The organism is Indolivaga macrotermitis (assembly GCF_900128985.1).
Classification (GTDB): domain Bacteria; phylum Bacteroidota; class Bacteroidia; order Bacteroidales; family Dysgonomonadaceae; genus Dysgonomonas_A; species Dysgonomonas_A macrotermitis.
The window spans coordinates 55,053-95,601 of record NZ_FQUC01000016.1 but is presented as its reverse complement, the minus strand read 5'-3'; the positions used below and the strand labels follow the sequence as shown (position 1 = coordinate 95,601).

The 40,549-nt window shown below is 42.8% G+C and carries 30 protein-coding genes (1 of these 30 running past the window's edge); 11 read left to right on the top strand and 19 right to left on the bottom strand.

The window, feature by feature from the left end; genetic code table 11:
* Positions 1-713: 713 nt before the first annotated feature.
* The 4 genes from BUC12_RS16865 to BUC12_RS16850 all read right to left on the bottom strand — a co-directional run bounded on the left by BUC12_RS16865 (position 714) and on the right by BUC12_RS16850 (position 6,531).
* Positions 714-1,556 (bottom strand): hypothetical protein, encoded by an 843-nt coding sequence (locus BUC12_RS16865; RefSeq protein ID WP_062185276.1) that lies wholly within the window; start codon positions 1,554-1,556, stop codon positions 714-716.
* Between the two features lie 11 nt (positions 1,557-1,567).
* Positions 1,568-2,308, bottom strand: a complete 741-nt coding sequence (locus BUC12_RS16860) for a hypothetical protein (protein WP_062185279.1) — start codon at positions 2,306-2,308, stop codon at positions 1,568-1,570.
* A 64-nt stretch (positions 2,309-2,372) separates the two neighbouring features.
* Entirely contained in the window at positions 2,373-3,209 is an 837-nt protein-coding gene (locus BUC12_RS16855) for a hypothetical protein (RefSeq protein WP_062185281.1), read from the bottom strand.
* Positions 3,210-4,008: 799 nt separating this feature from the next.
* On the bottom strand, positions 4,009-6,531 hold the full coding sequence (locus BUC12_RS16850) for a beta strand repeat-containing protein (protein WP_062183121.1): 2,523 nt from the start codon (positions 6,529-6,531) through the stop codon (positions 4,009-4,011).
* Positions 6,532-7,670: 1,139 nt separating this feature from the next.
* On the opposite strand from BUC12_RS16850, the gene BUC12_RS16845 reads away from it, so the two are divergent.
* Positions 7,671-8,420, top strand: coding sequence for a CPBP family intramembrane glutamic endopeptidase (locus BUC12_RS16845; RefSeq protein ID WP_062183118.1), 750 nt, complete (start codon positions 7,671-7,673; stop codon positions 8,418-8,420).
* Here the strand turns inward: BUC12_RS16845 and BUC12_RS16840 are convergent.
* Both BUC12_RS16840 and BUC12_RS16835 read right to left on the bottom strand, forming a co-directional pair.
* A complete protein-coding gene (locus BUC12_RS16840) occupies positions 8,415-9,482 on the bottom strand; it encodes a glycoside hydrolase family 16 protein (RefSeq protein WP_139262102.1) in 1,068 nt (355 codons plus the stop codon). The genes BUC12_RS16845 and BUC12_RS16840 overlap by 6 nt on opposite strands.
* 22 nt (positions 9,483-9,504) lie before the next feature.
* Positions 9,505-10,059 carry a maltose acetyltransferase domain-containing protein gene (locus BUC12_RS16835; protein ID WP_062183129.1) on the bottom strand — a complete coding sequence of 185 codons (555 nt, stop codon included), beginning with the start codon at positions 10,057-10,059 and terminating at the stop codon, positions 9,505-9,507.
* 124 nt (positions 10,060-10,183) lie between these two features.
* Between BUC12_RS16835 and BUC12_RS16830 the strand changes: the two genes are divergently transcribed.
* The gene (locus BUC12_RS16830) at positions 10,184-12,043 is read left to right on the top strand and encodes a DUF3413 domain-containing protein (RefSeq protein ID WP_175552645.1); all 1,860 of its coding nucleotides are present in this window, start codon (positions 10,184-10,186) and stop codon (positions 12,041-12,043) included.
* Positions 12,044-12,130: 87 nt separating this feature from the next.
* Here the strand turns inward: BUC12_RS16830 and BUC12_RS16825 are convergent, their stop codons facing one another.
* From BUC12_RS16825 to BUC12_RS16815, 3 genes are all read right to left on the bottom strand, one after another.
* A complete protein-coding gene (locus BUC12_RS16825) occupies positions 12,131-13,762 on the bottom strand; it encodes a SusD/RagB family nutrient-binding outer membrane lipoprotein (protein ID WP_062183126.1) in 1,632 nt (543 codons plus the stop codon).
* Between the two features lie 59 nt (positions 13,763-13,821).
* Entirely contained in the window at positions 13,822-17,004 is a 3,183-nt protein-coding gene (locus tag BUC12_RS16820) for a SusC/RagA family TonB-linked outer membrane protein (protein ID WP_070808619.1), read from the bottom strand.
* Positions 17,005-17,455: 451 nt separating this feature from the next.
* Positions 17,456-18,403, bottom strand: a complete 948-nt coding sequence (locus BUC12_RS16815) for a hypothetical protein (protein WP_175552644.1) — start codon at positions 18,401-18,403, stop codon at positions 17,456-17,458.
* Between the two features lie 1,321 nt (positions 18,404-19,724).
* Between BUC12_RS16815 and BUC12_RS16810 the strand changes: the two genes are divergently transcribed.
* Both BUC12_RS16810 and BUC12_RS16805 read left to right on the top strand, forming a co-directional pair.
* Positions 19,725-22,184, top strand: coding sequence for a TonB-dependent receptor (locus tag BUC12_RS16810; protein WP_062183103.1), 2,460 nt, complete (start codon positions 19,725-19,727; stop codon positions 22,182-22,184).
* A gap of 173 nt (positions 22,185-22,357) precedes the next feature.
* Positions 22,358-22,954: a hypothetical protein gene (locus BUC12_RS16805; RefSeq protein WP_062183101.1), complete on the top strand. Its 597-nt coding sequence runs from the start codon at positions 22,358-22,360 to the stop codon at positions 22,952-22,954.
* Between the two features lie 226 nt (positions 22,955-23,180).
* Here BUC12_RS16805 and BUC12_RS16800 read toward each other — a convergent pair whose 3' ends face one another.
* From BUC12_RS16800 to BUC12_RS16780, 4 genes are all read right to left on the bottom strand, one after another.
* Complete coding sequence (locus BUC12_RS16800; RefSeq protein WP_062183098.1) at positions 23,181-24,113, bottom strand: helix-turn-helix transcriptional regulator; 933 nt, start codon at positions 24,111-24,113, stop codon at positions 23,181-23,183.
* Positions 24,114-24,207: 94 nt separating this feature from the next.
* Entirely contained in the window at positions 24,208-24,627 is a 420-nt protein-coding gene (locus BUC12_RS16795; protein ID WP_062183095.1) for a VOC family protein, read from the bottom strand.
* A gap of 445 nt (positions 24,628-25,072) precedes the next feature.
* On the bottom strand, positions 25,073-25,537 hold the full coding sequence (locus tag BUC12_RS16790) for a hypothetical protein (protein ID WP_139262101.1): 465 nt from the start codon (positions 25,535-25,537) through the stop codon (positions 25,073-25,075).
* A 253-nt stretch (positions 25,538-25,790) separates the two neighbouring features.
* Positions 25,791-26,990, bottom strand: coding sequence for a hypothetical protein (locus tag BUC12_RS16780; protein ID WP_139262100.1), 1,200 nt, complete (start codon positions 26,988-26,990; stop codon positions 25,791-25,793).
* 167 nt (positions 26,991-27,157) lie between these two features.
* Here BUC12_RS16780 and BUC12_RS16775 point away from each other — a divergent pair, with 167 nt between their 5' ends.
* The gene (locus tag BUC12_RS16775; protein ID WP_062183083.1) at positions 27,158-27,646 is read left to right on the top strand and encodes a hypothetical protein; all 489 of its coding nucleotides are present in this window, start codon (positions 27,158-27,160) and stop codon (positions 27,644-27,646) included.
* Here the strand turns inward: BUC12_RS16775 and BUC12_RS16770 are convergent.
* From BUC12_RS16770 to BUC12_RS16760, 3 genes are all read right to left on the bottom strand, one after another.
* Positions 27,641-28,675, bottom strand: coding sequence for a threonine aldolase family protein (locus BUC12_RS16770; protein ID WP_062183080.1), 1,035 nt, complete (start codon positions 28,673-28,675; stop codon positions 27,641-27,643). The genes BUC12_RS16775 and BUC12_RS16770 overlap by 6 nt on opposite strands.
* Before the next feature lie 251 nt (positions 28,676-28,926).
* A complete protein-coding gene (locus tag BUC12_RS16765; protein WP_062183077.1) occupies positions 28,927-30,138 on the bottom strand; it encodes a multidrug effflux MFS transporter in 1,212 nt (403 codons plus the stop codon).
* A 77-nt stretch (positions 30,139-30,215) separates the two neighbouring features.
* Positions 30,216-31,040 carry a helix-turn-helix domain-containing protein gene (locus BUC12_RS16760; RefSeq protein ID WP_062183074.1) on the bottom strand — a complete coding sequence of 275 codons (825 nt, stop codon included), beginning with the start codon at positions 31,038-31,040 and terminating at the stop codon, positions 30,216-30,218.
* A gap of 604 nt (positions 31,041-31,644) precedes the next feature.
* On the opposite strand from BUC12_RS16760, the gene folK reads away from it, so the two are divergent.
* The 4 genes from folK to BUC12_RS16740 all read left to right on the top strand — a co-directional run bounded on the left by folK (position 31,645) and on the right by BUC12_RS16740 (position 36,909).
* Positions 31,645-32,127 carry a 2-amino-4-hydroxy-6-hydroxymethyldihydropteridine diphosphokinase gene (folK, locus tag BUC12_RS16755; RefSeq protein ID WP_062183124.1) on the top strand — a complete coding sequence of 161 codons (483 nt, stop codon included), beginning with the start codon at positions 31,645-31,647 and terminating at the stop codon, positions 32,125-32,127.
* Between the two features lie 26 nt (positions 32,128-32,153).
* Complete coding sequence (locus tag BUC12_RS16750) at positions 32,154-34,712, top strand: DUF2339 domain-containing protein (protein ID WP_062183071.1); 2,559 nt, start codon at positions 32,154-32,156, stop codon at positions 34,710-34,712.
* A gap of 352 nt (positions 34,713-35,064) precedes the next feature.
* Positions 35,065-36,282, top strand: coding sequence for a hypothetical protein (locus tag BUC12_RS16745; RefSeq protein ID WP_062183068.1), 1,218 nt, complete (start codon positions 35,065-35,067; stop codon positions 36,280-36,282).
* Positions 36,283-36,303: 21 nt separating this feature from the next.
* Entirely contained in the window at positions 36,304-36,909 is a 606-nt protein-coding gene (locus tag BUC12_RS16740; protein WP_062183065.1) for a DUF2238 domain-containing protein, read from the top strand.
* Positions 36,910-36,989: 80 nt separating this feature from the next.
* On the opposite strand, the gene BUC12_RS16735 is transcribed toward BUC12_RS16740, so the two are convergent.
* Positions 36,990-37,676: a leucine-rich repeat domain-containing protein gene (locus BUC12_RS16735; RefSeq protein ID WP_062183062.1), complete on the bottom strand. Its 687-nt coding sequence runs from the start codon at positions 37,674-37,676 to the stop codon at positions 36,990-36,992.
* Between the two features lie 279 nt (positions 37,677-37,955).
* Here BUC12_RS16735 and BUC12_RS16730 point away from each other — a divergent pair, with 279 nt between their 5' ends.
* Complete coding sequence (locus tag BUC12_RS16730; RefSeq protein WP_062183058.1) at positions 37,956-39,002, top strand: DUF4421 family protein; 1,047 nt, start codon at positions 37,956-37,958, stop codon at positions 39,000-39,002.
* A gap of 33 nt (positions 39,003-39,035) precedes the next feature.
* A complete protein-coding gene (locus BUC12_RS16725) occupies positions 39,036-39,638 on the top strand; it encodes a hypothetical protein (protein ID WP_062183056.1) in 603 nt (200 codons plus the stop codon).
* 20 nt (positions 39,639-39,658) lie between these two features.
* Here the strand turns inward: BUC12_RS16725 and BUC12_RS16720 are convergent, their stop codons facing one another.
* Positions 39,659-40,408: a DUF3667 domain-containing protein gene (locus tag BUC12_RS16720; protein WP_062183054.1), complete on the bottom strand. Its 750-nt coding sequence runs from the start codon at positions 40,406-40,408 to the stop codon at positions 39,659-39,661.
* A 133-nt stretch (positions 40,409-40,541) separates the two neighbouring features.
* Positions 40,542-40,549 carry the 3' end of an O-acetylhomoserine aminocarboxypropyltransferase/cysteine synthase family protein gene (locus BUC12_RS16715; RefSeq protein ID WP_062183052.1) on the bottom strand. The gene runs 1,288 nt beyond the window's last position, so only the last 8 of its 1,296 coding nucleotides appear in the window; its start codon lies off the right edge, out of view — the gene reads right to left on this strand; the stop codon is at positions 40,542-40,544.

Genomic DNA, 40,549 nt, shown 5'->3' with positions numbered 1-40,549 from the left:
GGGTGATTCGGTGTTGATGCCTACCTGGGCTTCGAGTACAAACATCGTACTCATGAGCACGAATAATAATAGCAGTTTCTTCATTGTTGTGGATTTTTTAAAGAGTGTTTATGTTGAAGTTTATAAGTATCTGGTTTTCTATAAAGTTCGCATTGAGATAATCTTTGTTTTTTTAATATCATAGTGATAATGGTATAGCTTTGGCCTGGCTTGTTAGAAGAAAGCAGCAAAGTGCATACACTGCACCCTGCTGCAATAGTTAGCCGGCATTGACACGATCCGTTATCCGACATGGTTTTCGAACGACAACAACACAACAACGACTCAACCTGACACAATCTGCCGAGCCAACTTTTTATCTGAAAATGAATATATACGACAAAACGAACGAAGACATAAAAAAACGCCCCGTCATTTTGACACAATAGAAAATTTTGTTTAGTTAACGCCCTGTGATGCGTCTCTCTCTCTCTCTCTCTCTCTCTCTCTCTCTCTCTCTCTCTCTAATATTTCGGCACACAAAGACAAATCTAAACTGTTAAAATTTAGAGAATTATTGATATTTTTATGTGTGAAATTATTGGTCATTCCTTTTTGTAAAGGGTTGTTTAATGGGGCAAATATAAGGAATATTTTTAATTATCCATATTTTTGAGATACAAACAGCTAAGGCTACTCAATAAAACAACCTCAGCTGCTTAACTCTATTTATTTCAATTAATCCTTACAAATGATCCACCTGTCCGATGTGCTTCGGGAGGTATTCCGCCGTTGCCCCAGGATGTGTAAAAATATCCGGTATTGCTATAATTTGTATTAAAAAACTCCAACATCAGATATGCCCTGAGAGACGATGCCGTAATTTCTATTTCCTGACACAGTATTATCCGTATTTGAGCCAATTGAGTCTGATTACTAGCCAATACGGGATATGCTCCTGTATACATATTTGTAAAATAATCCGACGGATTATTACTCGGGCTTAAAAGTCCGAAAATAGCCTGAGTAGTACCTGTACGTGTCAATTCTAGCTTAGCCCCGATAGATACCAGATATCTGCCCGGTGCCGGAAAATCAATATACAGATTGGAATAAACAACTGTACTGGCCCAGGATGTGGACGGTTCGGTAAATTCGCTCCTTACTCTTTGGTATTCAACTACCGTATAGCCACTAAAATCAACCGGAGCCCAATGAGCAAATCCATTGGCATCGGAAGTCAAAGCATAATCTTCGGCCTCCGAACCATCTTGTAATCTGAATCCGGCGACCGGTGTAGACAGGCTCAATTTATTCCGGCTATCGATATGTAAACGCACAACCGGATTTAATAAGCCAATCCCTACCCTGCCTGTATTATCTATTACAACATCATCGGACACTTCGATGTCCGAATCGGAAGTAGAGGCTGTTGTATTCGCACCTCCGTCAATATGTAATAATCTCAGCGGATTGTGAGTGTTTATCCCTACAACCTGAGCCGACAAATAATTATCAATCAGTAAAAAAGCTATAATGAGAATAGCTACAATATATATTTTATTGAAATGTATCATATTTTTAATTTTTATTTAACCCTGATATGTGTACCCGACCAACTGGCTTGTAAAGTTCCCGAAGCAGCGGTAAACTGACCTTCAACAGAATATACCAAACGGGCTGTTAGCCCAGTCGTAGCATTAACCTCAATATTTTGGTTTATATACGATTGATATATATTGTTTTCTACTATAACGGAGCCTATCACCTGTGCTGCTCCCGGAAAACTAAGCGATGCTGCAAGAGGTGCTAAATATACCCTCACTAAGGCAACAGCAGATGCCGCTCTGTTCATTGTCAGCCGGGTAATAATCGAAATAGAATAAGTACCCGAACGAGGAAAAATAAGTCTCAATCCCGGATCGTATGTGTACGAAGCAGCAGTAAATGACGAAGTAGACGAATTTTCAGAAGAAATAACAGTAAATTCACTAACTTCCGATTCCTTCCAAAAAGCGTTACCATCAGCATCCGATACTAAAATATAATTAGCGCCTTGCGTTCCGTCCTGTAAAGCAAAGCCCCCACCCTGAGTAACTGATACGATATGTAATTTAACAGATGGCGATAATATACCCAGCCCTACATTTCCGTTTTCCAAGATAATCACATCATCACGGGTATTAGTTGTTCCTGAAGTATTACTTTGGGCATCGATATGTAAAATACCCTGTGGCAATGTAGTATTGATTCCGACCTGCGCAAAAAGAGGTGCACAGATGCTAATACAGATTATAAATAATATAGTAGATAATAATATTTTTCTCATAATGCGTTTTGATCGTTATTTAGAAGCATTTGTTTATCTTCCAGTTTTAAAGAACCCTCGGGTATTAGTTTATTTTAATATACGAACCTGTAGTTTCATTCCGGGAATCACCGTTAGGAGCAGGATCGGTGCCAGATGTACCCCACGAAACAGTAATCACATCAGTAGGCAGGGTTGTCGAGGGCGATGCACCGGTAAAGCATAAATAGATAGTTTTAGCAGTATCTGTCACCGTTAACGTTTGGTTAAAAGCAAAGTAAGCTATAGTTGTTGTCGCCGTCCGGATATAGGTACTACCACTCCGATATATTTCGTAACCTCCCAAAAAACGAGGTGACGATGCTCCCCATACTGTAGGAATATCAATTGATGTAGGCAAAACCTGAGACCAGTTGAATCCTCCATAATTTGCTCTGTTAGCCACACATTTTACAACTATCGATACGGAATATACACCCGCTCCGGGAAGAGTATAACTCAATCCTGAGTAAAAAGCATCTGCTACAGTGCTATTAATACTTGCTCCTGTGAAAGTAACCGTTCCAAAAGGAATAATGCCAAAATTGTTAAAGACTGCTTCTCCCCACTGTGCGGTTCCTGTTGCATCCGACATTAATATCTTCTTATCTGCCTGATTTCCGTCTACCAAACGGAATGCTGGGCTCGAATTACTCACAATATGAAGTTTTGCATTGGGCGAACCTGTACCTATTCCTACATTTCCTATACCATTAACTACAATATCATCATCATACTTGGCGAGAGATGACGTCGAATTATTTCCCAGCGGGTCGATATTTAGAACTGATCCTGTAATAGGATTATCGGTATTTACCCCGATCTGTGCATGGATAATTCCAAATGAGAATATTCCCAAAAGTAAAAGAGTTTTCTTTTTCATTGTTGTTTCTGTTTGAGTTGTTCTTAAGACCTGAAGACTTTTTGTTGTTATAATGTAAAGTGATTGTTTTTTTATGCAACTTTTGTAGGGGCAGGACTCTGCTCTGCCTGATAAGAAGAGCTTTAATAACACAAAGAATCCGAAGAAAGTACAAAGTGCACTGTCTTGTTTTTCAAGACAACGGGTAAAGCAGAGCCTTACCTCTACAACGAACCTTTCTGTAAAACCTTTGTATCTTTGTGTCTTTGTGTTTAAAAGACTATTGACGAGCTTGTTTTTTCTTGAATAATAAAGCAGCAAAGTGCATACACTGCACCCTGCTGCATAGATTAGTTGGCTCGATAGCAAACTGTTATCCTGAGTAGTTTTCGAACGACAACAAAACAACAATGATCCTACCGGACACAGCCTACCCGGCCAACTTAATATTTGGAAATGAATATATACGACAAAGCGAACGAAGACATAAAAAAATGTCCCGTTATTTTGACACAATAAGAAAATTTGTTTAGTTAACGCCCTGTGATGCGTCTCTCTCTCTCTCTCTCTCTCTCTCTCTCTCTCTCTCTCTCTAATATTTCAGCACACAAAGACAAATCTAAATTGTTAAAATTTAGATGATTATTAATATTGTTATGTGTGAAAATATCGGTCATTCCTTTTTGTAAAGGGTTGTTTGATGGGGTAAATATAAGGAATATTTTTAATATGCAAGAATTGGAAGAAGAGACTTAACCTATAAGCATGTAAGAAGAGGTCGGTTAAATCCGACCTCTTCTTACATGTATTATAATATAAATTACAATTTCCACCACACCATTGATGTACGGTTGGCCTGAGAATTACTAGAACTTGCACTCAAACTCCATGGATAAGGTGTTATACTAAAGTGATGCAAACGGAAAGTTATTCTATCTCCAGCTTTTCCATCACAAGCCAAAACAACCGAGTATGTCGCTACGGTGCTAATATTAGTAGAAGGGATAACATTGACATTAATTTCAGCAGCATCAGATAGTACACTATTATTCAAAAGCCCTATATAAAAGATAACAGTTCTTGCGGTTTTCACATTACCACCATCTTCTTTGATAGGACCATATAGCCTGAAATTAAACGCATAGGAACCATCCTCCGGTAAAGTTATTGCGTAAACTCCTGTAGATACCAAGTCTCCAAAAGGCAAAACCACACCTTTAGTCGCCAAAGTAGTTACATCACCGACAGTAGAAGTAACTCCACTTCTTAAATTCAACAAATTTACAGTTGTCTGAGGAATAACATCTACCAAGCGTGTCCATGTAGTACCTCTCCAATAGTAAAAGCCGGGAGACAAGCCTTGTGCTGAAACAGTAGCTGTGTTATAAACGATCATCCCGTCTACGGCATTGGTTACAGGAGCTTTTACTGTTGCACTGGTCAATGCCACACGGTTAGGTAGTAAACCTTTATTGGTATCGCCTAATTCCAACTGAGCCGAAGCATTAAGCGTTGTTGCTCCTCCGAATTTACCAAGACCGCTTACATATTCATTACCCACCACATGCAGTTTTTGGGTTGGAGCAGTGATACCCATTCCTGTATTTCCTGTTACAAGCAGATTGTTACTCATGGTGGCAACTCCCGTTACACCCAGTGTACTGGCTAAGGTAGTTGCACCGGTAACTCCTAAAGTTGTACCTACCGTTTGGGCGCCTACTACCGTTGAACTGGCTACCCGTGAATTACCTGTTATATTGCTCGCACCTGTTACCTGAAATTTATAAGTGCCGGCTGTATTGGAACCGATAGATACACTTCCCGTTTGGTAAATATTTTGGGCATTGGTTGTTGCCAGAGTTGTTCCGCCTTGTACCAGCCAGGGTTCAGTTGTGGCTGTTGTGGGTAAGGCTGTCCATGTACCTTTACCGGAGGCGTCAGACATTAAATATCTGCTGGCAGCCGCACCGTTACCTGCCAAAGTAAAGCTTCCGGTGGAAGCAATCGTAGTAGCTCCGGCTACACCTAATGTGCTCGATAAGGTTGTGGCGCCGGTTACTCCTAAAGTTGTACCTACCGTTTGGGCGCCTACTACCGTTGAACTGGCAACGCGCGAGTTACCCGTTACATTGCTCGCACCTGTTACCTGAAATTTATAAGCAGCAGGCACGGCCGTACTTGCTCCGATACCTACACTTCCGGTTTGATAGATATTCTGCGCATTGGTTGTGGCAGCCGTTGTTCCGCCTTGCACCTGCCAGGGCTCGGTAGGTACAGTTGGGTAAGTGGGTAATGTTGTCCATGTGCCTTTACCGCTTGCATCCGAGACCAAGTACTTCCCAGCGGCCGCACCGTTACCTGCCAGAGTAAAGCTTCCGGTGGTGGCTATGGAAGTAGCACCGGTTACAGCTAAGGTTCCTCCGATAGTCTGATTGCCTGTAACGGTTGAACTTCCTACTTTAGAATTACCTGTTATGTTACTTGTTCCACTTACATATAGTGTTTCGGTGGCGGCTGTTCCAGTCTGCGCAGCCCCGATTACTACCTTGCCTGCCTGATAGATGTTTTGGGTATTAGCTGTGGCCTGTGTAGTACCTCCTTGAACTAACCATGGTTCGGCATTTGTGGCTGTGGCTGGTAATGTTGTCCAAGTGCCTTTGCCACTTGCATCCGACATCAGGTATTTGTTGGCTGCAGCTCCATTTCCTGCCAGAGTAAAACTTCCGGTAGAGGCAATGGTAGTAGCTCCGGCTACCCCTAGTGTACCCGAAAGTGTTGTTGCTCCGGTTACGGCTAAGGTTCCGCCGACGGTTTCGTTTCCGCTGACTGTTGAACTGCCGACTTTGGAATTGCCTGTTATGTTACTCGTGCCACTTACATACAATGTTTCGGTAGCGGCGGTCCCGGTCTGGGCGGCACCGATTACTACTTTACCTGCCTGATAGATATTCTGGGTATTGGCTGTGGCTTCGGTGGTACTGCCTTGCACTCGCCAGGGCTCGGTAGGTACTACTGGTGTTGAACTGGAAAATGGTTGCCACAGGCTTCCGTCAAAATAGTAGTAACCGATCTCGGTTATTTTGGCTGTTTTGGTACTTACGGTTCCGTTTATGGCGGTTATGTAAATAATTGCGCCATTCTGGTCTGTTCCATAACGGGCATCTTTACTGATCAGTTGTGCACGGGTCAGATTAGGCGCAATAATTCCTTCGGCTGTGGTAGCATCTGTTTTAGAAGGGATTATGTGCAGTGTTGTTTTCGGTGTTTCGGTATTAATTCCGACCTGAGCATGCAAGGTTACTATACCCGAAAAGTATAGTAAAATAATGTAATACTTTTTCATTGCTATTCTTTGTTTGAGTTGTTGGGGCCACAGCCCCTTTTGTTGTTTTTAGAGTCAAGGACTCTTCTGTTGTTATAAAGAGTAATTGTTTTTGAATATGCAGATTGTAGTGGCAGGGCTCTGCTCTGCCTAATAAGAAAGGGTTTAACGCAAAGGGCACGAAAGTGAAACAAAGGGTAAAGTAGAGCCTTACCACTACATGACATCTTGGGATAAGACCTTTGTATCTAAGTGCCTTTGCGTTAAAAAAAATATCTCCAAAAGAAAGCAGCAAAGTGCACACACTGCACCCTGCTGCGTTGGTTAGTTGACACAGACACAATCTGTTATCCGATATAGTTTTCGAACGACAACAAAAAAACAACAATGCCTCTATCCGACACAGACGGCCCTGCCAACTTATTAATAAGTGGAAATGAAAATATGCAACAATCTGAACGAAGACATAAAAAAATGCCCCGTTATTTTGACACAATAAGAAAATTTGTTTAGTTAACGCCCTATGATGCGTCTCTCTCTCTCTCTCTCTCTCTCTCTCTCTCTAATATTTCAGCACATAATAACAAATCTAAATTGTTAAAATTTAGATGATTGTTAATGTTTTTATGTGTGAAAATATTGGTCATTCCTTATTTGTAAAGGGTTGTTTAGTGTGGCAAATATAAGGATTATTTTTAATATCCAAAAAAGAAGCCAACTTAACATAAATAGTTAAACAAAAGAGAAAAGCCTTTACTGCCGGAAAGACCTCTTCTTATTACTAATCTAAATTAAAACTTAAGTATAGGTGGTCGGACTAATGGCAACAAAACTCGCTTCATTATTATTCACTTGACCCTCAACCCTTAGTATCTATCTTTTTCTTCTTATATCAATATAACCAACAAGTATCCATACTGACTATCAGGGTAGACCTAATATCCTGCTTCATTCTACCAATTCGATACTATATATGATGAGTCATAAAGTCTGAATTCGCTAATAAACAGTCAAATAAATAATCCACTAATCACATTACATTTTCCGGAAAATCTAAAATTTGTATTGCATCTAAAATAAATTTCCTGTACTTAATAAGATAAAAGTACAGGAAATTATTCCTTTAATAAGTATATTTGGCTATTTAAGAATAAACAAGCATGAATAATAATTTACTTCGACCATTTTGGCAAAAGTATTTTTCTTACGACTGGAAGTTTGGTATATTCCTCATATTGCTTTTCGGGATTCCCCGCTTTATCCTCGTTCTGCAAACAGCCGCATCGGGAGGTTACGGTTTCGTATCACTTATATTTGTGCTGATGTGGTTCACTCCGTTTATTTTTCTCTCGAAAGAAGGCCGGAAGTATATCGGATTCACTAAACCCTCCAAGTCGCAGTGGATTATGCTATCCTTCTTCTTAGGGATGTTCTTTTGTGCAGCTTTATTCATCCTCAACACAGAAGCATACGGAATAGATATAAAGAACAGTTTTTACTATATCTCCCGCTCATATACAGTACCTCGCGAGGCACTGCTGCACAACCGGATGGCTGTATTTATACCTATAGCTATTACATCAATGATATTCAGTCCGTTTGGCGAAGAATTTTTATACAGGGGAGTCATACACGGGAGCTTTGCCCAGCAACTAGGCGAACGCCGTGCGTCTTACGTAGATAGTCTGGCTTTTGCCCTGACACATCTGGCTCATTTCGGAATCGTATTTTATAACGGACAGTGGGATTTTCTGCCGCTGCAAGCTACAATATGGGTTGCCGCTATGTTTGTGTTAAGTCAGGTATTATTCATTTGTAGACAAAAAGGCGGATCTATCTGGTGTGCCGTCTTATGCCATGCAGGGTTTAATCTGGCAATGACGTATTTCATACTTTACCACATCCTATAAATTCTGGTAAACACGGATATAATCGATAAACAAATCACGGGGTAACGAGCTGTTGTCCACACCCTGGCGCCCGATGCGGTCGCCACCCATCACCAGCCCCAAAGAAACAAAGAAGGGTTTACTGAAAGGCCATGTACGGCCGTTTATATCCGAAGGGCTATACGAATAGTAAATATTCGAAGGCGCATCTATATAGAAATCTATCTTATCGGGTATCCATTTGATTCCGTATACATGAAACTCGGTATCGTAATCGGTAACACGCATCGAGTCGGTATGCATCGTATATTCGTAATTAGAATATGTATGCACCCCCGAATAGATGGCTCTGGGTTCGAGAGTCAGACGGTTGGCTATACTCATTTCGCCACAAGCCGGCCAACCCGATTCGTCTATATCGTTGCCAAGCATCGACAGAGCGGGGCGTATATTCATATTTGCAGGAAGCTTTGCCCTGAACTCAATACGTCCGTAAGTAAATTCCTTCAGTTTCTGAGTACTTAACGAAACGGATGTATATTGCCCTACTTTTTGCGGCTCGCCTTCTTTACAGGCAAATATTCTTAAGATACCATCTTTGAGGCTGATATTCTGCTTTCCATCGGAACTTCTCCAGTTATTATTTTCGTAGTGGGTGGAACGGCTTTTCCAAAAGGCTGGATCGAGAGCCGAATCGTCAAACTCATCATGCCAGACAAGTTTTTCGCCTTTAGCCACATAAGGATCGTCACGCCGGATAAACACCGTTTTCGAAAATTCGGACGAACTGAGACCTTTCGTCACCTTCACCTTCACCGTATATTCTCCTTTGTAAGGAAAATAAGCGGTAACGGACGAAAATCCCGAAACGATCTCGCCCGATGGCAGCTCCCATATTATTTCGTCATACTTATCGGCGGAAGCTACACACTGAAAATTGATGAAGTTGAGCTTTTCCCTCTCGATCAGGCTCATCTGGAAATCATCGTTCGAGATACCCGACACCGAATTGTTACACGACAACAATGACACTACGAATGCCATACAAGCCATCAAACGGTATATTTGTATTCTGTTTTTCACTTTATTGCTTTAAAATCCGGAATCATCCGATTTGCTGTATTACCCTCGCAGGCACACCACCTACCAGAGTGTTTGCCGGTACATCCTTAGTCACTACGGATCCTGATGCTATAACTGCATTGTCGCCGATAGTAACTCCGGGGTTGATTACCACACACCCTCCTATCCATACATTATGCCCTATTTTCACGGGCTTACCGAATTCGTCTCCCGATGTCCGGGCTACAGCGTCCAGCGGATGCGATGCTGTATAGATATGCACTCCGGGAGCCAACAGGCAATTGTCTCCTATCTCAATAGAGCACACATCGAGCATCACACAATCGAAATTGGCATAAAAATTCTCACCGACATGTATATTATACCCGTAATCACATCTGAATGAGGGCTCTATCAGTATATCCTTTTGTACAGACCCGAATAGTGAACGCAAAATCCCGGTTCTTTTATCCGTTTCATCCGGACGGGTCAGGTTGTAATCATATATTTTCATCCGGGCATCTTCACGATCACGTATAAGTTCCTCATCAAAGGCATGATACGACATTCCAGCTTGCATTTTTTGTTTTTCGGTCATAAATTGTAACTCTTTATTAACAAATTCAATGTTTAAATATAACATTATTTCATATAAAATCTCAGATAGCTCTAGGATTGTTTTTCATATATTTGCGGCGAATACACTAATTGTACACTTTTTTATGGATAGGACAACACTTGCTCCAAGCAAAATGGAGAAGGCACGCTTTGGCTTTTTTCTATTGATAATTACTACTGTAATTACATCTGTCGATTTCATATTTAATATATTCGGCAGCAACATCAATTCTGATATGAACCTTGTATCATGGCTATATTACATTCCTGCTTCCCTGGGTCATGCGGCATTATTTGCCGTCGTTCTATACTTGATATTTTACCTTCCGTTTTCGCTCATCTTCAGCAATTACAAAATCGCAACCTGTATTTATCTGTTTGCGGCGGTGCTTTTACAGATATTTATAGTACTCGACGGAATGGTGTTCAACATATACAGGTTTCATTTTAACGGTTTTGTACTCGAACTGATACTCGGAGGAGGAACCGAAGTATTTGACTTCGATTTTTGGGTAATCGTCAAGTTTACAGGTATTGCTATTCTAATATCGGTCGTACCCTATACCATTGCGTACTTTATCGGGAAGAAAACATACCACCTGCTCAGAAAGAAAACGGTGATATGCCTTTCGGTTGCACTTATCATATGTGTACTAATATCACACATAGGGCATGCAGTAGCTGCCGCAATCCGTCAAAGCCCGATATTGAAATCGGCAACAGCAATGCCTTTCTTCTTTCCTCTCACGGCCAATACTTTGTTAATGAAAATGGGTATAGCCGAACCCGACGACCTCGACCAGATATACAATATTCCGTCGTCAGACATACAATATCCTATATATCCGCTCGAAATATCGGATTCTATCCCTAAACTGAATATTATATATATCGTGATCGACTCGTGGAATCCCCGTACTTACGATTCTATCAATTGCCCTAATATCAGCAAATTTGCACAGAAGTCTCAATACTTCAGCAAGCACCTGAGCTCTAATAACGGAACACGGGGTTCGATTATCGGGTTATTCTTCGGGATGTCTGCAACGTACGAAAAGGAGATAACCATATCCAAACTGTCACCTCTGCTGATAGACAGGCTTATTGATCTTGATTACAATATACAGGTATTCCCGAGCGCAATACTGACCAGCCCTCCTATCCATGAGCTTGTGTTCAGGAGGACTCCCGATATCAATCTTAAATCGGAAGGAAAAACTCCTTTCGACAGGGATCAGTATATAACCGATTCGTTTTGCGAATATGTAGATAAACAAGTTGCCGGACGGCCGTTCTTTTCATTCCTTTTTTACGATACGCCGCATGCTACCGCGATACCTAAGGAGCACAACAAAAAATTCGGCCCGGCATGGGACGAAGCCGACTATACGAAACTAAGTAACGATATAGACCCTCTTCCCTATTTCAACCTGTATAAGAACTGCGTATACTACACCGACAGCCTGATAGGGAAGGTTACCCGTAAACTGGAAGAAAAAGGGATGCTCGAAAACAGTGTAATAGTGATTACGGGAGACCACGGACAGGAATTCAACGAAAACCGGAAAAACTATTGGGGACATGGCAGTAATTTTTCGGACTGGCAGATACAGGTTCCTTTTATATTGTATTATCCGGGGATAGAGGCCAATAAGGTATTCGGCCATACTACTACCCATTACGATGTTGCGCCCACCATTATGTCGCTTTTTCTGGGTGTACAAAATCCGAGCCTCCACTACAGTATGGGATATGAAATTTACGATATTGCCAGCCGTTATCCGCATATAGTAGGCGACAATGTCAATTACGGTTTTGTTTTCGAAAATGCCATACTCCGCACCAACCACTTGGGGAATGTGGAAACAACCGACCGGAAATTAAACGAGATATCGAGCAAAAAAGTGAATGTAGATGACCTGAAAGAGGCGGTCAGCTTCAAAAACCATTTTTATAAGAGATAAGACACAGGCATACCTGCTCCGGAATATAAAAAGGGCCGAACCATCAGCGGTTCGACCCTTCCAAAAAATTGAGTAAATCTAAAGTATTTATTTATTAGCCGGATGCGGAACCGATGAAGTCCGTACATCCCAAAACATCTTGCTGTAGTAGTTGTTAGTGCCATCGGTAAGCTTAGCTACAGCATCTTCGAATCCCGCCGGATTCAGAGTACTTTCATTTGTCGGATACTTGATTCTTGCAGGCAAGTCTCCTTTTGTTTCCGACAAGGTTGTAAATTCAAGTATCTGTGTACCTGTAACGTTCCCTTTATCGTCATAAATATAAGCAACGGTCGAGTTCTCGTTCGGCTTCAGCAATGTCGAAGGATAACCCGTACGGCGGTATTCAGCCCATGCCTCTGTTCCGTTCATGTACAAGTGGATGTACTTCTGAGTGGCTACAGCTTCGGCATTTACGGTTTTGGTTACGGCTGCTACATATGCAGCTTTGTCTGCTTCGGAGATAGATGCAGCACCTTTTACCGATACATTCTGTGTATTCCAGAAATCGATAGAAGCTTCCACACCTTTTTTATAATCGGCTGCCGAGAATCCGTTATATTCCGACAGGATAAAGCAAACTTCGGCATAAGTAAGCAAAGGCACTGCAAAGTTAGCCTGTACTGCCAAAGGTTTTCCTTCCGAAAAGTCGGGAGCATAATCGATTCCGGGAGCTACGCTCGACAAGTCGTTACTTTCCACACCATAAGGTACACCGATATAGTCTCCGTCGGCATTAGCCGATGTATAGACCGACAAGCGTGGGTCTAATACGCCTTCCCACGGATGGGTTTTGGCATTCAGTGTATCACGTTGACCTTTAAGTAAGTCTACAAAAGGTTTCGAGATAGAGAAGTCGTTACGAGCTTCTACAAAGAAACCACGGTAGAAATAGCATTGGTTAGGAGCCGATGTCGAATACTGGAACAGGGCGTTGTCGCTGTTACTGGTAAATACACCCGACTGCACAGCTTCGGCAATGTATGTCTTCCAGTTACTGTCTACCTTAGAAAGGCGGATAGCCAGACGACATTTCAGCGAGTTAGCGAATTTTTTCCATTGTCCGGCATCACCGTTATAGATATTATCACCCGACGTAAAGGCTGTTTCATCTGTGTCTATCATATCTATCGCCTGATCGAGTTCGGTCAGCAACGATGTGTACAACTGATCCAGATCATCGTATTTAGGGTACAATGCACCTCCGCTCAGATTGAATGCTTCGCTGTAAGGTATTCCGCCCCAGGTATCGGCCATTACCTGAACGAGCCATATTTTCAGAATTTTAGCCACGGCGATCTGGTTTTCGTTCTTACCATAAACGGCTGCCGCCTCTTTGGTAGACTCGTCGGTATTGATAGCTTCGATTCGCGCGAGGTTACCTGCCGATGTATAGAAATAGTTGAAGTAGCTGTTGTTTACCGATTCGCGTATCTGGTAACGGTCTTCTTCGGTATAGTTGCGTTGTGCCCAGTATTGCGAATATACAAGGCTCTGGCGTCCGCTGAACCAGTTGTCGAACATATAGTCCATTACTTTTTTTTCGGCTCCCAGCAATATGGCAGGAGTCGACACCTCTGTGGGGTTGTTGGGGTCTACATTGATTTCTTCCAGATCTTTACATGACGTAACGGAGATAAGAAGAGATGCAAAGAGTAATCCTTTTATTATTTTTTTCATATTGAATTCCATCTTAGTAACAGTAAATACTTGCTTTTACTTAAAATAGGTCTGCGACCTTAAAATTGTACTCCGACATTGAATCCGAAGTTAGCTGTCGAAGGCAATGCACCACCTTCTACCCCTTGTATATTACCGGAGCTTGTAGTTGCCATTTCGGGATCGAAGTTTTTGTTATCCAAACCGAACATCGCTAAGTTGCGTCCGTATGCCGACAGCTTCAACCCTTTGATATATTTGGTAGAAGTCAAAGGCACATCGTAACTCAGTGTGATTTCTCTCAGCTTGATAAAGTCGCTTTTGAATACGTTTTGTGCAGCAGGCCCGCTGTAGATCGACGATGCCCAGCGTGTTGCCGAAATACGTGTAGTATTAGGCGTTCCGTCGGCATGTACACCGGGTAGTAAAATACCTCCGCCATCGGCTACTGCATCACGTTTAGGATTACCCAATTCGTTCAAGCCCACAGTTTCTTCCAACATACCCGAGTAGATACCCCACATGTTAGATGTAGAGAAGTATTTACCGCCAAACTGTCCATTGAACAGTACGCTCAATGTCAATCCTTTGTAACGGAACGAGTTGCTCAATCCCCACAATGTTTTAGGATAAGCGCTGCCTAATGCCACGTTTTTGTCGGTCGAAGCGTATACACCCGAAGCTGTTACCACTTTATTTCCGTTATCGTCATACACATAGTCTGTACCCATTATTACACCGTACTCTTTTCCGGCAAGGGCACCGATTTCTACTTTGAACGGAGCATTTGTCAATCGCAGGTATCCGTCTGTAGAGTTACCAAGAATTTCTTTCACTTTATTTTTATTGCCCGACAATGTACCTGTAATAGACCATTCGAAATCTTTGGTCTGTACAGGTGTGCCCTGCAACATCAATTCAAAACCTTTGTTCTGTATAGTAGCCGCATTGAGGTAGTAGGCTGTATAACCTGTTGCTCCCGAAAGCGATAACGGAACGATATTATCTCTCGTTTCTGACGAATACAGCGAGAAGTCGAATCCTAAGCGGTTTTTGAAGAACGAACCTTCGAGACCGAACTCATACGAATAAGTCTGCTCGGGTTTCAGGTTTTCGTTGCGCTTAGTAGTAGACGCCACATAAGCTGGCAGGTCGTTGAACGATGCATAGAATGTGTATATATCGTTGATGTTGTAAGGGTCGGTATCGTTACCTACCTTAGCCCATCCCAAACGTACTTTGGCAAGATCGAGCCAGTCTTTTTTCACCACTTCCGATATCAGGAAACTACCTGTGATAGAAGGGTAAAGAAACGAGTTATTGCCTTTGGGCAGTGTCGACGACCAGTCGTTACGTAACGATACGTCAACATATACTTTACCGTCGTAACCGAATGTAGCATTACCGAACAAACTGTTTATCGATTTACGGGTCAGCTTGTTACTTGCCTTAGGTGTACTAACCGAGTTGCTCAGGTTATAAAAGTCGGGCAATACAAGTCCGCCTACCGATTCGCCCATAATGTATTCGTATGTACGGTACATAATGTTACCTCCGGCATTTGCATCCAATGTATATTTTTCGTTGAAACGTCCGTTGTACATAAGCAGGAACTCGTGGTTCAGCTCATGTTGCTGGCGGTTGATTTCGGTATATCCGGCTTCTTCCTGCGAATAAACAGCTTTGCGTTCGTATTGCTTGTCGCTGTAATAGTCTAAGTTAGCTTTGTATTGTGCTTTCAATCCCGGAAGAAGATTCACCTTGATACCTACGTTACCGTACAAACGGTCGCGGGTGTCGTTCTGGTAGTTTTTGTATCTCGACCAGTAAGGGTTGTTCGAATAAGCCAGCTTAGGATTGCTCCACGATGTACGGTTCCATCCTGCCTGAGTTCCGTCGGGCATAATATACAGGTCTTTCAGTTCTTTCATATCCAACTGACGTTGACCCCATTGTACGAATTTCACCATCACGTTGTTATCGCCGTATCCTGTTTCGGGACGTCCTGTTGCCGCCTGATTCAGGTAAGTAACGTTGGTAAACAGTTCGTAATACTTATTGTCTTTCAGTGTACCGGCAACATTGAAGCTGTTTTTATCCAGTTTACTGTTAGGCAGGTATCCGTTTACACTCATATTGGTGTACGATACACGGATACTCGATACATCTGTTGCTTTAGACAAGCTGATATTGTTTGTGAACGAAGTTCCTGTTTCGAAGAAATCTTTCACGTCGTGTTTAGGAGCTACCCATGCCGAAGTTGTAGGATCGCCTACTTTTCCACCGGCTTCCCACTTGGCAAGGTCGTACCAAGACACGTATTGTATGCTGGGATCATATTTTGGCCCCCAGCTTTCATCAAGGTCATAATCAAGAACCAGGAATTGTTTTCCGTTGATGGTCTGCTGTGTAAGAGCCGAACCACCACCATATTCTCTTTGCAGTTTTGGTAATTTGTTTACAACTTCGAAACCTATCGAAGAATTAACCGAGATACCCAGCCCCGCACCTTTTGTACCTTTTTTAGTAGTGATCATGATTACCCCGTTAGCTGCACGCGAACCGTACAAAGCCGAGGCATTAGGTCCTTTCAGTACCGAGATATCAGCCACGTCATCGGGATTGATATCCTGAATAAGGTTACCATAGTCATAACCACCTGCACCACGCTGTGTATCGGTCGAGTTATAATCCTGACCTTCCACAGGCACACCGTCTATCACGAACAGCGGCTGGTTGTTACCTGTCAATGATTTGACACCACGAAGCAACACTTTGGACGAACCTCCGAGATTACCCGATGCGCCATTGATCTGTAAACCCGCCACTTTACCCGCAAGGGCATTGATAGGGTTGGTCACACCGCCCCTTGTCTTGATAAGCTCATCGCCACTAACGTCGGCAACGGCATATCCAAGGGCTTTCTTTTCTTTGGTAATACCGAGGGCAGTTACCACAACTTCCTGCATTACCTGCGCGTCATCCTGTAGTAGGATATTAAGATCTGGACCCGCTGTCACTTCCTGAGTTTTCATACCCAAAAGAGACACTATCAACGTTTTTTTGTCTGATGGGATATTCATAGAGAATTTACCGTCCACGTCGGTCACTGTACCGACTGTGGTTCCCTTTACTACCACTGATGCTCCTATCACTCCTTCGCCGGTATCATCTACTACTTTACCGTAAACTCGTGTAGTCTGAGCCAAAGACAACCCAATACTTGCCAGTATGCAAGCCAAAACCATCATCAATCTTCTCATAAATACTACTTTAATTTAACTCAAAATTGTGAAACAACTTATTAACTCTACTCTAATCATAGCGATTCACAAATATATACACTTATTTTAGTAAAAATATATTTTTATTGGTTAAAATGAGAAGAAATATGATATTTTGATGTTTTATTGATGAAAATTATAGACGTATGACATTAATAAAGGATAATAAAATCATTATGAAAGTATCATTTTATCACTAAACAACAGTAAAAACCTTTATTTTAATGTAACCGAAACGTAATAAGTGAGAGCATATACACTTATTTTAGTGTTAAAAACACAAATTAGTGTAAAACGAATAAAAAAAGAGGCTCCCGGTCAATAATAGACCGGAAGCCCGAAACTTTTCTTGAATTACTAACTAATTCACCTTAAACAAACCTATTTTATATTACTAGATACCTAATTTGTATATTAATTTAAATCAAATTTATCTTCTTGCTGTCGAACGGGACGAGCTTGAGCGCGAATTATCACTGCCGGACGAACGGCTGGTACTTACCGTACTACGGTTGTTGCTCGAGCTGCTTGATGAAGTCTGGCTATACAACGAGCGTGTATTGCTGTTACTGTTGCTGCTTCGTCCTTTAGATTCGGAAGAGCGTACCGAACTTTCTTTCTGGCGGTTGTTGTTCGACGGGCGACTGCTGTTGTTATTATTACTATTGCGGTCGCGGTTCGAATCCTTGTTCGCCTCACGGTTCGGACGGCTATTATTATTGTTGTTCTTATCACGTTCTACACGTCCGCTGTTTCCATTACGGTCGCTGTTATTGTATCTCGAATGGTCGTTCGAATAGCGGTTGTCGTTCGGACGGTTATGGTTATTGTTTCCGGGACGGTTATTATTGTTATTATTCGGGCGGTTGCTGTTATTATTCGGGCGGTTGCTGTTATTACCCGGACGGCCATTGTTATTATGGTTCGGACGGCTGTTATGGTTATTATTACGGTCGTACCACACTACATTGTTATTACGGCTGTTGCGATAACGATTGTCGTTACTGTAACGGATAATAGGTTGTGAGCGGTGCCCTCTGTATTTCGCGTACATAGTACGGTGGCGGCTGTTGTGCAACCATGGGTCGCGCCCTACCAACACTACTTTGTACATAGTGTAAAAATCATAGTTGCGGTACGAATACGGCAGGTACGTAACGCCTATCCAGCGGCCTGCATTCAGATAAAAGAACAAGCCCTGATTGACACTGTAGTAACAGTCGATATCCGGCATATAATAATAATCTACATAATCGTAACCTACAGGCCCCCACGAAGGCTGGCTTCCTATATTGATATTGACGCTTACACGTTGTGCCTGTGCTGTGTAGCCTGCGGTAGCAACTATCAGTGCTAATATGAGTATAATTCTTTTCATAATCATTCATTATTTAAGTGAACCGATTCAGGAGATACATCAATTTTATCGTCCTTTATACTTATAGACGTTGAGTTACCCAAAAAGATTAACGGATATACGCTATATTAACTTTATTTAATAGAAAATAAAACCCAATGAAACACATTTTTATAGCCTACCACTACTCACCGAGAATACGATATAGCTAAAAAGGAGAGCAAAACCGGTTATATTATTTAACGTTTCGGAGTACATAATTGACCGGACTAAACAGGCATCGCCTTCGCAAAACAAACAAAAAGACAGATATACAGATAACTGTATGCTTTCCTCACAATAGTAAAAGAAGAAGCATTGACTACCGAATACACAATAAAGTATTAATATACAGAAACTTACACCAAAACATATTTAACACAGAAAAGCATCCTGCACAAATACAAATCTTTACCGGAAACTCATACAAACAGCAACTTATTACAATTCAGCGAATTAAAGATAAGGAGCAGCCCATTATATCTATATAAAAAAATATAAAATGACATATTGTCAAAAAAAGTTGAAATGAAGCCCAAGCTATTTCAAAATTAGGATTTATCTTTGCATCACAATATAACCTTTATAACCAATTAAATCGGGTTGAAGTGGTGATACATTTATTTAGATCACATATAGCAAAGAAGGGTATGGCCCTTACACTGATGATGCTTTTGCTGAGCACATTGGTTGTGAAGCCTGTACACGTTGCCTTTGCACACCACGACGACCAATGCTATAACCACGCAGCGAACAGCGCCACCCTGTCACACAAAGATTGTGACATTTGCCAGTTCGTATTCTCTCATTACACCCCACAGCAGGCAGGCGATTTCAAGCCATTTGTATTCAGGCCTTATATTACGTTAGGCGACCGTGTATGCAGCTTCAACTCCATACAGACGGCTTCTTACGTATCGCTACGAGCTCCGCCCACCCTGCTATCTTAAAAACAACGGTTACGTATATTTTTAAATTCAATTATTGCCCGGCTATTTTTTTTCGGATCAGACCTTTTTTTGACGTCCTGATACCGATGTTGCGTGCCGGAACATTATTGTCATACGAAAATCGAAGTAACTGTTAGTTATACAAATCAGTAGTTTATCTGAACACTCTTTAAAATTTCCGCTTACGTCCGTCAGGTTCCCATACCGGCGGAAAACATGTGGCATCCGCTATGCGAATGAAGAAGATACGTTGGCTAATAGCCGGCGGTAAGAGTACATGTTTCTCAACTACTGACTAATATTAACAATAACACGGGACTGAAACCCCACTCCCATCAAACTCAATTTTACAGATGAAAATCGTACACATTATACTACTATACTTAGTATCGGTACTGCCTGCGCTGGCAGTAACCGATCTTTCGGACGGACGCACTCTTCAGGGACATATTACCGATAAAGCCACGGGCGAAACACTTATAGGTGTCAACATTTACTTTCCCGATCTGAAAAAGGGGGCAACCACCAATCAGAATGGCGATTATCAGATCAATAACCTGCCTGCGACCCATACAACGATACAGATATCGTATATCGGTCACCAGACTATTATACAGACTGTAGACCTCAGTAAAACCAACAAACTGGACTTTATTCTCGACGAAGCAAATGCACGGATCAACGAGGTTGTAGTAACCGCCCTCACAGGCAACGCCCTCATACAACGTACTCCGGCTCCCATATCGCTGGTACCGAAGACCGAGCTGCTGCAAACCTCATCCACCAATATTATCGATGCCATAGCCAAACAACCGGGTGTATCGCAGGTGACTACGGGTAGCGGTATCTCGAAACCTGTAATCCGCGGATTGGGTTACAACCGTGTACTGGTCGTTAACGACGGTATACGTCAGGAAGGACAGCAATGGGGCGACGAGCACGGCATTGAAGTAGACGGACAGGGAGTTAACTCCGTAGAGATACTGAAAGGACCTGCCACCCTCAGCTACGGATCGGATGCTCTAGCAGGCGTTATCAGGTTTCTGCCTGCTCCCACCCTGCCCGAAGGCAAGATAGAAACGAACCTTTCGAGCGAATATCAGACCAATAACGGACTATTCGGCTATTCGGTAAACAATGCCGGAAACAAAAACGGTTTTGTCTGGGATTGGCGGTTCAGCCAGAAAATAGCGCATTCGTACAAAAATAAATACGACGGATACGTATACAACTCGGGCTTCAGGGAAGATGCCCTTGGCGGAATGCTCGGCATCAATCGGGGATGGGGATATTCGCACCTCACCCTCAGCTATTACCACATGGCGCCGGGCATTGTCGAAGGCGACCGTGACGAAGAGACAGGGCAGTTCCTCAAACCCGCAGTAATAGACGGAGCGGCAGGCGAAGCCATAGCCACCCGCCGCGACAACAAGTCGTACCACTACGGAGTGCCTTACCAGCAGATAAAGCATTATAAGGCCGTTTGGGACAACAATATTATTCTCGGGGACGGTAACCTCAAAACGATTATCGGATACCAGCAAAACCGCCGTCAGGAGTACGAAGAGGTACTCAACCCCGACGATTATTCGCTGTACTTCCAACTGCATACGCTCAATTACGACATACGTTATACACTACCCGAAATAAACGGCTATAAGATCGTCACAGGGGTAAACGGTATGTATCAGGTATCGGAAAACAAAGGAACGGAATACCTCATTCCGGCTTATAACCTGTTCGATGTGGGTGTGTTTGCCATTGCCAGCCGCAACTTCGGACGGTTCGATATAAGCGGAGGTATCCGTTTCGACCACCGCCGACTGCACAGCCGCTCGCTATACCTCAGCGAAGAGGATATACATAACCACGACCACGATCATGATCACGACGATGACCACGATCACGGAGACCACGACCACGACGAGCTAATCGAGTACTTTCCCGATTTCAGACGTAACTACAGTGCACTGACAGGGAGTATCGGGGTTACTTACCAGATAGGCAACGGATGGGCTGCGAAGCTTAACCTGTCGCGCGGATACCGTGCCCCCAATATCAGCGAGCTTGCCTCCAACGGGTCACACGGCGGATCGGTACGGTACGAGATAGGTAACATCGACCTGAAAGCCGAAAAGAGCTGGCAGGCAGACTTGGGGCTGAGCTTCTCGTCGCCAATGATATCGGGTGAGCTTGCCGTGTTTGCTAATCGTATCAACGACTATATATTTTCGCACAAATTGCAGGACGAAAACGGTAATGATGTTATGACCGACGGACACCGTACCTACCAGTTCACATCGGGCGATGCCCGTATTCTGGGTGGCGAACTCAGTATCGACTTCCATCCTATCGACAGGGTACACTTCGAGAATACATTTTCGTTCGTAAGTTCGGTACAGCTCAACCAGTCGGATTCGACCAAGTACCTGCCCTTCACGCCTGCACCGAAATGGACATCAAATATCCGTGTAGACCTCATCCGCCACGGTCATAAATTGCTCAACAATACCTATATATCATTCGGTCTGGAACATAACTGGAAACAAGACAAGTATTATTCGGCATACAACACCGAAACCCCAACCGCATCGTACACCCTGCTGAATGCAGGTATCGGTACCGATTTTGTACACAACGGGCGTACGTGGGCTTCGCTCTACATTACTGCCAATAACCTGACCGACAAGGCTTACCAAAGCCACCTGAGCCGTTTGAAGTATACCGACGTAAACTCCGTAACGGGACGTCAGGGGGTATATAATATGGGTCGCAACTTCGGATTCAAACTATTGATACCGCTGAGCTTCTAAATAATCATCCTATTTTTTTCTTTTGAAAGTTGCTCCTTTCCGCGTACCGAAAAGTATATATTCATTACTTCACGGATTCCGGTCGGGGGCAACTTCTTTTTCAGAAAGTGCTGATACCAGAAAAAAAAGTATCTTTACTCCATATCCCAGAATAAACAATAAAAATAACGCTTATGAAACTATACTTTATTACAGCACTGGCTGCCCTGGCACTGCTAAGCTGCAAGCCCAAAACCACAACCGAAGTATCGGAACTTGTAACCAACGAACAAGCCACCGACGAAGCTTCATACGGAACGTTAACCGCCACCATCAGTTTCGAGATAAAGCTGCCTAAAGAAGAAGCCGCCAGATTTGGACAGCCCACTATGCAATACCTGAGCATCGCAGCTTATACCGACGAAATAAAGGATCTGATAGATCCCGACCAGATAGTACTGAAAGAAACATCGGCCACGCTGCTGATAGACTATCCGCTGAATAATCCGGCACGCATAGAACTGAAATCGGCAAAACCGGAAGGATTTACCCGTGCCGAAATATTACGGGCTATCTGCGACAACTACAAACAAATATACATCGAAGAAGAAGCCTCTGCGAAGACCAAGACAGTACCGATGGAAGAACGCAAAGGATTATCGAACCGCAATACTACCGATGGCAAATACGGCATCTGGGGACACGATATAGACGACCTTGTTCTGTCCGATATCGAAGTATATGAGCAAGACGGAGGTAAGATGCTTATCGTTCCGTTGGTAGAGTCATAATTATATTTCGGGTATTTACCGACAACCGACAACCCGTTACTGGCTACCGACAACCGTCACGTATATATATATACGTGACGGTTGTCGGTAAGTATACGGTAACGGACAGATGACGGCAAAATAAGAACCAAATATCTAATAAACAATTATTTACAAAACAGCACTATTACCGACACACGAACCGGCATCACCGGCATCGGTTGACGGTAGTGTCGGTAAGCGGCGGTTAATGTGCTTTGCTCAAAATACTGTTCACTATCTCCTGTAAAGCGTCGGGATACTCAATATCCGCAATATCTATATACGAAAGGTACCAGCGGGCAAACCTTTCGAGCGAAAACACCATAAACTGAAGTTCTGCCCTGTCACCTTCGACCGTTTCGGCAACCAGTCCCTGATAATATTTAGAGTCGTTTATTATCTTCAGGTCATCCCGTTTCAGGCTGATAACGATACGTTGCAACTCATCTTCGCCACCCAGTCCGGCAAGGAAAGTATCGAGTGGCGGATGCTGTTTACTAACAGCACGTTCGGTCTGCTCCAACTTCGTTATACGGCTTAGGCGGAAGGTACGGTAATCGTTCCGGCTATGACAATAACCGATCATATACCAGTTGGCCATCGAGAAAAATATCCCGATAGGGTCTATTTCCCTCACCGATTCGCTGTCGCTGCTATGAGCTTTGTATGTGATAAGTATACGGCAACGGCGGGCAATGCCTCCCATCACCTGTTGAAGATAACCGGGGTCGACAGCCGTTCCGGGGTGGTTAAACTCGAGCATCCCTACCCTGCCGTCTACCGCCGACAAAGTATCTATCTGGGCTACACGCATTACCGACCTTATTTTATCTACTCCCGACTTGTAAGCCGTTTTCAGCCCTCCATCGGTAAACTTATCGACCAGTTTTTCGGCAGCCAGAAATGCAAAGGCTTCATCTTCTGAAAACATAAGCGGTGGCAGTTTATACCCTTCGACCAACGAATATCCCGTACGCGAATCGCCCGCAATGGGTACACCTGATTCTTCGAGCGCTTTGATGTCGCGGTACACAGTACGCAGGCTGATGCCGAAACGCTGTGTTATCAGCTTCGGCTTGACGGCTGTAGCCGATTGGAGCATATTAAGTATGCCCGAAAGGCGGTCTATTCTGTTCATCGGGGTATTTGTTATAAGCGATATGTAATACAAATATAGGTAAGCCCGAAGGAAATACAATCATTCCTCCGGACTTATCCTATTCGGGTTATGGTTACGCCTGATATCCTTCGTCCGACATCATTATCAGCCACGATATACCATAACGGTCGGTAAGTTCGCCCAACCCTTCGCAGAAGAATGTAGGCTGCAATGGCATCGCCACGTTTGCCCCCTGCGAGAAGGCATCGAATACACGTCGGCACTCGTTCATGTCGTGGAATACGAGCACCAGCTTGTTATTGTTTCCGGCGATAACGGTACTTCCGGTGTCGGCATCTTCGCCGGCGAGCTCGAAATGAGGGGTTTTTATTATCATATGCGATACCTTTTCCCTGTCGGCTTCGGCAACATCTGCCGTTTTGTCTTCTTTCTTACGGAAGATAAAATCGACCTTTCCGTTCAGTGTTTTACTGTAAAAATTAAGAGCCTCTTCGCATGTTCCGTCAAAAACCAAATGTACTTTCAATTCCATAACTGTTATTTGTTTTAAAATGATCTGTTAATCTGTTATCGAAAGCAAATGTAGGCACGGGTAGTGACAGCCCTATGTCGCACTTTTCAGGAAAAAATCATTTTTTAGAAAAAATCTTACCCAATAGTATTATAAACGCAGATACAGTTCTGTACTAAAGAAATATTCTTTCGGTCATATTATAAACCATAATATACATCTCTATCTATGCACCGTCTACCGCCGAACCGTTACCGCCCACCGCCCCCCCCTATATATATAGGGGGGGGCGGTGGGCGGTAGGATGCGGTGACGGGCAAAAACGGTTAAAAAAAATACATATATCATTATATATCAACAACATAATACACAAAACGACATAAACAGATTACCGTCACTACCGGCCGGCGAACGGTAACGGTAATGACGGTAATTAAAAAGACAATTGTATTTACATAAAACAGGATTATAACTTAGCAAAAGGCTCCGTTACCCGGTACAATATATTCACGCCTTTACTTTCGAGAGGTTCTACAAGCATACCATTGATATACACATTATCGCCTACGGTCTTTACTTCGAAGGTTCTGCCATCGAGCATCTCGATAGACGAAAGCTTCTTCAGAGCCTCTATATCGAAACTGCCTACCGCCATTTGTGAGGCTGCATAGTAATTCCATATCTCTACTAATTGGGGCGGGGTTATCTCCCGGTCTTTAACTGCAAATACAGTAAACCGGGTTGCAGGATGGGTACTTATATCCATAGCTTTCATACAAAGAATAAATTCATTGAACTCGTTGTATGCTTTCAGTTCGTTCATTATCGCATTGCGTTGTTTGGTAGCTTCATTCAGAGAGTCATCATCCGAACAAGACAATACAAATACCATGCACAGTATCAGTGATACCATCGATATAGCTTTTTTCATAAAACGGGTGATTAGCTTAGTATTGGTTATGGTGTTTGTTCTTACTATTTTTTTCAGTTACCGGCCAGTGTTTAACGGTGCTAAAGATATACAAATAACATTTACATGTATCATCTTAATACACATATTTATACAACCGTATTCCATAAAAAAGATTAAATGGGGAAATGTAAAAAAACCGTCTTTACCTTTCGCCCTGAACAAGCGGAGGTAAAGACGGTTTGCCTTTAAGTTTCTTTTTGAATAACGGTGATTATTCTACTACTTCGTAAGTAATTGTAAATGTACCGATAGATGCATCGCTGCAAGTGATCTTTGTAGGATAGCCCTGATCGTCATACTCGTAAGTATATGTATAATTTTCGCTCTCATACTCCCGTTCGGTATATTTGTATGAAGCTACATTATTTTTACCTGTAAACATAACAAAGCCATCGTCCTGATATATCCAGAACCACAATGGAATACCTGTATTAGCTAATATGGCATTCGATTCATTATACGTATATTCATACAGCTCGTTGGCACTCGAAAACTTTACCAGATTGTTATTGGCATCATACTCACACTTATATTTATTATAAGTACCTTGTATACGATCGAGATACAGAGCGTCCGACGCGGTAGACGATACATAGTATAATGTGTCTTTATATCTTTCACGTCCGTCTTCGGTTACTACCGCCACGGTATAATCATCTTTATGAGTGAAGTCTATAATATATGCGTCATCTTCGGATTGTCCTTCGGGATTACGTTTTTCGTACTTTGTAAGGAGATTTTTGTCATTGAAGGTAAACAACGATGTAGTTTCGAAATCCTCTTCGTCGTCAACATAACGTTCTGTATACGAAACCAGACGGCCATTATCGCCGTAAGTGAAAACCATAGTAACGTCTCCATCCGTCGATTTCGTTTCTATCTTAGATACACGTTTCGATATCGCAGCATCGGCACTGAATAGCTTGCTTACCCTGTACAACGGATTGGCGTTGCTTACACTCGATGTAGAATAAATAGGAGTAACAAGCGTTCCGCCTACATATACATTATCGCCAACGGTAGTAACGGGCAGTTCTGTTCCATCAAGCATTTTGATAGAAGATAACCCTTTCAGAGTTTCGATATTGTAATTACCTTCTGCAACGTGCCTTTTCACTACAGGCGAACCGGGATAAACCGACGTTCTCAGTGTTGCCGATATATCCAGTTCTTCAAGATTTTCCACGGCAAATACTGTTAACTGAGTAGCTGCACTACCGCTCATATCCTCTATTTCAAGAAGTTGAACAAATCTGGTCAGTTCTTCATATGTTTTCAATTCCTTTACTGCAGCATCGCGCTGTTTAGTTGCTTCGTTTGTGGGCGTAGTTGAATTATCGTCGTCATCCGAACACGAGAACAAAAAGCCCATACATAGTACCAATGATACTATTGAGAAAATTTTCTTCATAAATAGTTGATTAAAAAGTGTTGATTAAAAAAGTGTGTGATTTAAAATTAAAAAATCATATTTAATTAGTTAACATTCGCAAAGGTAAGTATTAAACGTTGTCGTGACAAACTTATTGTATTTTTAGCTAATTTCGCATATAAGTAAACAACACCACCCGCATATTTATGGGGAAACTACGGGCAGCACTATTCGTCATACTGGCATCCACTTTATGGTCGTGGTCTATCTATTCGGGGCACGACTACGAATACGGCATGGCATCTAAATACGGCATGCTCAGATATTACAATAACATAAATTATCCGTGGCATTACCGGAAAATGTATGAACTGAAAATTAAACACGAAAAATCGGAAGATTATTATCGCTGGGGCATTTTTACCGAAGAGAAACGATATATCGAAAAATACCTGCATTGCCCGATTCGGTACGGCAAGCAGATTATACAACTTATAAATAACGGTATTCTGTTGAATCCTACCGATAATACAACGGATCCACCGCTTCCCCATATACCGAACAATATACCGGAATACCTCTTTCGCTATTCTTTCTTTTTCAATACCTATTACATCCCCTGCAATTGTGAATACGAAGGGCTGGACGACCCTGCGGTCGCCGTTAAATACATAAATGCGGAAAGCGTATTATAGGTTACGTTCGAGATCAGCAATGAACGCGTCTATCTTTTCTTCGGGAGTAGCCCACGAGGTAACAATACGCACGGCAGCTTCCTCTTCGTTGATGTGTTCCCATACATAAAACCCGTAGCGCTTCTGCAGCTCGTTGATAGTACGGTAATGAAGTACCGGAAATATCTGGTTCGTATCCGAATCGGTGAGGAAGTTGTGATGTCCCTTTACCTTCAGCGCATGACTTATCTTCACAGCCATTTCGTTAGCATGGCGTGCCAGATCGAATATCAGGTTATCCTGTAACAGGGCATCGAACTGTACACCGAGCGAACGCCCTTTGGCAAGCATCGCCCCACGTTGTTTCTGGTGATAGGGGAAGTCCTTTTTCAGGGCGTCATTGGTAATCACCACAGCCTCGCCGAACAGTGCGCCACATTTGGTTCCACCGAGGTAGAAAACATCCGTCAGACGGGCTATATCAGCCAGTGTAAGCTCGTTGGAATGTGCCGTAACTGCCGACGGCAGCCGTGCGCCGTCCATAAATAAGATAAGGTCATTCGTTCGGCAGAATTCCGACAACTCGGTAAGCTCCATCTTGGTATAAATAGTACCGATTTCGGTCGAATTGGAGATATACACCACACGTGGACGCACGGTATGATAAAGCGGAAACTTGTCGAGCAACGGCTGAATATCTTCGGGACACAGTTTTCCGTCGGGCGAAATAATCGCTTCGACTTTATGCCCGGTAGCTTCAATGGCTCCTGCCTCGTGTGTATTGATATGCCCTGTTTCGGCTGAGATTACCGACTCGAAAGGTTTCAGTACCGAAGACAATACCAACAGGTTGGCTAATGTGCCGCCTGCTACAAAATATACATCTGCATCGGGCTTACCTATCAGTGTACGAAGTGTAGATGCAGCCCTGAGCGAATATTCGTCTTCGCCGTATCCGGTTTGCTGTTCGAGGTTAGTATGTGCCAGTGCTTGTAGGACTGCGGGGTGGCAGCCTTCACTATAGTCGTTTGTGAAACTATGTATAATCATTGTAAGTAAGTAGATTCAATTATACTTAAATGTTTATTTCTTTCAAATAAAAAGCTTCCGAAGGTAAACTTTTAGCTATTAAAACAAGTTGCCCGACCTTTTATAAATGCCATTCATTGACATAAAATAACATTTTAAAAGGTTTGGAAACATAGTTATCGTAAGCCGATAGTATCCTATGACAGTACAAATGTATCATTTTAAGTAGCTTAATGATACTTTTTATACAAAAATTTATAAAATACCGTTCGTTAATGTACCGACTGGCGCCTCAAGCCTTCCTGAGCTGCTATCTTTACAAAAACGATTACGAAAGCCAGTATACTGCACAGGGCAAACGAGAGTCCTACCGCTCCTACCGTTCCGTCACTGATAAGATTGGCTCCCATAGAGCAAAAGAACGCCATGAGGAGCTGTACCGAACCGAATAGGGCTGATGCCGATCCGCTGTTCCTCGTTCCGGCAAAGGGTGTGATAGCCAGTTCGGTCGTTGCCGGAAACAGTATTCCCATAGGGAATATGTAGAAAAACAAGATGACGAGTATAATATGTATGCTCACATTGGCGTATATCGCTCCCAGCATAGCTATACTAACGGCAAGCATAAACATAAGGGCATACCTGACAAGCTTATTCGTAGCGATATACTTTTGCAATACATTGGTAAGGTACGAGCCGATCATCAGACCGAATGCGTTGATACCGAATATCAGACCGAACATATCGCTGGAGAAACCGCCTTTTTCCATGATCAGAAAGGGTCCGTTGGCTACATAGATCATCAGGGCGCCGTTTACTATTCCGGCAATGAGCGAATAGACGGTAAACTTTTTTACCTTAAGTATCTGCAAATAGTCTTTCACTACATTGGCATCCTTATTGCTTGCCTGTCTCTTTGAGGATTCGGGCAAAAACAGGATGGTAAGCAGAAAAAGTACAGCACCCAGTACAGCCATCGCACCGAACAACCCCTGCCAGCTGAAAACACTCAGTACGGCATTACCGATAGATGGCGCTATGATAGGCGCAACTCCCATGATGAGAGCCAGTAAGGCGAATATCTTTAAAGTTTTGGTTTTGTCGAAATAATCGGTCACTACCGCCCGTGATATAACGATACCGCCACAACCGCCTATTGCCTGAATGAAGCGCACAACCCACAATTGTTCTACCGTTCTGACATAGATACAGGCTACTGATGCCACTACGAAAATAAGCAGCGATAGCAATATCGGTTTCTTACGTCCCCATCTGTCGGCTAAGGGCCCCCACAATAACTGTCCGACAGCGAAGCCGCCTAAAAAGGTCGACAAAGATATCTGCACAGAGGGTATTGTGGTCGAAAAGGCTTTGGCGATATCAATAAATCCGGGTAAATACAAATCGATACTCAATGGCTCTAATGCCGTCAGCAAAGCCAGCACTACGATAACCAGCCATTGCTGCAAACTAAAATTTTTCATTTTCTAACTATCCTTATATGTTTTGGTCGGCAAAAGTAGGAAAGATGAACAGGCTGCGCCTTATAATAATGGGCTTATTACTTGGACAAATGGGTCATGTCCCTGAACTCGGTAGGTGTTATCGTTGTTTGTTGCTTGAAGAAGCGGGTGAAATAAGCCGGCTCGTTGAATCCCAGGTCGAAGGCTATTTCTTTGAGGCTCTTTTCGTTCAGCCGTATTTCTTTTTTTATTTCGAGTATAAGCCTTTCCTGTAAATGCTGCTTTACGGTTTTACCTGTACCTTTCCGGCTGGCATCGTTAATGCTTCTGTTGCTCATCCCGAATTTTCCGGCATAGAAATCGGTATCACGGTGTTCGATAAAGTTCTCGTCAATCGACCGCATCAGCCTCGCAACAAGCAGATCGCACTTATTCTTGAATACATCGGTATCTTCAAACAGGGTAAGCACATGGAACAGAAATGATTCCAGATAATTAGTCATCAGCATAAGCCGCTTTTCGGAGTTATACTCAAGCAGGATCAAATCCATTATCCGTTCGAGTATGGCTTTTGTTTTTTCGTCGACCGGAATAAAAACATTCGACAAGTACCCGTTCAGATAATCGGAACCTATACGCCGGTTGACATCGAAGAACACATCGTTCTGAATGGCGAACAGATAACCTTGTTTTCCTTTCGGTTCCATCTTATCTATCTGTCCCGGAAAAACCAGTAAAACCTGTTGATCGCTCAGAGTATATTCGTTGAAGTCGAGAAAATATGTGGGGCCACCTTCTACCTTGGTAAACCATATAAGCTGAAAAAAATCGTACCGTTGATAATGTCCGAAAATAGAATTTTCGAGATCTTCGAGTTTAAATATTTCGATAAACCGTTCGTTTTTTAATTGGTTCAGATACATATTTCAATTTAATATCAAGCGGTTGTGCAAAAGTAGTAATTATTTGAATGAGTAACTGAAAAAGGTTCTTTAGTTTTTTTACTATTTATTTACTAACGCGCCTAAAGGCTTGTTCTTCATTTTGCCTTGATGCAAAACGATACAAAAAATCAAGACTGCGCCTGCAAGCCCGACCCGTTACGTGTTCGAAAGCGAAGACAACTAAAATACGTTTAATACAACTGCTATTTGTCTTTTAACGCTTTCTTCTCACAACGGGTATCCCGTGCTTTACGCCGATGTCAAAACCTGACGGGCGTAAGCTAAGGCGCATACAGAGGTGCAGCCGTTATCTGACGAGTGAAGTTGCCGTTAAAACTAAACTCTGTTTGAGTACCGAAAGGACGAGTTTTGTTTAGTTTCGGCGACAAACGTTGTCAGATAGGCGAAGGCTCGGAGCGCCAATGAGTTTTTGCCTTCTTTTGGGGCTTAGGCCAAAAGAAGGGGTAAGCAATCTTTGATTGCGCACAGTAAATTAGGTATAATAATATTTGTTTATATTTGCAGGCATATGATAAGGGAAACAGTATTGTTCCCCGAAAACAACATGTGTAAAACAGCGCATATGCAAAACACTGACAATCTGCATACTGTATATTTAGGGTTAGGCTCCAATCTGGGAGACAAGGTCGGGAACATCATGTCGGCTGTCAAAAAAATACAAATAAGCATAGGTACGGTTACAGCTCTATCGCCTTTGTACGAGACTGCGCCCGAAGGTTTCGAATCGGCCAATACGTTTGTCAATGCGGCATGTGCTGTGCAGACACACCTCACACCCGAAGAAGTGCTCGAATATACACAGGTTGTGGAACGCGAACTGGGGCGACGGTCTAAGTCGGTTAACGAAGCTTATTCGGATCGCCTTATCGACATAGATATACTTCTGTATGACAACCTGATAGTAGAAATGCCCCATCTGCTTATCCCACACAAATATTTACACGAAAGAGCCTTTGCCCTGATTCCGCTGGCAGACATTGCGGCCGATGCGGTACATCCGATTTTGAACAAAACAGTCAGGGAGCTGGCTGACAATATAAGATAAAGTTTGTTTCACGATATTCACGATTTATGACAATACTCGCAGTAATAATAGTAATCGCTTTGTTCGTTGCTATCTTCATCAAGATGAGCAATATAAAAGAGTCCGTAGACGACTTGTCCCGCAACGATCTTTACGAAATAAAGAAAATGGTAAGGGAGCTGAACGAAAAAGCGGCAACACGTAAGGATGCCAAAGATATTTGGGATGCCATTCAGGACTTATCGGCCAAAGGTGTTACTACCGTAGTAACCGGAACACCTCCGCAGGAAGAACCAAAAGCAGAACCCGCAGTAACGGAAACGATGGTTGCCGAAGCTCCGGTTATGCACGAAGAAGAAATAACCCCTCCGGTAACGGAAGAGATTATACCGGAAGAAACCGAACCGGAAGCAGCGGAAATTGCTACCGAAGTTACCGAAGTACCTCAACCTGTGGCTGAAGAAGTAGCAGAACAGGAAGAAACCATCGAAACCGAAGCCGAAAGCGCTCCGGCATATGCCGCCTTCACTACCGAAAGACCTTTTGCCCGTATGCTGGGACAAACAACACCTCAGCCCTCAGGTAATAGTTACGACGACCGGAGTTTCGTTGAAAAGCTTCTATCTGCAAACACCCTGAGCAAGATAGGTATAGTGACCTTCGTGCTTGGTATAGCTTTCTTTGTGAAGTATGCCATCGATCAGGACTGGATCAACGAAATAGGGCGTGTGGGGATAGGTATCCTTACCGGAGCCATTATCATAGGTATTGCCCATAAACTGAAATCGAAGTACCACCTGTTTTCATCGATACTTGTCGGAGGAGGTATTTCGGTGCTGTATATTACCGTTACGCTGGCATTTCAGGAATACGAACTGTTCGGACAGACGCCTGCGTTTATCATGCTGATCGCCATCACTATATTTTCGGTGGTGTTATCGTTGCTGTATGACCGGAAAGAGCTGGCTATCTTCTCGCTGCTCGGCGGATTCGCTTCGCCGCTGATGGTAACCACAGGTGCAGGCAACTATATTGTGCTATTCTCATACATACTGATACTGAATACAGGGATGCTGGTGCTTGCCTTCCGCAAAGGATGGAAAGTTATCGGCATGATCGCCTACCCTCTCACACTTATATTTTACGCTGTATGGCTTCTTTCCGGATTTAAGGACGAATACAGAGGGGCGGCTCTGTTTGCCTCGTTGTTCTTCGTGCAGTTCTATCTGCTGGCACTGATTGAACATGCACGTGAAGGTTCGAAAATAACTGCATTTCAGGCGATAATTATCCTCAGCAACAACCTGCTTTACTATCTTGCGCTGATCTATATATTCGACGATATGTACCAGATCAGAGGTATTATAACGATCGGTCTGGCTATAATCAACGCCGTAGTACTGGGTATCATGTACCGCCGGAGCAATATCGACCGCAACCTCCTTTATATGCTTATCGGTGTAGTGATGACCTTTGTCAGCCTTGCTATCCCAGTACAGATGAACGGACATGTTATCACCATGTTCTGGGCGGCAGAGACTGTTATCCTTCTCTGGTTGTGGCAGAAATCGCGCATACAGGTTTTCCTTGCGGGATTCGGTATTATCTGCGGACTGGTTGTGGTTTCGTACATGATGGATATACCCCACCACTACAGCCTATATGCCGATAACCCGGTTAATATCATCTTTAACCGCATTTTCGTCACCGGAATAGTGGTTCTCGCAGCCTGTCTTATCAATATCTTCTTATTAAGGAAAGAGAACGATAATTCCGACAGCAATATAAGCCGCATAAGCACGGCGCTTAAGTATGCCGCCCTGCTGCTGATATACCTCATTCCGTTCATGGAACTATATTATCAACTCGAATTCCGTGTTGAAACCGAAATTTACAGTTCGCTGTTCACACCTCTGGCAATGGCAACTTACACCATCGTATTCATAGCCATTCTGAATGTTGTATTCTGGAAGAGAAGCTTCCACCCGAAAGCCGTATACGGGCTGTTACTTGCAGCCGCTGCCGGCTATACCCTACTTTACCCGTATTTTACGACCGAGCTGCGTTTCGATATTTACGGAAGTGCCGAGCCCGATTATTCGCCTGCTTATTTTATGGTTCATCTGTTGTCGCTTCCGGCTATCGCAGTTATCACTACTTATCTGGCGCAACGAGCACGCAAACTGTTCCCCGATAAGTTCACCACACTTTGCTGGGTACTATGTATCCTGTCGTTTGTCACACTGTCGTTCGAAGCCGACCATGTAGCCATTATGTTATTCGGCCGCAACGGAACTTACGATCATGTACTTTACGACATGCACACCTTCGGTTACCCTATTCTGTGGGGGCTGATGGCTCTGATACTGATGGTCTGGGGTCTGAAATCGAAAGAAGTAGTGCTACGCAAGATTTCGCTTATTGCTTTCGGTATCATCATCGTTAAATTCTATGCACTCGATATCTGGCAAATGAGTGTTGCCGGACGTATCATATCGTTCGTTGTATTGGGAGCTATACTACTGACGGTATCGTTCTTACAACAAAAGATCAAAGTGCTGATGAAAGACGATTCGGAAGCGGACGAAAACGATAATCAAGAATAACCAAAAGGTACCCCGTACTTTGCGTAGATGTCGGAGCCTGATGGGCAAGAGTTGCAGCCTCTTTTAAACATGCGTAAGCAAAGGCGCATACAGAGGTGCAGCCGTAATCTGACGAGTGAAGTAGCCGTTAAAACTAAACTCTGTCTGAGCCCCCTAAGGGCGAGTTTTGTTTAGTTTCGGCTACGAACGTTGTCAGATAGGCGAAGGCTCGAAGCGCCAATGAGTTTTTGCCTTCTTTTGGGGCTTAGGCCAAAAGAATGGGCAAGCAATCTATGATTGCGCGCAGCATTAAGCAAGTATTAAGACGAACATTTTTAACAAAAAAATCGCATAAATAATACAATTCAAATATATGAAACGATATATATCCACATTACTCTTGGCAACAGCAGCCATCGTGCAAACTGCTGCACACGACTGGTATAAAGCCGAAATTAAATATTCGGTACCTAAAAGCGGCTACTACAATATAGAACTGAACCAGGATCTGATAGCAACCTCACGGAGTTTCGACTTCTCAGACCTGCGCATTCTCGACAAAGAAGGTAAGGAAACACCCTACTTTGCCCGTCCTGCCGATCCGGTAAAAGAGACCAACCGTTTCATTACCTATAATATCAAAAGCAGTTCTATCAAAGACAGCATCAATACTATTGTGATCGATAATACCGCCGGTGAGACCCTGAGCCGTTTCAGTATGGTTGTACGCAGTGCCGATGCCGCAAAATACGTGCAGGTAAGAGGCAGCAGCGACCTGTCGCAATGGTATATCGTAAAACAGCAGAGCGATGTCACATACTCCGGATTCGGGCAGAATGACAATAGCGAAATACTTGTGGTTGATTTCCCGAAAGGAAACTATAAGTATTACGAGATCAGGCTGACCACCAACCAGCACAGCCCTATCGAAGTACTACGGGTAGGACGTTTCCATAACTCCAATATATACGGACAACTGACCGAGATAGACTTGGGAAAATTTACCGTGAAAGACAGTACTGACAAGTGTACGTATATCCGCTTCCCCGAACTTCAATATCCGTACAGGATAAATAAGTTAAGGTTCGTGATCAAAAACACACCTGATTATTACCGTCAGGCATATATCAAAGACAAACAGGTTATAAAGAACATTGCTTTGTCATCGAGAGAGAGCAATACTTTTTTCTTCACCAACCAGTCTTTGGCAAAAGATGATAGTTATATCAGAATCGAAAATAAAGACAACCGCCCTCTCGAAATAGACTCGATACGTGCCTATGGGCTCAACCGTTACCTGTGCGCTTATCTCGAAGAGGGACAGAGTTATACGGTAGTAGTACAGCACAAGGATTATCCGGGTAATCCCCAATATGACCTGCAACATTTCAGCAAGGATATCCCCGAAGACCTGCCGATCATCACAACCTCCAAGCCCGAAAAGATATCGGAACCCGAAGTTTCGACCGAACGCAGCCGTATGTGGTTCGAGCAGCCTCTTTTCCTTTGGTCGGTAATTATTATTGTCGGGTTATTCTTATTGGGCATCTGCTATAAGATGGTAATGGATATGAAGAAAAAAGACAAATAAGTTTTTTTAATACTTTTATTTATGGACAAAAAACATATTATTTATCTCGCAATCATTATCATCGCAGGTATATGGTCGGCAATAGGAGCTTACGGAGGTACGCTTTGGGTACTGGAAGCTCTGCCCTGCCTGATAGGTTTCGCTTTGCTGGCCGTCACATACAGGCGGTTCAGGTTTACCGATGTCACATACCTGTTTATTACGATACATTTTATAATCCTGTTTATCGGGGCACACTATACATACGCACGTGTTCCTGCTTTTGACTGGCTTAGCGAAGTCTTTGGATGGAGCCGCAATAATTACGACAAAGTAGGTCATTTTGCACAGGGCTTTATACCTGCACTCATCACGCGCGAAATTTTAATCAGGCTCGATGTCATCCGCAAACAATCGTGGATACCCTTTCTGGTTATTGCCATCTGCTTAGCCATAAGCGCTGCATATGAACTGTTCGAATGGCTCGTAGCTGTATTGCTAAAACAATCTGCCGACGACTTTCTGGGAATGCAGGGATATGAATGGGACACCCAGTCGGATATGCTTTGTGCGACGATAGGAGCGATAATCATGCTGCTCACCCTTTCCAAAGTCCAAGACAAACAGATACGCCGATTAACAAAGTAATAAAATACCTGATACAAATAAAAAGAAGTACACCCTGTGAAAGTGTACTTCTTTTTTGATTTGAGATATGATGAAATAATTTATGGTTTCAGATTCTTACAATTGACAAAAGCCAGTTTATCGAGTGTGCTAACTGTATCGGGTATAGCTATTTTTTTGAGAGAAAAACAGTTTCCGAAAGCCTGTTTGCCTATCGACAGCAATCCTTCGTTGAGCTTCACATCCGACAAGTTGCTGCAAAGATTAAATGTTTCGTCTTCGATAACCTCAACTGAGGCGGGTATCTCTATAGACTTCAAAGCCAAACATCCTTCGAATGCAGCACGCTCGATTTCCAGCAGCGAACCGGGTAATTCTATATCCGTAAGGCTTGTACAGCCGGCAAAAGCCTCCTCGCCTATCGACGTAAGGTTTTGTGGCAATACCACCCGAACCAGATATTTTTTATATTTCAGTGATTTGGCCGGAATCTTGTTACCCTCATACAGGTCCGATATTATTTGAGGCCCCGGCGAGCCGATAAATTCTTCTATAACTACATCTTTCAGATTCAAAGTTCTAAGGTTAGGCATATTAGCCGAGATCAGATTAAAATCTTTGGCATTCATCGTTCCTATCAACGTAAGGTCGGTTGTATCTTCCTGTTCGTTATACGAAAGCTTCATCGAAAGAGTACCGGGTTTGGTTAAGGTTAAGGTTCTTGTATTTTGTCCGACACTAGATATTAAAGGCAAAAGGGACAAAAACACGAAAACAATCTTCTTCATTTCTATATATTTTTTCCAGTTCAGCAGATGCAAAATTACTAATTAAACCTCTACTAAAATTCGTTTGATAAATAAAAAAGTAAACACAACAATAATTGTCTGAACAGTAGCGCTTAAGGAAAATATTCCCAAATAATAGCCGATCAATCACTCAACAGCACCGGCCGGGAGCATTACATTTCACGCATTTTATATAAGGTAAGACGACAAAAGATAGTATTCGCTGCATATTTTTTTTATTTTTGTGCGCTATCCCGAAATCTTGAGGTAAAAAAGAATATGTTACAGCAGTTATCGTACAGATTAAAAAAATATGTTTCAACAGGTTATCTTAACATGATGCGTGCTTTTCCGTTTCTGTTATTTTTTTTTCCTGTACATGCGGCTACAGCACAAATCGACAGTTTGTATATCCAGCCGTTTGAGCAAAATTTCTCTTTACGGACATATTTTATCCAACATTATACCTCGGTCTTTCAGGATTTCAGTGTAGACGGGCACGACGACTTCGAATACCGCACCAACCGCCCTGTAAGTATCGGGCTTGGTATATCGTGGAACAACTCCTCGATCAGCGGATCATACGGGTTTCCTTTTTTAAGAGACCGCAAGAAGGGTAAGACACACACACTGGCTTTTCAGTACCACTACTACGGACGTAAGCTTGTATTCGATTTTGCCTTCCAGAAACACAAGGGAATGTACAAATTCGATGGCGAAGACGAGTCTGTATTTGAAGTAACACCCGACACCAAAGTTTCGCAATACGGGGTAACAGGACAATATGTATTCAACGGCAACCGTTTTTCGTACAAGGCGGCATTCGACCTCAGCGAAGTACAATTGCGATCGGTAGGAAGTTTTATTCTGGGTGGTAGCCTCTACAAAAACAGGATCGATGCCGAAGGTCCTATTATTGTCACCAACCCAAAAGGTAAAACAGACAGTATCAGCGAGATACAAAAAAACATACAGATAGGTGTAAATGTCGGCTATGCTTATAGTTGGGTCATCAAGAAGCGTTTCTTCGCTGCCGTTTCGATGACTGTAGGATTCAACGTCGGCACCGAGAGTATCAATAAACTACATAGTAAACCCGAATTGTACCCGTCGTTCAATCCCCGTGTGGCATTGGGATATCATGGTAAAGAATGGTCGGTATCGACCTCGTTTTTCGACAATCATGTCTATACTTTCTATTCCGACAACATGAGCCGGGGAATCAGCACCATGAGTTTGCAAATGACTATCGTAAAACGCTTCGGCAAGCAGCCCAGGGTTTTCGACAGGGTGCCCAATATCCCAAGCCTGCATAACAGCTTCTAAAGACAATTATAAAAACACTCAATAATTACGACAATGAAAAAATACACCCTCTTTGCATTTCTACTTATCTCAATAGGGACTTTATATTGCTGCAAGCCAAAAACTCAGGAACAACAGCAACAAGATACCGCTCAACTGGCTGCCGATAAAAGTGTGAAAACTCTTTCGGCTTTGTATTATAACTATTTACCCGAAACTACATCCCCTATCCTGCCTCAGGATATACAAAAACAGATACCCGACTTCAACAAAGAGCGCAAAGGGATCTTAGACGGCAGCATAACCGATACAACCCGTATACGCAGGTTGAAGGAGCAGATAGCCTTGTTGAAAGAATCGCCGGAAAAGGAGAGCATTGATGCCCGTATAGTACTGACGATCAATTACAGTGACGGATCGTCCGACAATCTGACCCTAAGCGGTAAATATGCCGACCGGATATTCCTGAACGGAGTACAACAGGAAGCTAATAACCGGCTGATATTCTTTGTCAAAAACTACATAGGATACTATCCGTGGTTTATCGGAGATGATATGGCTCAGATGCCCGAGTTGCGGGATACTTCGTTTATGAAAGAACCCTTCATCCGCAGCGAGTATTACAAACAATATCAGGAAATTCTGTCTAAGAGATAAATCATCCAAACAGGCGCTTCTCATAATCTGAGATCGTAATACCGGAGCATAAGATACAGCAGGTAAACAAGTACCAGCAGAATTACGAGCACCAGAATTATACAGGATATAACTTTCAGGACACTTCGCATCCATGAAGTTGTCTTAAAAAACTGTACAAGTCCCCATATCAGATAGGCTTCGGATACAAGTTGGACTATTTGATATAAATGTGCCGACCTTGTCAGATATATCGCCGGATAGAAAAGAAGCAATATGAATATTTTAGCTCCGGTAAGGTAAGAGAATAATACCAGATGCTCTACATAATTATATTTCTGTCTGCGGAAAAACCAGTATGTAGACAGGGAATAAAACGGAATCAGACATAGCAACATCAGCGAGTAGTGTGCCGAATACCAATGCTGGAGAGGGATATAATCATATATCGGGGTATAATGGTTGTTCATCTCTTCCATCGGAAAATAGTGAAAGAAATGGAATATCAGACTATAAATCAACCCGATAACTATCAGGAATAAAAACGGTTTAGTATACTTCACCCTTTTACCTCCGATATAATTCTTTATGGTAGGTCCCGGATTTATGATCAGTTCTTTAATAGTGAAAATCATTCCCTTATTGACATGGAGCAGCCCGTACTGTAGCTCTTCAGCTACATGCTTCGGATTGATTCTCGATACATGAACCGACTGACCGCAATTGCTACAAAAATTACCTTCAACAATATTGCCACAATTAAGGCAATGCTTACTTTTACCTGCATCCATAAATTCCTGAATTACCTTATATAAACATCAGTGGTACAAAATAAGTTTCGGGGCTGAACAGGGCAGAATAAAAAAAAGGAATCTCTATAATGGAGATTCCTTTTTTATCCGATTATCGGTAAAGTCTACAATATTAAATCT

What these genes read in the sequence shown, in the direction of transcription:
- BUC12_RS16865 (WP_062185276.1), bottom strand. Translation starts at nt 1,556, where the DNA reads ATGATACATTTCAATAAAATATATATTGTAGCTATTCTCATTATAGCT.
- BUC12_RS16860 (WP_062185279.1), bottom strand. Translation starts at nt 2,308, where the DNA reads ATGAGAAAAATATTATTATCTACTATATTATTTATAATCTGTATTAGC.
- BUC12_RS16855 (WP_062185281.1), bottom strand. Translation starts at nt 3,209, where the DNA reads ATGAAAAAGAAAACTCTTTTACTTTTGGGAATATTCTCATTTGGAATT.
- BUC12_RS16850 (WP_062183121.1), bottom strand. Translation starts at nt 6,531, where the DNA reads ATGAAAAAGTATTACATTATTTTACTATACTTTTCGGGTATAGTAACC.
- BUC12_RS16845 (WP_062183118.1), top strand. Translation starts at nt 7,671, where the DNA reads ATGAATAATAATTTACTTCGACCATTTTGGCAAAAGTATTTTTCTTAC.
- BUC12_RS16835 (WP_062183129.1), bottom strand. Translation starts at nt 10,059, where the DNA reads ATGACCGAAAAACAAAAAATGCAAGCTGGAATGTCGTATCATGCCTTT.
- BUC12_RS16830 (WP_175552645.1), top strand. Translation starts at nt 10,184, where the DNA reads ATGGATAGGACAACACTTGCTCCAAGCAAAATGGAGAAGGCACGCTTT.
- BUC12_RS16825 (WP_062183126.1), bottom strand. Translation starts at nt 13,762, where the DNA reads ATGAAAAAAATAATAAAAGGATTACTCTTTGCATCTCTTCTTATCTCC.
- BUC12_RS16820 (WP_070808619.1), bottom strand. Translation starts at nt 17,004, where the DNA reads ATGAGAAGATTGATGATGGTTTTGGCTTGCATACTGGCAAGTATTGGG.
- BUC12_RS16815 (WP_175552644.1), bottom strand. Translation starts at nt 18,403, where the DNA reads ATGAAAAGAATTATACTCATATTAGCACTGATAGTTGCTACCGCAGGC.
- BUC12_RS16810 (WP_062183103.1), top strand. Translation starts at nt 19,725, where the DNA reads ATGAAAATCGTACACATTATACTACTATACTTAGTATCGGTACTGCCT.
- BUC12_RS16805 (WP_062183101.1), top strand. Translation starts at nt 22,358, where the DNA reads ATGAAACTATACTTTATTACAGCACTGGCTGCCCTGGCACTGCTAAGC.
- BUC12_RS16800 (WP_062183098.1), bottom strand. Translation starts at nt 24,113, where the DNA reads ATGAACAGAATAGACCGCCTTTCGGGCATACTTAATATGCTCCAATCG.
- BUC12_RS16795 (WP_062183095.1), bottom strand. Translation starts at nt 24,627, where the DNA reads ATGGAATTGAAAGTACATTTGGTTTTTGACGGAACATGCGAAGAGGCT.
- BUC12_RS16790 (WP_139262101.1), bottom strand. Translation starts at nt 25,537, where the DNA reads ATGAAAAAAGCTATATCGATGGTATCACTGATACTGTGCATGGTATTT.
- BUC12_RS16780 (WP_139262100.1), bottom strand. Translation starts at nt 26,990, where the DNA reads ATGAAGAAAATTTTCTCAATAGTATCATTGGTACTATGTATGGGCTTT.
- BUC12_RS16775 (WP_062183083.1), top strand. Translation starts at nt 27,158, where the DNA reads ATGGGGAAACTACGGGCAGCACTATTCGTCATACTGGCATCCACTTTA.
- BUC12_RS16770 (WP_062183080.1), bottom strand. Translation starts at nt 28,675, where the DNA reads ATGATTATACATAGTTTCACAAACGACTATAGTGAAGGCTGCCACCCC.
- BUC12_RS16765 (WP_062183077.1), bottom strand. Translation starts at nt 30,138, where the DNA reads ATGAAAAATTTTAGTTTGCAGCAATGGCTGGTTATCGTAGTGCTGGCT.
- BUC12_RS16760 (WP_062183074.1), bottom strand. Translation starts at nt 31,040, where the DNA reads ATGTATCTGAACCAATTAAAAAACGAACGGTTTATCGAAATATTTAAA.
- folK (WP_062183124.1), top strand. Translation starts at nt 31,645, where the DNA reads ATGCAAAACACTGACAATCTGCATACTGTATATTTAGGGTTAGGCTCC.
- BUC12_RS16750 (WP_062183071.1), top strand. Translation starts at nt 32,154, where the DNA reads ATGACAATACTCGCAGTAATAATAGTAATCGCTTTGTTCGTTGCTATC.
- BUC12_RS16745 (WP_062183068.1), top strand. Translation starts at nt 35,065, where the DNA reads ATGAAACGATATATATCCACATTACTCTTGGCAACAGCAGCCATCGTG.
- BUC12_RS16740 (WP_062183065.1), top strand. Translation starts at nt 36,304, where the DNA reads ATGGACAAAAAACATATTATTTATCTCGCAATCATTATCATCGCAGGT.
- BUC12_RS16735 (WP_062183062.1), bottom strand. Translation starts at nt 37,676, where the DNA reads ATGAAGAAGATTGTTTTCGTGTTTTTGTCCCTTTTGCCTTTAATATCT.
- BUC12_RS16730 (WP_062183058.1), top strand. Translation starts at nt 37,956, where the DNA reads ATGTTACAGCAGTTATCGTACAGATTAAAAAAATATGTTTCAACAGGT.
- BUC12_RS16725 (WP_062183056.1), top strand. Translation starts at nt 39,036, where the DNA reads ATGAAAAAATACACCCTCTTTGCATTTCTACTTATCTCAATAGGGACT.
- BUC12_RS16720 (WP_062183054.1), bottom strand. Translation starts at nt 40,408, where the DNA reads ATGGATGCAGGTAAAAGTAAGCATTGCCTTAATTGTGGCAATATTGTT.